We start from the raw sequence: 54,583 nt of genomic DNA on the forward strand, positions 1-54,583 counted from the left end.
GGATGTTGTCGATGTCGCCCTCGATCTGCTGCTGCAGGCGCTCGCGCTGGCTCTGCAGGAGCATCTGCGTCTGCCCGCCACCAAACAGGCCCGGCACCATGGAGCTGAGGCTGTCGGCCGCGACGCCGGCCAGGGCCAGGCTGACCTCCGCGCCGGCCTCGGTGGCCGGCAGCGCCTGGGCCAGGTGGCGGATCAGCAGGCGCCGGGTGGCTTCCGCCTGCACCGGCGGCAGGCCGTCGGCATGTGCAGCCAGCCGCTCGCGGGAGGTCGCCTGCACCTCGGCCGCCACCACCTTGCGGCCCAGCGCCGATTCGAAGAACTGCAGCGCCGGCCGCGGGTCGGCCAGCTCCGCGCGCAGCGCGGCCTGGGCGCGCCGGTCCATGGCGGCGGCGGCGAAGCGGCGGTTGCTGTTGTCCACCAGGGCCTGGAACACCGCCGGCGGCAGGCTGGCCTGGTAGCGCTGCTGGGCCGCCTTGAGGGCGTCGGCGAAGTGGGCGCGCTGCTCCGGCCAGCCCGCGGCCTGGTAGAGCCGGTCGTGATCGTCGGCGGAAGCGGCGAAGCTGCACAGCAGCATGAACAGAGCGAATACGGCGCGCATGAATTACTCCTGTCTGGCGCGGCTATTGTAGGGGCCCGCAGGCGGCGCTGGTAGAATCGGCGCATGACCGAACCCCTCCTGCAACGGCTCCTGCCGCACATCATCGACGACCTGGCCGAGCGCGGCTGGTCGCGGCAGGCGCACGTCCTGCCGCAGTCTCTGACCCGCGAACTGGCCGAGGAGTGCCGCAACCGCGCCCGCAATGGCGCGCTGAGCCCGGCCGGCGTCGGCCGCGGCCAGGGCCTGGCGGTGCGCGAGGGCGTGCGCGGCGACAGCATCCAGTGGCTGGAGGCCGGCCAGAACGCCGCCTGCGACCGCTACCTGGCGACCATGGACGAGCTGCGCCAGGCGCTCAACCAGGCCTTCTACCTGGGCCTGGCCGATTACGAAAGCCACTTCGCCCACTATCCGCCGGGCGCCTTTTACCAGAAGCACCTGGATCGCTTTCGCGACGACGACCGCCGCACGGTATCGGCGGTGCTCTACCTCAACGACGACTGGCAGGCCGACCAGGGCGGCGCCCTGCGTCTCTACCCCGACAGCGGCGAGCCGCTGGACGTGCTGCCCGAGGCCGGCACGCTGGTGCTGTTCATGTCCGCCGATCTGCCCCACGAAGTGCTGCCGGCGACCCGCGAGCGCCTGTCGTTGACCGGCTGGTTCAGGCGGCGCTAACCCACCATGGGAGGACGCGGATGATGGAAAAACTGCTGGTCAGTCGCTGCCTGCTGGGCCACAGGGTGCGCTACGACGGCGGCGCCCACGGCCCCTACGATTTGCTGCAGCAGTGGCAGGACGAGGGCCGCCTGGTGCCATTGTGCCCCGAAGTGGCGGGCGGCTTGCCGACGCCGAGGCCTCCGGCGGAGATTCCCGGCGGCCAGGGCGGCGGCGTGCTGGAAGGTCGTCTGCCGGTGCTGACCGATGCCGGCGAAGACGTCACCGCGGCCTTCGTCGCCGGCGCCGAGATCGCCCTGCGCCTGGTCCGGCAGCACGGCCTGCGGGTCGCCGTGTTCAAGGCGCGCAGCCCGTCCTGCGGCAACACCCACAACTACGACGGTAGCTTCAGCGGCACCCTGGTCGAGGGCGAAGGCGTCACCGCCGCCCTGCTTAGGCGCCATGGCGTGCGGGTGTTCAACGAGGGGCAGCTGGCCGAGGCCGCCGCCGAGCTGGCGAGGCTGGAGGCGGAGTCGATTCGGTAATGATGGCGGTGCGCGCGACGCTCTCTGCCAGACGCACCTGCATAAAAAAGGGAGGCCGAGGCCTCCCTTTTTTTCGTTCGCCGGCTCAGCGCACCTGCGGCGTGGTCAGCTTGTCCAGCAGCGCGGCCTGGGCGTTGCGCGGGTTGGCGTTGCCGCTCGGGCTGAGGCGCAGGTAGCGGCCGTCCGGCTGCAGCACCCAGGCCTGGGTGTTGTCGGACAGGTAGCTCTCCAGCTCCTTCTTGACCCGGGTGATGAGCTTCTTGCCTTCCACCGGGAAGCAGGTCTCCACCCGCTTGTCGAGGTTGCGCTCCATCCAGTCGGCGCTGGAGAGATAGAGCTTCTCGTCGCCACCGTTGAGGAAGTAGTAGATACGGCTGTGCTCGAGGAAGCGACCGACGATGGAGCGCACGTGGATATTGTGCGACACGCCATGCACGCCCGGGCGCAGGCAGCACATGCCACGCACCACCAGGTCGACGCGCACGCCCATCTGGCTGGCCTTGTACAGCGCGCGGATGATCTTCGGGTCGGTCAGCGAGTTGACCTTGGCCATGATGTGCGCCGGCTTGCCCTCGCTGGCCAGCTGCGCCTCGCGGGCGATCATGTCGAGCAGGGTCTTCTTCAGGGTGAACGGCGCATGCAGCAGCTTCTTCATGCGCAGGGTCTTACCCATGCCGATCAACTGGTTGAACAGCTTGGAGACGTCCTCGCCGAGCGCATCGTCGGCGGTCAGCAGGCTGTAGTCGGTGTACAGGCGGGCGTTGCCGGCGTGGTAGTTGCCGGTGCCCAGGTGGGCGTAGCGGCGCAGCTCGCCGTTCTCGCGACGCAGGATCAACATCATCTTGGCGTGGGTCTTGAAGCCGACCACGCCGTAGATCACCACCGCACCGGCGGCCTGCAGACGGCTGGCCAGCTGCAGGTTGGACTCCTCGTCGAAGCGCGCGCGCAACTCGATCACCGCGGTGACCTCCTTGCCGTTGCGCGCCGCCTCGACCAGAGCGTCGACGATTTCCGAGTTGGCCCCGGAGCGGTACAGGGTCTGCTTGATCGCCAGGACATGCGGGTCTTTCGCGGCCTGGCGCAGCAGGTCCACCACCGGGGTGAACGACTCGAAGGGGTGCATCAGCAGGATGTCCTGCTTGCCGACCACGCTGAAGATGTTCTCGGCGTTCTGCAGCAGCTTGGGGATCACCGGGGTGAAGGTCGCATGCTGCAGCTCCGGGTGGCTCTCCAGCCCGGTGATGGCGAACAGGCGGGTCAGGTTGACCGGGCCGTTGACCCGGTACAGCTCGCTCTCGCTCAGGTTGAACTGCTTGAGCAGGTAGTCGGACAGCTGCGGCGGGCAGGTCTCGGCCACTTCCAGGCGCACGGCGTCGCCGTAGCGGCGGCTGAACAGCTCGCCACGCAGGGCCCGAGCCAGGTCCTCGACGTCCTCGGTATCCACCGAGAGGTCGGCGTTACGGGTCAGGCGGAACTGGTAGCAACCCTTGACCTTCATGCCGAGGAACAGGTCGTCGGCGTGGGCGTGGATCATCGACGAGAGGAACACGTAGTTGTCGCCCGCACCGCCGACTTCTTCCGGCACGCGGATGATGCGCGGCAGCAGGCGCGGCGCCGGGATGATGGCCAGGCCGGAATCGCGGCCGAACGCGTCGACGCCCTCGAGCTCGACGATGAAGTTGAGGCTCTTGTTCACCAGCAGCGGGAACGGGTGGGTCGGGTCGAGGCCGATCGGCGTGATGATCGGCGCGATCTCGTCGCGGAAGTAGCGGCGCACCCAGGTCTTGATCTTGGTGGTCCAATGGCGGCGACGGATGAAGTTGACCTGATGCTTGGCCAGCTCCGGCAGCAGCACGTCGTTGAGCACCGCGTACTGGCGGTCGACCTGCTCGTGGGCGATCTCCGAGATGCGCGCCAGCACCTGGCTGGGCAGCAGGCCGTCGGCACCGGCCTGCTCGCGGGCGAAGTTGATCTGCTTCTTCAGGCCGGCGACGCGGATCTCGAAGAACTCGTCGAGGTTGCTGGAGAAGATCAGCAGGAACTTGAGCCGCTCGAGCAGCGGGTAGGACTCGTCCAGCGCCTGCTCCAGCACGCGGATATTGAACTGCAGCTGCGACAGCTCGCGGTGGATGTACAGGCTGGCGTCGTCCAGCCCCGGGATCACCGGCGCCGGCGCGGGAGCCGGCTCGGGCTCGACGACGGGCGCGGCCTCGGCCACGGGGTCGGCCGGCAGCGGCTCGACCTCGAGCGCGGCTTCGACGATCTGCTTGTTGCTGAGTCCCTCGGTGTTCATGCCTTGCTTCCCTGGGGCGGCTTCAGCGCCCCGCTTTCAAGAGTTCTGCCGCACGCACGGCGAAGTAGGTGAGGATGCCATCGGCACCCGCGCGTTTGAAGGCGATGAGCGATTCTAGGATCACCGCCTCGCTCAACCAGCCGTTCTGGATGGCAGCCATGTGCATGGCGTATTCGCCGCTGACCTGGTAGGCGAAGGTCGGCACCCGGTAGGCGTCCTTCACCCGCCAGACGATGTCCAGATACGGCATGCCCGGCTTGACCATGACCATGTCGGCGCCTTCGGCCAGGTCGGACGCCACTTCGTGCAGTGCCTCGTCACCGTTGGCCGGGTCCATCTGGTAGGTGTTCTTGCTGCCCTTGCCAAGGTTGGCGGCCGAGCCGACCGCGTCGCGGAACGGGCCGTAGTAGGCGCTGGCATACTTGGCCGAGTAGGCCATGATGCGCACGTTGTGATGGTCGGCCAGCTCCAGCGCCTCGCGGATCGCCTGAATGCGCCCGTCCATCATGTCCGACGGCGCCACCACCTGGGCATCGGCCTCGGCGTGGGACAGGGCCTGCTTGACCAGCGCGTCGATGGTCACGTCGTTCATCACGTAGCCATCGTCGTCGAGGATGCCGTCCTGGCCGTGGGTGGTGAACGGATCGAGAGCCACGTCGCTGATCACCCCCAGCTCCGGGAACTTGGCACGCAGGGCGCGGATGGCGCGCTGGGCGATGCCGTCCGGGTTCCACGCCTCGGCGCCGTCGAGCGACTTCTTCTCCAGCGGCGTCACCGGGAACAGCGCCAGCGCCGGGATGCCCAGCGCCACCCAGTGCTCGGCGGCCTGCAGCAGCAGGTCGATGGACAAGCGCTCGACGCCCGGCATCGACGCAATCGACTCGCGGCGGTTGTCGCCGTCCAGCACGAACACCGGCAGGATCAGGTCGTCGACGGTCAGCACGTTCTCGCGAACCAGGCGACGGGAGAAGTCGTCGCGACGGTTGCGACGCAGGCGGGTGGCGGGGAACAGGCGATTGGCGGGGGTAAAGCTCACGACGGACTCCAGAACCCGCACGGCGGGCGAGTGTGACAGTTGTACCCGGCCATTATGACCAAATAATGAACGTCACACCCAGACTGCGACGGGCCGCCGCAGTTCCGCGCAGGCTCAGGCGGTTTGCAGGCGATCGCCGCGCGGCCAGAACAGCCACAGCAGGTTGCCCAGGCTCCAGGCCGCCAGCAGCAGCCAGGGCAGCGCGCCGCCGGGCAGCAGGCCGACCTGCTGGGCCCAGGCCAGCGCCGGCAGGTTGAGCAGCAGGCGCAGGGCCTCCAGCGGCCGGGCGAACGGCCGGTTCTCCAGCCAGGTGCCGATGCAGTAGAGGCCGAAGGCCACCCACAGCCAGGCGCCGACCAGCACGCCCAGGCCGTGTTGCGTGGCCATCGCCAACAGCCAGCTGGTACCGGCGACGTAGCCGGCGAACTGCAGCGCGGCGTACAGCTTCTGCCCGCGCGACAGCGGCACCTCGAATTTGCGGAATGCGGCCAGGTCCGGTTTCTCCAGCGGGTAGCACGCCGCCACGTCTGCCGGGCGCCAGCCGGTGGGCATGAACCAGATGCGCAGCCTGTCCCGCCAGGCGCCGGCGCGCACCGCGTCGTGCCACAGCTGGGCGTAGAACTGCAGGTTGGCCCACAGAGGATTCCAGCTGCGCAGCGGCGTGGTCACGCCGAACACCACCGGATGCTCGTCCAGTTCCTCCTGGAAGGTGCCGAACAGGCGATCCCAGAGGATGAACACGCCACCGTAGTTACGGTCCATGTAGATAGGATTCTGCGCATGATGCACGCGGTGGTTGGAGGGGGTGACGAAGAACCACTCGAACCAGCCCAGCTTGGGCACGTGACGGGTATGCACCCAGAACTGGTAGAGCAGGTTGAGCGCGCCGACGGTGATGAAGACCAGCGGCGGCACGCCGGCTAGAGCCATCGGCAGATAGAAGATCCAGCTCAGCAGGAAGCCGGTGCTGGTCTGGCGCAAGGCGGTGGAGAGGTTGTAGTCCTCGCTCTGGTGATGCACCACGTGGGAGGCCCAGAACACATTGCGCTCATGGCCGAAGCGGTGGTTCCAGTAGTAGCAGAAGTCATAGAACACGAACGCCAGCACCCATACCCAGGGCTCGTTGGGCAATTCGGTCAGGTGCAGGTGCTCGTAGGCGAAGGCGTAACTGAGCACGGCGATGGCCTTGCTCAGCAGGCCGCTGGCCTGGGACAGCACGCCGGCGCTGAGGCTGTTGAGCGAGTCCGCCAGGCGGTAGTAGCTGACCCCGCGCACACGGTCGGCGATCAGCTCGGCGGCGATCAGGAGAAAGAAAAACGGTACGGCGAGCAGGATCAGGTTCATGGTTCGGCACTGCGCAGGTTGACCTAAGCTGATCCTATGCCTGCTCAGGCAGGCGCTCGCGGCAGGGAATGCCAGGCGATGTGGCATTTGGCGACACCCTCGCTCGACGCTCGCCCGGGCGATCGGCGACACTGCGGCACAGTCCTTTGGCTTCATGGAGAACAGCATGCACAAACGAGTCGCGGTCATCCTTTCCGGCTGTGGCGTTTACGACGGCGCGGAAATCCACGAGAGCGTGATCACCCTGCTGCGCCTCGATCAGCGCGGTGCCAAGGTCCAGTGCTTCGCGCCCAACGTGGCGCAGATGCACGTGATCAACCACCTCACCGGCGAGGAAATGCCGGAGAGCCGCAACGTGCTCACCGAGGCGGCGCGCATCGCCCGTGGCGACGTGATGGACGTGCGCGAGCTGAAGGCCGAGCAGTTCGACGCGCTGATCCTGCCCGGCGGCTTCGGCGTGGCCAAGAACCTCTCCAACTTCGCCGTGGAAGGCGCAGGCTGCAGCGTGCAGCCGGACGTGCTGGCCGCGGCCCAGGCCTTCGCCCAGGCCGGCAAGCCGGTCGGGTTGATCTGCATCTCCCCGGCCCTGGCGGCGAAGATCTACGGCGAAGGCGTGTCCTGCACCCTCGGCGCCCAGGACGACCCAGCCGTGGAAGGCCTCACCGCCATGGGCGGCCAGCATGTCGAATGCGCGGTCGAGGACATCGTCGAGGACAGCGAGCGCAAGCTCGTCTCAACCCCCGCCTACATGCTCGCCGAGTCCATCTCCCAGGCCGCCTCCGGCATCAACAAGCTGGTCGACCGCGTGCTGGAGCTGGTCCAGCCGGCGCAAGGCTGATCGCGCCATAGTGCAGGGCACAGCCGCCGTGCCCCCTGTTCAGAGCCGCCCTCCTGCGGCAGCGTGAGCGTCACAGCCGCAGGAGCGCAGCATGAACGAGCCGGTTTTCGAGCTTTCCGAGGAACAGCGCCAGGGGGTGGAAGCCTTCTTCGAGCGCATCCCGTTCAACCGGGTGCTGGGCATCCGCATCGACGAACTGCGTGGCGACCGCGTAGTGATGAGCCTGCCGATGCAGCCGGAGCTGATCGGCAACTTCGTGCAGGGCATTCTCCACGGCGGGGTGATCTCCTCGCTGCTGGACGTGGCCGGCGGCGCCATGGCGCTGATCGGCGCCTTCAACAAGCACCAGCACCTGAGCCAGCCGGAGCGCATGCAGCGCCTGTCCAAGCTGGGCACCATCGACCTGCGCGTCGACTACCTGCGCCCCGGCCGCGGCCAGGCCTTCACCGCCACCGCAGTGCTGCTGCGCTCGGGCAACAAGGTGGCAGTGGTGCGCACCGAACTGCACAGCGACGACAGCACCCTGGTGGCGGTAGGCACCGGCACCTACCTGTGCGGCTAGCGATGACGGTAGGGTGCGCCGTGCGCGCCGAAAACCACCGAGGACTCTGCCCGTAGCCCGGATGCATCTGGGAAACCGGCCACTCCGCTCCCGGATTGCATCCGGGCTACCTGAGCGGCCCCGCTGAGCCCTCGCCCCGAAGCCCCCTTTCTCCAGTGGCGGTAGGCACCGGCACCTATCTGTGCGGCTAGCGGAGAACCGTAGGGGTGCGCCGTGCGCACCGAAACCCACCGAGGACTCTGCTCGTAGCCCGGATGCAATCCGGGAAACCGGTCACTCCGCTCCCGGATTGCATCCGAGCTACCTGAGCGGACTCACTGAGCCCTCGCCCCGAGGCCCCCTTCTCCAGCGGCGGTAGGCACCGGCACCTACCTGTGCGGCTAGCGGAGACCGTAGGGTGCGCCAGGCGCACCGAAACCCACCGGGGGCTACCTGAGCGGGCCGCCGAGCCCTCACACCGAGCCCCCTTCCCTCGTGAGACTCGTAGCTCGGATGCAATCCGGGAAGCCCTCCACTCCGCGGCCCCGCTTACCTCGCCAGGCGGGTGAGGATACGGTCCAGCGCATTGGCAAAGGCCTGCCGGTCCTTGTCCGAATAGGCCGCCTGGCCGCCACCCATCTGGCCCTGGTCACGCAGGTCGGCGAACAGGTTGCGGGTGGCCAGTTTGTCGCCCATGTTGCGCTCGTCGAACTCGCGGCCGCGCGGGTCCAGCGCCGCCACGCCCTTCTTCACCAGGCGGTCGGCCAGCGGGATGTCGCTGCAGATCACCAGTTCGCCGGGCACGGCGTGCTCCACCAGATGGTCGTCCGCTGCGTCCGGCCCGCTCGGTACCACCACCAGCTTCACGCAGGCGAAGTTCGGCCGCGCCACGGCCTGGCCGGCGACCAGCACCACTTCGAAGCCGCGCTTGAGGGCGAACTTCACCACCTGGTCGCGGGCCAGCCGGGGGCAGGCATCGGCGTCGATCCACACACGCATCTTGGGCTCTCTCAGTCGGACGAGGCCGCCATCTTAGCCGTGCCGGCGCGGCGCCGCTCGCCCAGCCAGCTGCGCCCGTAGAGCGTGGCGATGCCGATCAGCGCCAGGCCCTGGGCCGACAGGCTCCAGGCGTCGGGGTGAATGCCCAGCCAGTCGAACTCGAAGAACGCTACCGGGCGGGTGCCGAGCAAGCCGGCCTCCTGCAGGGCCGCCACGCCATGGCCGGCGAAGACTACCGAGAGCACGCACAGCAGCACGGCGTTGGCGCTGAAGAACGCGGCCAGCGGCAACTTGCGCGAGCCCTTGAGAATCACCCAGGCCAGGCCGAGCAGCAGCACCAGCGCCGCGGCCGCGCCGGCCAGGACCATGCCGTGACCGGCCGGGCCGGCCTGTAGCCAGAGGGTTTCGTAGAACAGGATGACCTCGAACAGCTCGCGGTACACCGAGAAGAAGGCCAGCACGGCGAAGCCGAAGCGGCCGCCGCCGCCGACCAGACTGCTCTTGATGTAGTCCTGCCAGGCCGCCGCGTGACGGCGGTCGTGCATCCACACGCCGACCCACAACAGCACCACGCTGGCGAACAGCGCGGTGGCGCCCTCCAGCAGTTCGCGCTGGGCGCCGCTGATGTCGATCAGGTACGCCGCCACCGCCCAGGTGGCGACACCGGCCAGCAGCGCCAGGCCCCAGCCGACATGCACGCTGCGCGCCGCGGCCTGCTGGCCGGTGTTGCGCAGGAAGGCGAGGATCGCCGCCAGCACCAGGATCGCTTCCAGCCCCTCGCGCAGCAGAATCAGCAGACTGGAAAAGAAGCTCAGCGAGGCGTTCATCGCGCCATCGGCCAGCAGCGCCGCGGAGGTCGCCAGCTCGGCCTTGGCCAGCTCAAGCGCCTGCGCCGCCTGGGGCACGCTGGCGCCGTCCTGCAGCGCCTGACGGTAGGCCATCAACGCGCGCTCGGTGGTCTTGCGCTGGGCCGCATCGAGGTTGTCCAGGGCGCTCTCGACCAGCTCGAAGCCCTCCAGATAGGCGCCGACGGACAGGTCGTAGGCCTGTTCGACGTTGCCATCACGGTACGCCGCCAGGCTCTGCTCCAGAGTGACGCGGGTGTGCTCGATCAGCTCGGCCGGGCCGCGCTGCACCTGCGGCGGCTGGGCGCGCCGGGCACGGAACGCGGCGACGTCGCCTCCGCCGGCGGCGATCTCGGCAGGCGTGCGTCCGGCCAGTTCGGCCATGGCGAAGGTCTTGGCGCTGGTGGCGGGCGCGGCGGTAAAGCCGGCGATGTAGCTCGCCAGGTCCCAGCGCTCGCGCTCGTCCAACTGGTCGGCGAAGGCCGGCATGTCGGTGCCTTCGATGCCCAGCCCCAGTGTGTTGAACAGGTCGTACAGGCTCAGATGATCCATCCGTGCGGCATCGCCCAGGTTGGCCGGTGGCGGCTCCAGGCCCAGCCCCGCCGGACCGTCGCCGGACCCTGTGTCACCGTGGCAGACGGCGCAGTGCTGGGCGTACAGTGGCGCGCCGCGGCTGGGGTCGGGGGTGATCGCCGGGGTCAGGCGCACCTGGTACAGCTCGGCCAGGCGTGCGGCCAGCTGGCGGGCATTGGCGGCGACGGCGGCGCCCTCGGCGCGGGCGTCGATATCGCGGCGCAGGTGCTGCACGCCCTGCTCCAGCTCGTCGCGTCCGGCCTTGGCCGGCAATGCGACGATCAGGCCCTGCAGCGCGCCGGCGAACTCCAGCTGCTCACGGTATTCGGCGGGGTCGACCACCTGGCCGGCGCTCACGGTGGCGGGATAGTCGGCGCCCAGGTAGCCCAGCAGGTGCAGGGCCTGGATCGCGCCATCGCCCGGTTCGGCCAGGGCGAACAGGCTGCACAGCGCCAGCAGGGGCAGGCACAGCCAGGCAAAGAGGGATCGGGACATCAATGCATTCCAAATGAGAATGAATGGCATTGAATTGTTGCCTAGCTAACGATTTCTCTCAAGCAAAATCGGAAATATTCGGTTACAGCTCGTCGAACACTCCGTTCGACAAGCTCAGACCGGCGCGCGCCGCACGGTAGCCAGCAGCGCCGCGGCACCGACGAACAACGCGGCGAAGGTGCGATTCATCAGGCGCTGCTGGCGCGGTGTGCGCAGGGCGCGCAGCACGCGGGCGGCGAGCCCGGTGTAGCCGGCCATGACGATCAGGTCGACCACGATCATGGTCACACCCATGATCAGGTACTGGGCCAGCAGCGGCTGGTGCGGGTCGAGGAACTGCGGCAGCACGGCGAGCATGAAGACGATCGCCTTGGGGTTGCTGGCGTTGACCAGGAAGCCGCGCAGCACCAGGGTCAGCGGGCGGCCGAGGGGACGCTCGGCGGAACCGGCGTCGAGGTCGCCCGGCAGGGCCTGCCATTGCTTGATCGCCAGCCACACCAGGTAGGCGACGCCGAACCACTTGATGGCGGCGAAGGCGGTGGCCGAGGCGGAGAGGATGGCGCCGACGCCAGCGGCGACGATGGCGATCTGCAGGGCCAGGCCGATCTGCAGACCCAGGGCGTTCCAGTAGCCGCGCCAGAAGCCGTACTGCAGGCCGCTGGACATGGAGGCGATGGCGCCGGCGCCCGGCGATAGGCTGATCACCCAGCAGGCGACGAAGAAAGCGAGCCAGGTTTCAAGAGCCATGGCGAGTACCTCGGAAAAGCGAAAGGGGCAGGCAGAACAGCCTACCCCTCCCTCGCACCGCCGGCCAGCCCGTCAGCGCCAGCGGCGCACGGCCTTCTGGAAGAACAGGCTGTTGGGCACCTGCAGCAGGCCGCCGCTGGCCTCGGGGCCCTGGTCTTCGAGGGTGGTGTAGAACAGGTTCACGCCGAGCACCCGGCCCTTGATGCCGGGCTTGTCGGCCACGTCGAGCAGCTCGACCACGTCGCCGATGCGGAACGGCCCCATGCCGAAGATCAGCAGGGCGCAGAACATGTTGGACAGCACGCTCCAGATGGCGAAGAAGGCCACCGCGGCAACGGCGGCGAAGCCGGTCAGCGCCGTCCACAACACCTCGGCCGACACACCCAGGCGCTCCAGCACCAGCATCATGGCGCTGCCGATGATGATCCAGCGCAACAGCCCGCGCAGCGGCACCAGAATCTCCGCCGGCAGCAGGCTGTAACGCGAGCCAAGCCCGGTGATGCCGCGGCTGACCAGGCGCTGCGCCAGCCACGCGAGGATCAGGATCAGCAGGACTTGAGCCGCCACGGTCAGCGGCTCGCGCCAGGCGGCGAGCAGCTCGAGCTCTTCCATCAATCGGCCTCCTCCAGTTGTCGCTGCAGCTCCTCCAGGGTCTCCAGGGCCAGCAGCCAGGCCTCTTCCAGCTCGGCCTCGGAACCCTTCAGACGCGCCTGCTCGGCCAGCAGTTCACGCAGTTCGTCCTTGCGCGCGCCGTCGTACAGGCCGCTGTCACCGAGCTTCTGTTCGACGCCGGCGAGCTTCTCCTGGACCTTGCCCAGCTCCTGCTCCAGCTTGTCGGCCTGCTTCTTGTGCGGCGCCAGCTGCTGGCGCAGGGCAGCGGCGGCCTGGCGCTGGGCACGCTTGTCGGTCCGGTCGGCGGCCGGGGCGGCGGTCGCCTGCGGCTGCTGGCGAGCCCGGTAGTCCACCAGCCAGCGGGCATAGTCGTCGAGGTCGCCCTCGAACGGCTGGATGCGCCCGTCGGCGACCAGCATGAACTCGTCGGTGGTGCTCTTGAGCAGATGGCGATCGTGGGACACCACCAGCACGGCGCCGGCGAAGTCCTGCAGGGCCATGGTCAGGGCCAGGCGCATCTCGAGATCAAGGTGGTTGGTCGGTTCGTCGAGCAGCAGCAGGTTGGGCTTCTGCCAGGCGATCAATGCCAGGGCCAGGCGCGCCTTTTCGCCGCCGGAGAAGTTGACCACCACTTCGTCGCAGCGCGCGCCGCGGAAGTCGAAGCCGCCGAGGAAGTCACGCAGGACCTGCTCGCGTTCGCCCGGGGCGATGCGCTGCAGGTGCAGTAGCGGACTGGCCTTGGCGTCCAGCGAGTCGAGCTGGTGCTGGGCGAAGTAACCAATGGCCAGGTTTTCGCCGCGCGCCAGATTGCCGCCGAGCACCTCGAGGTCGCCGGACAGGGTCTTGATCAGAGTCGACTTGCCGGCACCGTTGGGGCCGAGCAGGCCGATGCGCGCGCCGGGCGCGAGGCTCAGCTTGACCTTGTCCAGCACCGCCTTGTCGCCGTAGCCCAGACGCGCCTCAGACAGGTTGAGCAGCGGGCTGGAGACCTTGTCCGCCTCGCGGAAGGCGAAGTCGAAGGGCGAATCGACGTGGGCCGGCGCCAGCTCCTCCAGACGCTCCAGGGCCTTGATCCGGCTCTGCGCCTGGCGGGCCTTGCTGGCCTTGGCCTTGAAGCGACGGATGAAGTCTTCCATGTGCGCACGCTGCGCCTGCTGCTTCTCGTAGGCCTGCTGCTGCTGCGCCAGGCGCTCGACGCGGGTGCGCTCGAAGGCCGAGTAACCGCCGCGGTAGAGGGTCAGCTTCTGTTGTTCCAGATGAGCGATGTGGTCGACCACGGCATCGAGGAAGTCACGGTCGTGGGAGATCAGCAGCAGGGTGCCGGGGTAGCCCTTGAGCCACTCCTCCAGCCAGAGGATGGCGTCGAGGTCGAGGTGGTTGGTCGGCTCGTCGAGCAGCAGCAGTTCGGACGGACACATCAGCGCCTGGGCCAGGTTCAGGCGCATACGCCAGCCACCGGAGAAATCGCCGACGCGGCGGTCCATCTGCTCGGCGGTGAAGCCGAGGCCGGCCAGCAGCTTGCGTGCGCGGGCATCGGCGGTGTAGCCCTGGGCGTTGTCCAGCTCGGTGTGCAACCGGGCGATGGCGGCGCCGTCATGGGCCGCCTCGGCGCGGGCCAGCTCGGTCTGGATGGCGCGCAGGTGGACGTCGCCGTCGAGCACGTAGTCCGTCGCCATGCGCTCGAGGTTGTCGACCTCCTGGCGCATGTGGGCGATGCGCCAGTCGGCCGGCAGCTGGCAATCGCCGGCGTCGGGGCCGAGCTCGCCGCGCAGCAGCGCGAACAGGCTGGATTTGCCGGCACCGTTGGCACCGATGAGACCGACCTTCTGGCCGGTGTGCAGGGTCAGTTCGGCGCCTTCGAGCAGGCGCTGCGGACCGCGCTGTAGAGTGAGGTTCAGGAGTCGGATCATAATGGCCGCGGAGTCTACCAGCTTCCCCCCGCTGCCGCCCGGAGAGCCGCATGCCGACTGACCTGTGGAGTTTCGCCCTGGCCTGTTACGCCCGCCCCGGCGTGGAGGCGACCTGCCTGCGCCTGCAGGACGACGGTGCGGATGTCTGCCTGCTGCTCTGCGCCCTGTGGTTGGAGCGGCGACGGGTAGCCTGCAGCGCCGAACGACTCGCCCAGTTGCAGGAGATTGCCGAGCCCTGGCAACGCCAGGTGGTGCAACCGTTGCGGGAATTGCGGCGGGCCTGGAAGGCGGCGGCTCGGCATGATCCGCAGCTGGCGAAGCTACGCGATCGGATCAAGGCGCTGGAGTTGGAGGCCGAGCGCGAACTGCTCGAACGACTGGATCAGGCGACCCGGAAATGGCAGGCCACGGACAATGCCGTGGCCTGGTTGGAGCAGCTGGTCGAAGACCGCGGCGCGCGCGAGCTGCTGCGCGCCGCGGCCGTGCCGACTTAAGCGGAGGGAGCGGCGCTGCCGTTGCCGGTAGTCGGCGCGGGAGTGGCGCTGCCGGCAGGCGCTGCAGGCTTGGCCGCTGCAGGGGTGCTGGCCGGTTTCGCCGCGGGCTTCGCAGCCGGTTTCGCGGCGGCGGGCTTGGCGGCGACAGGCTTCTTGGCAGCCGGTTTGGCGGCCGGCTTCGCAGCGGTTCTGGTCGCCGGCTTGGCAGCCGGTTTTGCAGCAGGCTTGGCGGCAGGCTTGGTCGCGGCGGGCTTCGCAGGAGCCTTGGCAGGCGCCTTGGCTGCAGGCTTGGCAGCAGCCTTGGTAGCGGGCTTTGCCGCGGCCTGGGTGGCGGGTTTGGCGGCAGGTTTGCTGGCCGCTTTGACCGGGGCCTTGGCCGCCGGTTTGGCTGCAGGCTTGACGGCCGCGGGCTTGGCAGCGCTGGCCGGCTTCTTTGCCGCCGGCTTGGCGGCGGTCTTGGTGGCGGGTTTGGCCGCGGGTTTGGCGACAGCCCTTACCGGCGCCTTGGCAGCGGCAGGCTTGGTCGCAGTTGTGCGGCTGGCGGGCTTCGCCGCAGCCTGGGTCGCCGGCTTGGCAGCGGCCTTCTTAGCCACCGGTTTGGCGGCCGGTTTCGCGGCGGGCTTGGCGGCAGCGGCGCGACTGTCGAGCGCCTTGGCGGCCGCCTCGCGTACCTTGCCCACACCCTGGGCCAGCTTCAGGCTTTCCTGGGCGTCGCGCTTGAGCTGGGCGATGTAGCCGCGGGTTTCGGCCTGACGGGTCTTGAGTCCGTCGAGCAGGTCCTCCAACTCGGCGACGGCGGCCTTGGCCTTGTCCTGCGCCTTGCCTTTGCCGGCCTTGGCCGCGCTCTGCAACTTGGCGCGGGTGTCGAGCAGTTTTTGCTGGGCCTTGCCGCGCTGCTTTTCCAGTTTGGTCAGCATGCCTTCGGCGTCGACCAGTGCTTGCGTGCAGGCCTTCTCCAAATGCTCGAGCAGGCTACCGGAGAGTTGCTGGAGCAGATGCAGAGGAGTGCGTACAGACTTCTTGTTGTTGGCCGGCATGGCGTGCCTCCTAACGGACATTGGTGATCCCCATACTAGACGGCCGATTCGCCGGTCGCTAGCACCCCAGACGGCGGCAGGCATAATCACCGGCAAATTTTTTCGGAGATATTTTCATGTGGCGCTTCTCGTTGTTGCTCCTGTGTCTGCTACCCGCGCTATCGCCGGCGGCCAGCGAGGAGGAAGACCTGGCCTACAGCCTGGGCGTCCGGCTCGGCGAGCGGCTGCGCGACGAGGTTCCAGACCTGCCACTCGAAGCGCTGCTCCAGGGGCTGCGCCAGGCCTATCGCGATGAGCCTCTACGTTTGCCGCAGGAGCGCGTCGACGCCCTGCTCGACATGCATGAGCAGCGCATCGCACAGAGCCGCGACGAGCGTCAGCAGGCCGCCGAGGGACGCTTTCTCGCCCAGGAAAAATCCCGCCATGGCGTGCGCGAACTGGAAGGCGGCGTGCTGGTAAGCGAGCTGCGCGCGGGCAGCGGTCGCCAGCCGCAGGCGAACAGCCGGGTGAAGGTGAGCTACCGCGGCGAGCTGGCCGACAGAAGCCTGTTCGATCAGAGCGAGGGGCCGCAATGGTTCCGCCTGCGCGCGCTGATTCCAGGCTGGCAGACGGCGCTGCGACAGATGCCGGTGGGCGCGCGCTGGCGCATCGTGATTCCCGCCGAGCAGGCCTATGGCGAGGAAGGCGCCGGCGACCTGATCCCGCCCAACGCGCCCCTGGTATTCGAGGTGGAGCTGCTCGACGTCGCCAACTGAGCGGCATGAAAAAGCCGCCTGATGAGGCGGCTTTTTCGTATCCGGGTCACGCTCAGAGCGGCGTCGCGGTGGCCTGCTGTTGGTGAGCGTTGTGCAACACTTCGATCAGGCAGTCTTCCAGCTCGAAGCGTTCGTGCAGCAGCTGACCCAGGCGCTTGAGTTCACCGTTGAGCGAAGCGTGATCGCGGCAGTCGCCGCTGTCGCAGCGGTCGTTGAAGGCCAGCGCCACTTCGGTGATGGCCTCGATGCGCGGGTAGATCTGCTTGGCCAGCTCCAGACCACGCTGGTCGCCGAAGGCCTTGGCCTCGACGGTGAGCTGCTCGTATACCTCGAAGTGACCGGCCGAAACGTAGTCGACCAGGATCTCGCAGAAGCGCTGCACATCCTCGCCGAAGGAGGACGCCTGCGGCTTGTCGCGGAGTGCCCCGAAAGCGCTTACCAGCTCGTGGCGCTCCTGCAGCCAGCGGTCGATCAGCTGGTGTACACCACCCCAGCGTTCCTGGGCGTTCTGGCAGCTCTCGAGCATGATGTCTCACTCCCTTACTGGTGAATGCCGAATACGCCAGCCCCGAGACATTTTATTGTCGGCTCGCGGAGTCTCGGGAAGCGCCCGGTCGAAAACGGCGAATTAATGACGAGGCGCTGGGCCAGAGTATGCCCACTCGCCGCGAGCATCAAGTCATGCCGATCAGCTGCGGCGAAACAGCTGGAACAGGCCGAACAGCATCATGCCGATGAACGCCAGCAGGCTCCACTCCGGCACGCTGAGGCCGAACAGGGTCCAGGTCACTTCGGCGCAGTCGGCGGTGCCATGGAATACCAGGCGCACGATCTCCTGCAGCGGCAGGGCCTCCATCATGAACTCCAGGCTTGGCAGGCAGGCCTCGAGCTGATCGGCCGGCACGCTCTGCAGCCAGACCTGGCGCGCCGCGGTGGCGGCACCGCCGGCGGCGAACAGCAGCGCCAGCACCGCGTAAACGCGGCGCCCGGTGCGGGCCGGACCGTGGATGGCGGCGATCAGGCAGACCAGGGCGAAGAGAATGACGAAGATGCGCTGGACGATGCACATCGGGCAGGGGCTGAGACCGACCACGTGCTCCAGGTAGAGCGCGCCGCCCATCAGGGCCAGGCAGCCGAGGAAGGCGAGCAGGAACAGGGTACGCGGGTTGGCCAGCGCCATGGGAACTCCGATGCGGGGCGAGAAAGGCGCCTACGGTAGAGTAAAGCCGACCGGCGTTTCAAGGCGGTGGCGGGCGCCCCGTCAGTGACAGGGCGCCGCACGTCAGGCCGGCGATCCTAGCGCGCAGGCTGCGGCAACTCCGGCAGGCGCTGGCCCTGCAGCGTCAACAGCTCCTGCAGCAAGCGATTGCTCTGCTCGGCGTCGCCCTGGCTGGCCAGCAGGCGCGCCAGTTCGGCGCAGGTCTCCGGGTCGCGAGCAAACTCGAGACTGATCTCGAAATACTCGCGGGCCTTGCCCCACAGGCCGTTCTGCAGACACAGGCGACCGAGGGCGAGAAGCAGCTGCGGGTCCTGTGGATGCTGCTTGAGCAGATCCTCGGCGGTCTGCAGCTGACGGGCCGCATCGCGCCCGCGCAGCTTTCCGTAGAGGCGGATCAAGCGTGGGTCGTAACCCTGCTTGAGGGCCTTGCGCACGATTTCCTCGGCCTCCTCCTGGGCGCCCAGCGCGCGCAGCTGTGTGGCGTAGGCCAGCAGCAGTTCGGCGTCCTGGCGTTGTGTCGAAGAAAGCTGCTGCCAGGCCTGGGTCAGTGGCTGCAGGGCCAGCTCGCCCTGGTCCAGCCCACGCTCGCCGGCACCCTGCAGACGGGCGATCCACACCCGGCGCTCCAGCGAGGCCAGCGTGTCGCTCTCCAGCACCTTGGCCTTGCGCAGCTCCGGCAGCAGCTCCATCAACGCCGCCCAGTCGCCGCGTTCGACCAGTGTGCGCTGCAGCTGATCGAGCACCAGGTGATGGCGCGGATGACGTTCGCGCATGGCCTGCAGCGTGTCCAGCGCGCCGTCCAGGTCGCCCTGCTCACGCTGCAGTTCGGCATGGGTCAGGGCGATCGCCAGCTCGGCCTGGGGCTGGCGCTGCAGGGCCTTTTCCAGCAGGGCGTCGCGCTGCTCGATGCGGCCCTGCCGGTGGGCCGCACGGGCGGCGCCGAGGTAATACATGAGCGGCTGGCGCGCGCCTTCGGCGGCCAGGGAAAGATGGCGCTCGGCGCGCTCCCAACGACCCTCGATCAGGTCCAGCAGGCCCTTGTCGGCGGCCATCTGCTGGCGCCGTCCGCGCTGGCGGCGCGACCAGGGATTGACCAGCCCGCCGGACACCAGCAGCAGCCGCAGCAGTGCCCGCAGCGCCCACACCAGCAGCACGGCAAGCGCGATCAGCAGCAGGAACACCCACAGGCTCGACTCGTAGCGCAGGCCCTTCCAGGCGATCAGCACGTAGCCGCTGTGCTCGGCGACGGCCACGCCCAGCGCGGTGGCGGCGGCCACCACCAGGACCAGAAGCAGGACGGCGCGGATCATTGCCCGCCCTCCTCGGTCGCTTCCACCTGGGGCTCGCTGCCCGGCTCGGCTTCATCCTCGGGCGCCAGCTCCGCGGCTTCGCGCCGCTTGAGGTAGGCCTGCAGGCTGCCCAGTGCGTCGTCCAGCCTCGGCAAGCGGGTCGTCACCGGCTGGCCGGACAACTCCTCGACGCGTTTGCGCAGCGCCTGCACGGCCTGATTGTCGCGATCGAAATAGCTGTCCAGCACATCGCCGGCAGACGCCAGGGCCTGGCGATAGACCTCCTGCTCGCCGTTGAGCGCGCCCCACTGAGCCTGTTCCAGGGCCAGCGCCAGGGTCAGGCGCACCTGCGCCAGGCTCTGCCCGGCCAGCTGCGGACGCACGTCCTGGTCGGCGTGCAGGTCGATGCGCACATAGCGCGACAGCTCCTGCCAGAGTTCTTCCCAGCGGCTGCTGTCGCTGGCGTTGACGCTGCTCTGCACCTCGGCCGGCAGGATGTATTCGGGGGCGAGCAGCTGCAGCTGGGCGGCCTGTTCGCGCAGGGCGGCCAGTTGCAGGAACAGGCCGGAGCGATCCAGTTGCGGCAGGCTGCGCAGGGCCTCCAGCACCTTGATCAGCTCGCCGCGGGCGGCGAAGGCCTGCGGGTCGTTCTGCGCCCGCAGGATGTCGTCGGCGCCCTGTACCAGAGCGACCGCACTCTCCACGTCCTGCAGCGCGGAGAGGCGCAGCATGGCCAGGCGCAGCAGGTGCTCGGCCTCGGCCAGGCGCCAGTCCTCGCGGCTCTTGCCGAGCACGCCGGAGAGGCTCTGGGCCAGGCGCTGCTGTTCGCCCTGCAGGGACACCAGCAGATCGCGCTGGGTGGCCAGGTCATCGGCGGTGGGCAGTCCGGCCAGGCGCTGGGCGACCCGGTTCTCGCTCTCCTCGACCTGCTGTTTGGCCACATCCCCGACTTGCCGCACCTGGCTCAACTGCTGCGCGGCCTGGCCTTGCTGCTGATACAGCTGCCAGGCACTCCAGCCGCCGACGCCGAGGCCGGCCAGGCCGATCAGCAGGGCCAGCCAGGCCGGGCCACTGCCTTTGGCGCTGGGCGCACGCGGCGGCTGTTCGACGGCGGGTTGCGGGGTCTGTTCGCTGATCTGCGGGGTGGTTTCGCTCACGAGTCCTTCCTTATGCATCAGAGGCCGGCGCCGGATGGGCGCGCAGGGCCGCCAGAACAGCCGCAGCACTGGCGCCGCGACAATCGATGACCTGCCGGGCACCGGCCGCGCGGGCCAGTTCGGCCACCCGCGGGCTGGGTACCAGCAAGGGTAGCCGAGACAGCTTCGCCCAGGCACCGGCGGCCAGCTGGCGGAGGTTGTCCAGGCCCTGGGCGCTGCTCGCCAGCAGGGCGTTGAGGCGCTCGGCCTCGACCAGGCGCTCCAGCGTACCGGCAGGGTATTGAGGGCGCACGCGCCGATAGAGTTCCAGATAGTCCACCTGTGCGCCACGCGTGCGCAGGGTCTCGGCGATCAGCTCGCGACCGCCCTCGCCGCGCATCAGCAGCACGCGCGGAGACTCCGACCGCAGGACGTGGTCGAGTTCCGGCAGCGCCAGCAGCGCCTCGCTGTCGTCGCCGGCGCTCGGGCAGCAGGCCGCCAGGCCATGGGGCGCGAGATGGTCGTCGAGGATCTGTGCGGTGGCGGCGCCGACGCTGAACCAGCGCAGTGTGGCCGGTGGTTGCGGCCAGTGACGACCGAGCAGATCGAGGCCCAGGCGTGCGGCCGACTTGCTCACCACGATCACCGCGCAGTAGCGATCCAGGTCCCGGATGAGGGCGCGCTGCTCGGACGTCTCCGCCAGCGCCTCGGTCTCCAGCAGTGGCAGGCTGCGGCTGAACACACCGGCCTCGGCCAGCGTGGCGGCCAGCGCCTCGCACTCGGCGGCCGGGCGGGTCAGCAGCAGGCGCCAGCCCGTCACTCGGCCGCGGCCTCGCCGTACACCGCCTTGAGGATGGCCTCGGCACCCTGGGCCAGCAGTTGCTCGGCCACCTGCACGCCGAGTACTTCGGCGTCTGTGCCACGGCCTTCGGCGCGCAACAGCAGGCCGCCATCGGGTTGACCGACCAGGCCGCGCAGCCACAGCTGCTCGCCTTCGAGCAGCGCATAGCAGGCGATCGGCACCTGGCAGCCGCCGTTGAGGCGCTTGTTCAACGCGCGCTCGGCGTTGACCCGCTGCGCGGTCTCGGCGTGGTGCAGCGGCGCCAGCAGCGCATGGATCTCGGCATCGGCGGTGCGGCACTCGATGCCCACGGCGCCCTGGCCACCGGCCGGCAGGCTGTCGTCGACGCTGATCGAGGAGCGGATGCGCGCCTCGAATCCGAGGCGGATCAGGCCGGCGGCGGCGAGGATGATGGCGTCGTATTCGCCGACGTCCAGCTTGGCCAGGCGGGTGTTCACGTTGCCGCGCAGGAAGTGGATCTTCAGGTCCGGTCGGCGCGCCAGCAGCTGGGCCTGGCGACGCAGGCTGGAGGTGCCGACCACGCTGCCGGAGGGCAGGGCCTCGAGGCTGTCGTAGGTGTTGGAGACGAATGCGTCGCGCGGGTCTTCGCGCTCGCAGATGCAGAACAGGCCGAGGCCCTCGGGGAAGTCCATCGGCACGTCCTTCATGGAGTGCACGGCGATATCGGCCTCATGCTCCAGCAGGGCGGTCTCCAGCTCCTTCACGAACAGGCCCTTGCCGCCGATCTTCGCCAGCGGCGCGTCGAGCAGCTTGTCGCCGCGACTGACCATGGGCACCAGGCCGACCTTCAGCCCCGGATGGGCCTGCTCCAGGCGGGCTTTGACGTACTCGGCCTGCCACAGGGCCAGGGCGCTCTTACGGGTGGCGATGCGGATTTCGCGGGGCATGGGCAATTCCAGAAAGCGGACTGCCGCGGATGATAACAGGATGGCCGGCGCACGCCCGCAGCCCTGTCGCCGCAGGCAGCGCCGCCGGCGTCAGAGGCTGTGCATCAGCTTGCGCACACCGGCCACGTGGCGGCGGCTGACGGTCAGCGCGTCGGCACCGAGGCCCTTGAGGTAGAGCTGGAAGTGACCGAGCGGCGTGCGCTGCAGGCGCTCGATGCGTTCGCGGGCCACCAGGGCGTTGCGGTGGATGCGCACGAAGCGATCGCCGAACTCGTCTTCCAGCGCCTTCAGCGGCTCGTCGAGCAGCACTTCGCCGCCCTCGTGGCGCAGGGTCACGTACTTGTGGTCGGCGATGAAGAAGATCACCTGCTCCAGCGGGATCAGCTCGATGCCCTTGCGGGTACGCGCGCTGATATGGCTGCGCGGACCGGCGCCGTTGCCGCCGGCCGCCGGGCGGGTGAGCGCGGCGAGCTGTACCCGGTTGGGCCGCTCGGCCTTCTTCAGCGCGGCCGCCAGGGCCTCGGGGCGGACCGGTTTGACCAGGTAGCCAACGGCGCTGACGTCGAAGGCCTCCAGGGCGAATTCATCGTGGGCGGTGCAGAAGATCACGGCCGGCGGCGCCTCGCGCTCGCACAGTCTGCCCGCCACCTGCAGGCCATCGAGGCCGGGCATGCGGATGTCCAGCAGGACCACGTCCGGTCGCAGGCTGTCGATCAGCGTCAGGGCCTCCTCGCCATTGCTGGCCGAGGGCTCGAGGACACGGTATCCCTCGAGCTCGCCGACCATGCGGGCCAGTCGCTCGCGGGCAAGGGGTTCGTCATCGACGATCAGCACATTCATATTGCTCGGGCTTCCTGCATGAGTCTCGAACAAGGATAGCGTAGACAGGTGAAGTGGCGCCCGTCACGGCGGTCCACGCTGAGACTCGCGGCGGGACCGAAAAGTGCCGCCAGTCGCGCGTCGATGTTCATCAGCGCCTGATGGGTCCCGCGTGACGGTTGCCGCTCGGTGCTCTCCTGGAACGGGTTGCTCACGCAGAGCTGGAACACCCCTTCCCGGTAACTCGCCTCGATCCGCACCAGCCCGCCCTCGATGCGCGGCTGGATGCCATAGATCAAGGCATTCTCAAGCAGCGGCTGCAGGGTCAGCTGGGGAATCGGCAGATCCATTGGCACCTCATCCACCTGCCACTCCAACTGTAGTCGCTCGCCGAGCCGATAGTGTTCGATCGACAGATATCGCCTTGCCAGCTCCAGTTCCTCGCTCCACGGCACCAGCGTGCCGGGCTTGGCCAGGCTGGCGCGGAACAGGTCGGAGAGATCGAGCACCGCCTGCTCGGCCTTGTTCGGGTCGATGGCCACCAGGCTGGCGATGCTGTTCAGGCTGTTGAACAGAAAATGCGGGCGGATACGCGCCTGCAGCGACTCGATGCGCGCCTTGAGCTCAGCCTGCTGCTGCCGGCGCCATTGGCTCTGCAGGTAGAAGTAGCGCAGCATCAGCGCCGACATGATCAACGCGATCAGCGAATGGCGCAGATACAGGTTGACCTCGCCGTCGCGCGGCAACGGGCCACCCAGTTCGTAGTAGTCGGCCACCGCCGTGCCGGCCAGGGTCAGCCCCACCACCATGCCGCAGCACAGCACCCCGGCGAGCGCCGCACGCAGGCGCGCCAGCAACGGCCGCAGGCGACACAGCAGCGCGGCCGAGAGCAGCACGATCCACTGCACGAACAGCGAGGTCAGCGCCAGGCGCACCCAGTTGAAGCCGGGCAGCATCGGCTCGGCCAGCACCAGCACCAGCACCAGCAGCTCGGCCAGCAGCACCAGGCTGAGCAGCGCCTCGGGCTCGCACAGTTCCGGGAGGAAGAAATCGTCGTCCGGGGCGAGCGTCTGCCCCTTGTTGAACCAGTGGATCTTCATCCGCGCAGTTTCCTCGCGTGCGCACCGAGGCGGCAAGCCAGAGCGCTCCGGTCGGGCCAAAACGGGGCTCCAAATGCCGCCTTCCGGCGAAAACTGTGACGCGCCCTGCAGATCGGCGCGGCCTCGGTTTTCCCGGCAAGGCTGTTATTATCGACGCACTTTGTCCGTTCCGCAGGCGCCGCGCCTGCCCAGTCCCGCGAGTTCTGCCATGAGCCTTGAGAAGACCAACCAGTCCTGGGGCGGCCGCTTCAGCGAGCCCGTCGACGCCTTCGTCGCCCGCTTCACCGCCTCCGTCGACTTCGACAAGCGCCTCTACCGCCACGACATCATGGGTTCCATCGCCCACGCCAGCATGCTGGCCAAGGTCGGCGTGCTGACCGCGGAAGAACGCGACGCCATCGAAGCGGGCCTCAAGCAGATCCAGGGCGAAATCGAGGCCGGCGAGTTCGATTGGCGCGTCGACCTGGAAGACGTGCACATGAACATTGAGGCGCGCCTGACCGACCGCATCGGCGTCACCGGCAAGAAGCTGCACACCGGCCGTAGCCGCAACGACCAGGTGGCCACCGATATCCGCCTGTGGCTGCGCGACGAGATCGACCTGATCCTGGCCGAAGTCACCCGCCTGCAGCAGGGCCTGCTCGATCTGGCCGAGGCCGAAGCCGACACCATCATGCCCGGTTTCACCCACCTGCAGACCGCGCAACCGGTGACCTTCGGCCATCACCTGCTGGCCTGGTTCGAGATGCTGTCGCGCGACTACGAACGCCTGGTCGACTGCCGCAAGCGGGTCAACCGCATGCCGCTGGGCTCGGCCGCGCTGGCCGGCACCACCTACCCGATCGACCGCGAGATCACCGCCGAGCTGCTGGGCTTCGATCAGGTCGGCGGCAACTCGCTGGACGGCGTGTCCGATCGCGACTTCGCCATCGAATTCTGCGCCGCCGCCTCGCTGGCCATGATGCACCTGTCGCGCTTCTCCGAAGAGCTGGTGCTGTGGACCTCGGCGCAGTTCCAGTTCATCGACCTGCCCGACCGCTTCTGCACCGGCTCCTCGATCATGCCGCAGAAGAAGAACCCGGACGTACCGGAGCTGGTACGCGGCAAGACCGGTCGCGTGTTCGGCGCCCTGACCGGCCTGCTGACCCTGATGAAGGGCCAGCCGCTGGCCTACAACAAGGACAACCAGGAAGACAAGGAACCGCTGTTCGACGCCGCCGACACCCTGCGCGACAGCCTGCGCGCCTTCGCCGACATGGTCCCGGCGATCAAGCCCAAGCGCGAGATCATGCGCGAGGCGGCCCGCCGCGGCTTCTCCACCGCCACCGACCTGGCCGACTACCTGGTACGCAAGGGCCTGCCCTTCCGCGACTGCCACGAGATCGTCGGCCACGCTGTGAAGTACGGCGTCGACAGCGGCAAGGATCTGGCCGAGATGAGCCTGGACGAACTGCGCCAGTTCAGCGACCAGATCGGCGACGACGTGTTCGCCGTGCTGACCCTGGAAGGCTCGGTCAACGCCCGCGACCATATCGGCGGCACCGCACCGAACCAGGTCCGCGCCGCCGTGGCGCGGGGCAAGGAATTGCTGGCTACGCGCTGATCGCCATACCGGGAAAGGGAATTCCGATGGATGCACTGCTGCATGGCCTGGGCGCGCTGCTCAGGTGGCTGGTCTTTGGGCTGATCCAGGGGCTGCTCGAATGGCTCTTCCTCCATCTCTGCTATGCCCTGGGCTGGCTGGCAATGCGCCTGCTGACCCTGGGTCGCCATCCGCGCCAGCCCCTGCGCCAGGCCGACCCGGACGTACCGCGCAACGTCTGGATCATCGCCCTCGGCTTCATCTGCCTGGTCGGCCTGGTGGTCGGCCTCATTCGCAATGGCTGAACACTTCGAGAACTTTCCCATGAGCCTGTATATCCGCCCCGCCACCCCCGACGACGCCGCGCTGATCCTGCGCTTCATCACCGATCTGGCCATCTACGAGAAGGCCGAGCACGAGGTGAAGACCGATGTGGCCGGCATCCGCGACAGCCTGTTCGGTGACGGCTCGACCACCCAGGCGCTGATCTGCGAGCGCGACGGCGCGCCGATCGGCTACGCCGTCTACTTCTTCAACTACTCCACCTGGCTCGGCAAGCACGGCCTGTACCTGGAAGATCTCTACGTCGACCCGGCGCATCGCGGCTGCGGCGCCGGCAAGGCGCTGCTGCAGCATCTGGCGCGGATCGCCGTGGCGCGCGGCTGCGGGCGCTTCGAGTGGGCGGTACTGGACTGGAACCAGCCGGCCATCGACTTCTACGAATCCTTCGGCGCCCGCCCGCAGGACGAATGGACCACCTACCGCCTGACCGGCCAGGCGCTGCTCGATTTCGCCGCGGGCTGAGTTCTGCCGCCCAGGCTTCAGGCCTTGCTGCGCAGGTGATTCATGAAGTCGGCCATGGCGGCCTCGTTCTGCGCCGCGATCATCTGCACGTTCGGGTTCTGTCGCAGGCGCTCCAGCAGCGCCTGGGCGGCGGGGAAGCTCTCCAGCAGGTCGAAGCCGAGAACCCTCTGCGCCACCGCGGCGGCCAGGTCGATGCTGTAGAGGAAATACAGGTCGGCCAGGCCGAACTGCTCGCCCGCCACATATGGGGCGAAGCGGCCGTGGCGCTTGAGCGTGGCGATGCCGGCCTGCAGCTCGGTGCACGCCTTGTCCTTGATCGCCGCATCCACCGGAGTGCGGAAGAACGCCTCGGCGTAGCAGCTGCGCGCCGGCAGTTCGATGTACAGCTCGATCTCTCGCATCAGCGCACGCACCTGCGCCCGCGCGAAGGGTTCGGCCGGCAGCAGCGGGCGGCCCTCGCCGAGGTCTTCCAGGTAGTCGAGGATGGCGCCGGTCTCGCTGATGTAGCCGTGTTCGGTCTGCAGCACCGGCACCTTGCCGCGCGGGCTGATGGCCAGGAAGGCCTCGTCCTGGCTGCCGTAGACGTGGGCGGTGTCGAACGCCAGCCCCTTCTCCAGCAGGGCTAGGTGAACCATGTTGTAGTAGTTGCTGACGGGAAATCCGTGGAGTCTGAGCATGGGTCGGTACCGGAAGGGAAAACCCAGTTATAGCCTGCCGAACTCCGTGCGGCAGCACCATCAGGCAGGTGAATGGCACAGCCGCCGCCGGGCCGTGGCACACTGCCGGCCCGATACCGAGGAGCCGCCATGAGCGAACACGACGACAACGATGACGAGGCCTTCGCCGAGCAGACGCTGATCCAGGCCATCGAGAATCAGCTGGAGGCCGATGCGCCGCCGGCGACCCGGGCCGTGTACAACAAGCTGACCCTGGTCGGCTACGAACGCGAAGAAATCCTCCAGTTGATGGCCCTGGTGCTGGCCCACGAGATCGACGCCATGCTGCGCGAGGATCGCCCCTTCGATTCCGCCTGGTACGAACAGGCGCTGCGCGCCCTGCCGGAGTTGCCCGGCGAGGACTGAACCCTCCTTGACCCTGGTCTATTCCCCGGCGGCACCGGCTGTTGTTATGGTGGCACCAGCCACGCCGCGGAAGGGCCCTCCCATGATCTCGCGCTGTTACCGGCTCGGCCTCGCCGCGCTGCTGCTGGCCGCCTGTGCGGCGCGAGCGGACGAGGTGTTCCGCATCGGCGCCGAGGACGACTGGTATCCCTACACCGCCGTGCGCGATGGCGAGGTGCGCGGCATGTCCGCCGACCTGGTGCGCGCCGCCTTCGCCGCCAGCAACACCCGCGTCGAACTGGTGCCCTACCCCTACTCGCGCTGCATGGAACTGACCCGCACCGGGCAGTTGGCGGCCTGCTTCAACACCTCGCCGGACGCGCGCATCGCCGCCGAATTCCTGCTGCCCGAGGAGCCGCTGTTCAGCGACGACATCCTGCTCTGGGCGCGCAGCGGCGAGGCACGGCCGCTCGGCGACCTGCAGGCCATCGTCGGCCACAAGGTGGCGGTGACCATCGGCTACGAATACGGCACACCCTTCGACAGCCTGGACGGCGTGCAGCGGGTGCCGGTGCGGCGTGACCTCAACGGCTTCCGCATGCTGGCGCGAGGGCGGGTCGACTATGTCGCCGCGTACCGCGGCATTGCCGCGGCACTGTTCGCCGAGCACTCACAACTGCGCGGCGCCTTCGTGCCGGTCATCACCCTTCATCATCCGCAGCTGTTCATCAGCTTCTCGCGCTATCACCCGCACGCCCGGCAACTGCTCAAGCGCTACGACAGCGGCATGCGCAGCCTGCATCGCGACGGCAGCTACGAACGGATCGTCGCGCGCTGGAATGGCCGCCTACACTGACACGAACAACGACAAGGAAACCGCCATGGCCTTCACCCCGGAATTGATCGCCGAACTGGAAATTCTCGCCCTGTACAACCTGGACAATCACCAGGAGGGCCTCAAGGTCCACAACAACGCCTCGTCCCGCAACCAGGAAGCCATCACCCGCCTGCACCGCAAGGGGTTGGTGACCCAGGCCGACGGCGGCTACCTGACCAGCCTCGGCCTGGACGCCGCCGAGCATGCCCAGAGCCTGTTGACCATCCTCGCGCAGAAACCCGCCTAGTCCCGACCGGGGCGCGATGCCCCACACCGGCACTGCAACGGGCCGTGGAGCGGCCGATACAGCGGACAGAGGAGACTGCCAGACGCCCTTCGGCGCTGGTAGTCTTGCGGCCATCACCGCTCCGAGCAGCACATGACCCGCACCCAGGAAATCCGTCCGGACATCAACGAAGGCATCGACCGCAAGGTCCTGGCGCAGCTGCGCGCGCGTTTCCTCAAGGTCAACGGCGGGCGCCTGGGGCGCGCCATGCAGGCGCTGTCGACGCGCCAGCAACTGGTGCTGAAGCTGCTGCCGCTGCTGTTCCACGTCAATCACCCGCTGCTGCCGGGCTATGTCTCCGCCAGCACGCCGGCCGGGCTGTCGAACTACGAACCGGACGACGACACCCTGGCCGAAGCCCAGCGCCTGACCCGCTCCTTCGCCTACAAGCCGCGGCGCACCGGCGGCGGCAGCAAGCCGCCCGCACCGATCCACGGCCTGTTCCTGATGGGCAGCCTGGGCACCGTGGCCCAGGCCGAGCAGAGCGACATGGACCTGTGGGTGTGCCACGCGCCGGACCTGGATGCCCGCGCCCTCGCCGAGCTGCGCAAGAAATGCGACCTGCTGGAAGCCTGGGCCGCGACCCAGGGCGCCGAGGCGCACTGCTTCCTGATCGATCCGGCGCGCTTTACCGTCGGTGACCGCGAGGCGCAGCTGACTTCCGACGACTGCGGCACCACCCAGCATTACCTGCTGCTCGACGAGTTCTACCGCACCGCCATCTGGCTCGGCGGGCGCACGCCTCTGTGGTGGCTGGTGCCGACCTACGAGGAAGCCAACTACCACGCGTTCACCCACGCGCTGCTGAGCAAGCGCTTCATCCGCGCCGACGAGGTGCTGGACCTCGGCCACCTGGCACGCATACCGCCGGGCGAGTTCATCGGCGCCGGCATGTGGCAGCTGTTCAAGGGCATCGACTCGCCCTACAAGTCGGTGCTCAAGCTGCTGCTCACCGAGGTCTACGCCAGCGAGCATCCGCGGGTCGAGTGCCTGAGCCTGCGCTTCAAGCAGGCGGTGTTCGCCAATCGCCTGGACCTGGACGAGCTCGACCCCTACATCGTGGTCTACCGCCGCCTGGAGGAATACCTCAGCGAACGCGGCGAGCCGGAGCGCCTGGAACTGATTCGCCGCTGCCTCTACCTCAAGGTCGGCAAGAAGCTCAGCGTGCCGCCGCGGCACCGCGCCAAGAGCTGGCAGCGCCTGCTGTTCGAACGCCTCACCGCCGAGTGGCAGTGGAGCCCGCGCGAGCTGGCCATGCTCGACAGCCGCAGCCAGTGGAAGGTGCGCCAGGTCAGCGCCGAACGCCGCGCGCTGGTCAACGAGCTGACCTACAGCTATCGCTTCCTCTCCCAGTTCGCCCGCAACGAGCAGACCGCCATCCCGCTCAACAGCCGCGACCTCGGCGTGCTCGGCCGGCGCCTGTACGCCGCCTTCGAACGCAAGGCCGGCAAGATCGAATTCATCAACCCGGGCATTGCCCCGGACATCGCCGAGGACACCCTGACCCTGGTGCAGAGCCCCAGCCCGGAGGCCGAAGGCGAGACCCAGTGGGCCCTGCATCACGGCAATCTGAGCGCCCAGGAATGGCGCGACTTCGCCCCGCTCAAGCGGGCCCGGGAGCTGATCGAACTGCTCGCCTGGTGCCACCGCAACGGGGTGATCGACACCAGTACCCGACTGTCGCTGCACCCCGGCATTAGCGACCTCAGCGAATTCGAGCTGGGCAGCCTGCTGAGCAGCCTGCAGCAGAGCGTGCCGCTGCCCCTGCCGCCGGTGGACGAGAACGCCCTGCTGCAAGCCGCCGAGCCGGCCGAGGTGCTGCTGCTGGTGAATGTCGGCGTCGACCCGCTCAAGGCCCACAGCCAGCTCAACGTGCACCTGACCACCGAGCGCACCGACTCGCTGGGCTATTCCGGCGTGCGCGAGAACCTGGTGCTGACCCTCGATCAGGTCAGCCTGAACAGCTGGAACGAGCTGATGGTGACCCGCTATGACGGGCCGCACGCGCTGCTCGACTGCCTGCGCGACTACCTCAACGCCCTGCCCGCCGACGGCCGGCTGCCACGGCTGCGGGTGCGCTGCTTCTGCCGCAACCGCGCCCAGGCCATCGCCCAGCGGGTCGAGGAACTGTTCCAGGAGGCGCTCGCCGGCCTGACCGGTGCCCCACGCAGCCGCTACCTGCTGCAGGTGCAGCAGCACTACCACGTGCTCGAGCTGCTGCCCGGCCAGGTCAGCCACGCCGCCCTCGCCGACCTGCCGAGCCTGATCGAGCACCTCGGCGAGGAACAGCCCGCCTACAGCCCGCTGCACCTGGATCGCTACGCGCTGGAAGGCGAGGACCTGGCGCTGGTCCTGCCGCTGGGCCGGCCGCTGTGCATCCAGGTGTTCTATCGCATCGACGGCGCCCAGGCCGAGCTCACGGTGCTGGACGAATACAACGCGCTGTGGCGCCAGCGCCTGCCGTTCCGCGACGAACAGAGCCTGCTGACCCCGCTGCAGCGCTTCCTGCAGTCGGTGCTCTACCGGCGCAACGCCCTGCTGCCGCTGGACGCTCCCTTGCCGCCGGCCGCGCTGGAAGTGCTGTACTACGAGGTGCTGCCGGCGCCGCCCCAGCGCGCCAAGCACCTGGAGCGCCGCGCGCCACCGCGGGCTCCGGTGGCGCATTCCTTCTACGACGTGCAGGCCATCGTCGAGCCGGCCGACGGCGGCCGGGTCCACGTCACCCTGTATTGCAACCATCGCGAATTCTCGGAGCTGGAATACGGCGCCACGCTGTTCGGTGCCGTGGCCCGGCACATCCTGGCCCAGCGCCGCGGCGCCGAGCGCTACCCCTGCTACATCACCGACCTGGACCTGTCGCGCGTCCTCGGCGACGGTCAGGCGCAGACCATCCACTACCTGCGCTACAAGGCCGAGCTGGAAGGCGCGCTGAACAGCGCCCTGCAGAGCGCCTGATTCGCCGGCTCAGCCGTTCATCGGCGCCTGCGGGTGCTCCAGGGCGTAGAGGTAGCTGCCCTCCAGGCTGTGATTGGCCTCGACCCCGGCGTAGCTGGCGGTGAAGGTCACGGCCACGCCCAGGTGCTGGTACAACACGCCATCGACCGCTCCCGGCGGGACCTCCGGCACCAGGTCGCTGTCGTTGACCACGCGGAAGGTGGTCACGCCCAGGGCGTTGTAGGCGGCGGCGAAGTCCGGCGCGGCCAGGCGCGGGCTGGCGAAGTTGTAGTGCTCCAGCGCCTGATCCGGCCAGCGCTCGCGCATGTCCAGCACGGCCATGCTGGAGAGCGCGCAGCCCAGGCTGTGACCGCAGGCCCACAGCGGCCCGGTCGGCTGCAGGCTGTCCAGCGCCGCCAGGGCGAGGTCGCGCAGCGAGGTGTAGAGCTTGAGGAAGCCAGCGTGCACCTGGCCGACTCCGCCCTCCTGCCAGGGCCAGGGCGCCTGCTGCGCGTCCACATCGTCGAGCCAGTCCTGCGCCGACTCGGTACCGCGCAGCACCAGGTAGGTCTCGCCCTGGTCGTTGGCGGCGGCGAAGCCGAAAGGCTCGGACTCGTTGATGAAGCGCAGGTCGCTGAGGATGCTCCAGATCGGCTGGGAAAAGCGCCAACCCGGCAGGTCCGGCGGCGTCCAGACGAAGTCCTGCGGGCGGCGCGGGCGGTCCTGGGTCTGCCACTGGCGGTACTGGGCGTAGGCCTGGTCGACCAGCTGCGCGCAGAGCAGCGCCCGGTCCAGGGAGAAGTGTTCGGGGAAGTACAGGGGCAGGCTGGACATGCGGCCTCCTTGCCGGCGGGAACTGGGACACTCTAGCCCAGTGACCCGGCCCCGTGGGCGGAGTTCCCGGGCGCCCGACGAGCTATCAATTGCGCTGATATTTGCTACGAAGCAGGACCATTATTCAATCGAAACGGCCTGAGTGAAGCTTTCCCCATTCCAGCAACCTCCCCGGGGACAGCGGCATGGCCAGGCTCATTCGCAAGCACGCAGACAGTGGCGCACTCGCCGGCTTCGGCGTGCTGGCGATCGCCGCCAGCATCCTGCTGGCGCTGACCCTGGGCAGCGCCGGCGCGCTGGAAGCTCATGCCACGCCGAGCCTGGCGCAGGCCCTGCAGGGGCTCCTCTCGGCCATCCGGGTGGGGGGCTAGCCATGCAGATCTCCCCATCCCGGGCGCTGGTGCTTTCGCTGCTCCTCGCCCTGATCAACGGCCCGGCCCTGGTCGGCAACGGCAAGATCACCGGTGGCGGCGTGGCGCGCACCATCGAGACCAATCAGAAGCTCGCCCGCAATCTGGAACTGGAGGAACAGTTGCGGCGCGGCAGCGACACACCGCCCAGGGGCGACCCGGAGTGCCCGCCAGCGCCGTTCATGCTGGCCTAGCGCTGGTACTCGCCGGCCGCCTCCGGCTGGTATTCCACGGCCAGCAGGGTCAGCCGCAGCGGCTTGCCGGCCGGGCCGGGCCAGTCGATCTGCTGGCCCACCGAGAGCCCGAGCAGGGCCGCGCCCACCGGCGCCAGCACCGAGACCCGGCCCTCGCCGCCGGCGTCCTCGGGGAACACCAGCGTCAGGTGGTAATCCTTGCCGCTGCCCTCTTCGCGGCAGTGCACCCGCGAGTTCATGGTCACCACCCCGGCGGGCACCTCGTCATGCCCCACCACCTGGGCGCGCGCCAGCTCCGTTTCCAGCGCCTCGGCGGTCGGGCCGAAGTCCTCCAGGCTGTCGAGCAGGCGCTCCAGGCGCTGCAGGTCGAGACGGGTGATGATGATGGCGGGGGTGCTGCTCATGACGTGGGTCTTCCTCCTTGGGCCAGATAAAGCAAAACCCCGCCCGAGGGCGGGGTTTTGATCGGTTAGTCAGCTTCGGCCGACCCTACGCACATACCCGGCAATTAGCAAGACCGCCGGGTCATGGCGCACGCTCAAGGGCTCAGGGGCGAGGCCGCAGGCGCCGTTGCGCCGCCTGGCAGATAACGCGGCGGCGCTCGCCGTCTGCCCTGCCCCACTCGAGGATCTCGGCCAGGGTGCGGCCGCAGCCCAGGCACACGTCCTCGTCGTCCAGGCAGCACTGGCGCCGGCAGGGCGACTCGACGGCCTCAGAGTTCGTCGAATTCGAGCTCTTCACCGGCCTGCTCGCGGGTGACCCGGGCCAGCAGTTCGCCCAGCGGCTCGTCACTGGTGTCGCAGATCCACAGGCCCTGCTCCGCGTCGTAGTCGAAATGGAAGCCGCCGGAGCGCGCCGCCACCCAGAGCTGACGCAGCGGCTCCTGGCGGCTGAGGATCAGCTGGCTGCCGTTCTCGAAACGCACGGTGAGCACGCCGGCGCTGTTTTCCAGATCGAGGTCCAGGTCGCTGTCATCGAAAATGTCTTCCACCGCCTGCTGGGCGGCATCGACCAGATCGTGGAAACGGGCTTCGCTCAAACTCATCGCGGGGTCCTCAGGAATGGGCTGCGGAATCTAGCAGACTTTGCCGGTACGCGCCGGGGCTCTGTCCGGTCCAGCGGCGGAAGGCGCGGGCCAGCGAGCCGGCCTCGCTGAAGCCGACCAGGAAGGCGATTTCCGCCAGTTCCAGGGCCGGGTCGCGCAGGTAGTGCAGCACCAGCTGGTGGCGGGTCTCGTCGAGCAGCTCGCTGAACGACAGCCCGGCCTCGCGGAGGCGCCGCTGCAGGGTCCGCGCGCTGAGTTCGAGCGTCTGCGCCAGGCGCTCGAGATCGGCGCCCTGCTCCGGCAGCTGGCGCGCCAGTTCGCGGCGCGCGCGGTCGAGCACGCTGTGGCCCTGATTGAGCTGGCCGAGCAAGCGGTCGGCGTGGGCGTCGAGCAGTTGCCGCAGCTGGGCGTCCGCCTGGCCCAGTGGCGTGCCCAGCAGGCGCTTGGGGAACACCAGCGCGTTGTCGGCCTGATCGAACAGCACCGGGCAGCCGAAGATGCGTTCGTGCTCGGAGGTGTCGGCCGGCGCGGGATGCTGGAAGCGCACCTCGGTGGGCGGGATCTGCAGCCCGGTGATCCAGCGGCCGAAGGTCAGCCAGCCGGCCAGGGTCTCCTCGCTGTGCTGGCGCTGCTGCTCGCGCACCAACGGCTCCCAGCTGTGCGCCACCTGGGGCTCCAGGCCCGCGCGCGGTGGCTCCTCGTCGAGGTCGACGCGGCCCAGGTTGCCGACCAGCGCGGCGTAGCGGGCCTGGCGGTGCAGGGCGTCAGCCAGGGTCGCGCAGCTCATGATCAGGTAGCCGAGCACGCCGTAATAGCCGGGGCGCATGGCTTCGCCCAGGTGCAGGCCGAGGTTGTCGTCGCCGGTCAGCCGCACGCCCTCGCCGAGCAGCTCCAGGTAGGTACTGACGGCGATGCGCTGGTCGCGCTGGGCGAGGATGGCCGGGCTCAGGTGCACCTTGGCCAGCAGCGCATCGCTGGCGAAGCCCTGGCGGGCGAGATAGTCCAGCAGGCCCTGCAGGTAGGCGACCGAGACCGAGCTGGCGAGAGTGGCGGGGGCGTCCATCGGGGCTCCGTTTTTTCGCTTCATGCTAGCCGCAAACATCCCCTCGCGGGCAAGCCCGAGACGCCAGCGCGATGGTCCTGGCGGCCCCGCCGGGCGTGCATAGGCAAGCTGCCGGGGGGTCGGTATACTCCGGACCATTCTCGATTTCGCAAGGATTCCACCATGAAGCGCCTGCTGCTGCCCTTCATCGCGCTCGCCGTGTTCACCGCCGCCCTCGCCGGCTGTGGCCAGAAAGGCCCGCTGTACCTGCCCGATGACGACAAGACCGTCAAAGAACGCGACAAAGACGTCTTCCTCTAAGGGGGTTCCATGCAAGCCTTTACCAACCGCGACGGGCAACTGTTCGCGGAGGGCGTGGCCCTGTCCGCCATTGCCGAACGCTTCGGCACGCCCACCTACGTGTACTCCCGCGCCCATATCGAGGCCCAGTATCGCGCCTACGCCGATGCCCTGGCCGGCATGCCGCATCTGGTCTGTTTCGCGGTCAAGGCCAACTCCAACCTCGGCGTGCTGAACGTGCTGGCGCGCCTCGGTGCCGGCTTCGACATCGTCTCCCGCGGCGAACTCGAGCGCGTACTGGCCGCCGGCGGCGAGCCAGACCGGATCGTCTTCTCCGGCGTCGGCAAGACCCGTGACGACATGCGCCGCGCCCTCGAAGTGGGCGTGCACTGCTTCAACGTCGAGTCGGTGGACGAGCTGGAGCGCCTGCAGGTCGTGGCCGCCGAGCTGGGCAAGACCGCGCGCATCTCGCTGCGGGTCAACCCGGACGTGGATGCCGGCACCCACCCGTACATCTCCACCGGCCTGAAGGAAAACAAGTTCGGCATCGACATCGAGCAGGCGCCCGAGGTGTATGCCCGCGCCGCCGCGCTGGCGAACCTGGAGATCGTCGGCGTGGACTGCCACATCGGCTCCCAGCTCACCAGCCTGCCGCCCTTCCTCGACGCCCTCGAGCGCCTGCTGCTGCTGATCGACCAGTTGGCCGAGCGCGGCATCCGCATCCGGCACCTGGACCTCGGGGGCGGCCTCGGCGTGCAGTACCGCGACGAGCAGCCGCCGCTGGCCGGCGACTACATCGCCGCCGTGCGCGAGCGCATCCAGGGCCGCGAGCTGACCCTGGTGTTCGAGCCGGGCCGCTCCATCGTCGCCAACGCCGGCGTGCTGCTGACCCGCGTGGAGTACCTCAAGCACACCGCGCACAAGGACTTCGCCATCGTCGATGCGGCGATGAACGACCTGATCCGTCCGGCCCTGTACCAGGCCTGGATGGACGTCACCCCGGTGCAGCCGCGCCAGGGCGAGGCGCGCCACTACGATCTGGTCGGGCCGATCTGCGAGACCGGCGACTTCCTGGCCAAGGGCCGCGAGCTGGTACTGGCCGAGGGCGACCTGCTGGCCGTGCGCTCGGCCGGCGCCTACGGCTTCGTCATGAGTTCCAACTACAACACCCGCGGCCGCGCCGCCGAGGTGCTGGTGGACGGCGAACAGGCCCATGAAGTGCGTCGCCGCGAGACCCTGGCCGAACTCTACGCCGGCGAAAGCCTGCTGCCGCAGTGAGGGCGCGATCATGCTATTGCGCTTCACCAAGATGCACGGCCTCGGCAACGACTTCATGGTCCTCGACCTGATCAGCCAGCACGCGCACATCCAGCCCAAGCACGCCAAGGCCTGGGGCGACCGCCACACCGGCATCGGCTTCGACCAGTTGCTGCTGGTGGAGGCGCCGACCCACCCGGACGTGGACTTCCGCTACCGCATCTTCAATTCCGACGGCTCGGAAGTGGAGCAGTGCGGCAACGGCGCGCGCTGCTTCGCCCGCTTCGTGGTGGACAAGCGCCTGACCGTGAAGAAGCAGATCCGCGTCGAGACCAAGGGCGGTTTCATCGAACTCAACCTGCGCGCGGATGGCCAGGTCACCGTGGACATGGGCGCGCCGCGCCTGGTCCCCGAGCAGATCCCCTTCCAGGCCGACGCCGAGGCGCTCAGCTACGAGGTGGAGGTGGACGGGCAGCGCGTCGAGCTGGCCGCCGTCTCCATGGGCAACCCGCACGCCGTGCTGCGCGTCGCCGATGTCGACCAGGCGCCGGTGCACCAGCTGGGCCCGAAGCTGGAACATCACCCGCGCTTCCCGCAACGGGTCAATGTCGGCTTCCTGCAGATCGTCGACCGCAAGCAGGCGCGCCTGCGCGTGTGGGAACGCGGCGCCGGCGAGACCCAGGCCTGCGGCACCGGCGCCTGCGCCGCCGCGGTGGCCGCCATCCGCCAGGGCTGGATGGATTCGCCGCTGCAGCTGGAGCTGCCGGGCGGCAAGCTGTCCATCGAGTGGGCAGGTCCGGGACAGCCGGTTATGATGACCGGACCCGCCGTTCGCGTGTACGAAGGACAAGTCCGTCTATGAGTGATCAGGATCAGACCCCGCTCGATGCCGAGGCCGTCGCCGCCTACCTGCGCCAGCATCCGGAGTTCTTCGTCGACCACGAGGAGCTGATTCCCGAACTGCGCATCCCGCACCAGCCCGGCACCACGGTGTCGCTGGTCGAGCGCCAGGTGAAACTGCTGCGCGAACGCAACATCGAGATGCGCCACCGCCTGTCGCAGCTGATGGACGTGGCGCGCGACAACGACCGTCTGTTCGACAAGACCCGCCGCCTGGTGCTCGACATGCTCGATGCCGCCAGCCTCGAGGAGGTCATCGGCGCCGTGGAAGACAGCCTGCGCCACGAGTTCCAGGTGCCCTTCGTCAGCCTGATCCTGTTCAGCGAGACGCCGCTCGGCGTCGGCCGCAGCGTGACCAGCGCCGAGGCGCACCAGGCCATCGGCGGCCTGCTCGGCGGCGGCAAGACCACCTGCGGCGTGCTGCGTCCCAACGAGCTGGAATTCCTCTTCGGCGCGGACGAGTTCGCCCAGGTCGGCTCGGCCGCCGTGGTCAGCCTCAGCCACCAGGGCCTGCACGGCGTGCTGGCGATCGGCAGCCCGGACCCGCAGCACTACAAGAGCAGCCTCGGCACCCTGTTCCTCGGCTACGTGGCCGAGGTGCTGGCCCGCGTGCTGCCGCGCTTCGCCGCGCCACTGCGCTCGGTACGCTGATCCCGGGCCGCTCGCGGCCCACCCGTCGCCTGCCGGAGTCGCCATGCAGAGCAGCCTCGACGCCTTCCTCGAACACCTGCGCAGCGAGCGCCAGGTCTCGCCGCACACCCTCGACGGCTACCGCCGCGATCTGCTGAAAGTGCTGGCCCTGTGCGAGAAGAACGCCATCGCCCGCTGGGTCGACCTCGACACCCGCAGCCTGCGCGCCATGGTCGCCCGCCTGCATGGCCAGGGGCAATCCAGCCGCTCCCTGGCGCGACTGCTCTCGGCGGTGCGCGGCTTCTACCAATACCTCAACCGCGAGGGGCTGTGCCGTCACGACCCGGCCAACGGTCTCTCCGCGCCCAAGGGCGAGCGCCGCCTGCCGCGCGCGCTGGATGCCGACCGCACGGCGCAGCTGCTGGATGGCGGCGTGGAGGACGACTTCATCGCCCGCCGCGACCAGGCCATGCTCGAACTCTTCTACTCCTCCGGCCTGCGCCTGTCCGAGCTGGTCGGCCTGGACCTCGACGGCCTCGACCTGGCCGCCGGCCTCGTGCGGGTCCGCGGCAAGGGCAACAAGGCCCGCGAGCTGCCGGTCGGACGCAAGGCGCGCGAGGCGCTGGACGCCTGGCTGCCGCTGCGCGCCCTGTGCAACCCGCAGGGCGGCGCCGTGTTCGTCGGCCGCCAGGGCAGGCGCCTGACCCCGCGTGCGATTCAGCTGCGGGTGCGCGAGGCCGGCGTGCGCGAGCTGGGCCAGCACCTGCATCCGCACATGCTCCGGCACTCCTTCGCCAGCCATATGCTGGAGTCCTCGCAGGACCTGCGCGCGGTGCAGGAGCTGCTCGGCCACGCCGATATCGCCACCACGCAGATCTACACCCACCTGGACTTCCAGCACCTGGCCAAGGTCTACGACGGCGCCCACCCTCGCGCCAAACGCAAGAGCGAATCCTGATGAGCATCCGCCTGATCACCTTCGACCTCGACGACACCCTGTGGGACGTGGCGCCGGTGATGCACAGCGCCGAAGCTGCCCTGCGTGACTGGCTGGCCGCCGAGGCGCCGCGCCTGGGGCCGGTGCCCATTGAGCACCTGTGGGCGATCCGCGCCCGCCTGATGGAGGCCGACCCCGGACTCAAGCACCGTCTCAGCGAGCTTCGCCGACGCATCCTGCTGCATGCGCTGCTCGATGCCGGCTACGCCCAGGCCGAGGCCGACGAACTGGCCGAGCTGGGCTTTCAGGTATTCCTCGCCGCGCGCCACCAGGTGCAGCTGTTCCCCGAGGTGCATCCGACCCTCGAGCGCCTGGCTCTGCGCTACACCCTGGGGGTGATCACCAACGGCAACGCCGACGTGCGCCGCCTGGGCCTGGCCGACTACTTCCGCTTCGCCCTGTGCGCCGAGGAACTGGGCATCGGCAAGCCCGACCCGCACCCGTTCCAGACCGCCCTGCGCCACGCGGGCATCGCCGCGGAGCAGGCCGTGCACATCGGCGACCATCCGGGCGACGACATCGCCGGAGCCAAGGCCGCCGGCCTGCGCGCCATCTGGTTCAATCCCCAGGGCAGGGACTGGGACGGCGACGCCGAGCCGGATGCGCAGGTACAGAGCCTGGCCGAGCTGCCGGCCCTGCTGGAGCGCTGGGAGCACGCCCGCTAGAGCCCGCCCGCATCGCTATGCGCCCATGAAAAAGCCCGCCGAAATGGCGGGCTCTTTCATGGCGACAACCGTCCTCAGATGGGGCGGCTGCCGTACTTGCTGTCCGGCTTCTTGGGCGGGTCGGCTACCACGTTGGGCTCGATCTCCTGCACCGAGCCACCACGCGAGAGGAACTCTTCCATGGCCTTGGCCAGGGCGTCGCGCTCCTTCTGCTTGGCTTCGATGCTGGGCAGCTCCTCGACCTCTTCGGCGGCTTTGGCCTTTTTGCTCGATTTGCCACCACCGGACTCGGGTGCGTCACCGCCACCATCGTCCTCGCCGTCATCGCCGGCGTCGGCCGCTTCCAGCTCCTCGTCATCGTCCTCGTCGGCGCCTTCCAGGTCGTCCTGTTCCAGTTCTTCGTCGCTCATGTTCTACCTCATGACTTGCGCAAAGCAGGTTACTTATAGCCCAGCGGCACGCATTGCAAAAATGCCGCTGGAAAAATCTTCGGCCTCAGCGCCACTCGCCCTGCAGGGTCGCCAGCACCCGGCGCGCACCGCCGTGGTCGCGGTGCTCGCCGAGATAGATGCCTTGCCAGGTGCCTAGGTTCAACCGACCTTCGCTGACCGGCAGGCTCAGCTGACAACCGAGCAGGCTCGACTTGAAGTGCGCCGGCAGATCGTCCGGCCCTTCGTAGTCGTGCTCGTAGCCACTCTCGCCCCGGGGCACGAGACGGTTGAAGAAGCGCTCGAAGTCACGTCGCACCGCGCCGTCGGCGTTCTCGTTGATGGTCAGCGAGGCCGAGGTGTGCTGCAGCCACAGGTGCAGCAGCCCGACTCGACACCGGGCCAGCTCCGGCAACGCCGTCACGACCTCGTCGGTCACCAGGTGAAAACCCCGCGCCCGGGCGCGCAATTCGATCAGCCGTTGTTGCCACATGTCCGGCATCCGCCGCATCTGTTGGCGGCGCATTTTAGAGAGAGTCGATGGCCTTTTCACCTGGCTCGCGCGGGATTTTTCACGCCTGTCGCAGGACCATGAAAAAGGGCGCCGCGGCGCCCTGAAGTCACTTGCGGGTGAACTCGGGATAGGCCTCCAGGCCGCACTCGGCGATGTCCACGCCCTCGTACTCGTCCTCCTCGCTGACCCGCAGGCCCATGACCAGCTTGATCAGCCCCCACACCAGCAGACTGGCGACGAACACCCAGGCGAAGATGCAGGCCGCGCCGAGCAGCTGCGCACTCAGGCTGGCGCCGCTGTTGGTCAATGGCACGGCCAGCAGCCCCCAGATGCCGCCGGCGCCATGCACGGAGATGGCGCCGACCGGATCGTCGATGCGCAGACGTTCGAGCATCAGGATGCTGAACACCACCAGCACGCCACCGACGGCGCCGATCAGCACCGCCTGTACGGCGCTCGGCGCGGCCGGCTCGGCGGTGATCGATACCAGGCCGGCCAGAGCACCGTTGAGGATCATGGTCAGGTCGGCCTTGCCGAACAGCACGCGCGCCACCACCAGCGCCGCCAACAGGCCGCCGGCCGCGGCCAGGTTGGTATTGGCGAACACCGCGGCCACCGCGTTGGCGTCCTCGATGCTGCTGACCTTGAGCTGCGAGCCACCGTTGAAACCGAACCAGCCGAGCCAGAGGATGAAGGTGCCGAGAGTGGCCAGCGGCAGATTGGCCCCCGGAATGGCGTTGATCTGGCCCTGGCTGCCGTACTTGCCCCGGCGCGCGCCGAGCAGCATCACCCCGGCCAGGGCGGCCGAGGCGCCGGCCAGGTGGACGATGCCGGAGCCGGCGAAATCCTTGAAGCCGAGCTGCTTGAGGAAGCCACCGCCCCAGGTCCAGTAGCCCTCGACCGGGTAGATCACACCGCACATCACCACGGCGAAGACCAGGAACGCCCACAGCCTCATGCGCTCGGCCACGGCACCGGAGACGATGGACATGGCGGTGGCGACGAACACCACCTGGAAGAAGAAGTCGGCGCGCCTGGAAAAGGCCGCCGCGCCCTCGCCGCCCGCGGCCACGCCATCGACCGCATGCTCGGCGCCGATCAGCATGCCGAAGCTGGGCAGCACGCCGCCGGCGCTGCCGCCGTACATCAGGTGATAGCCCAGCAGCAGGTACATCACGCAGGCCAGGGCGTAGAGCACGATGTTCTTGGTGAGGATCTCGGCGGTGTTCTTGGCGCGCACCAGGCCCGACTCGAGCATGGCGAAACCCGCCGCCATCCACATCACCAGGGCACCGCAAATCAGCAGGTAAAAGGTATCCAGCGCGTACTGCAGGGGAATCAGGGCCGTGCTTTCCATCGCGTACTCCGTTGTACGGTTGCACAGGATGCGCCGCCGTTGGCGCAGACATGAAAACGCCCGGCGAACCGGGCGTTGTGGGTACCGCTGCGGAGGCTTACAGGTTGTAGCCGCGCTCGTTGTGCTCGGAGAGGTCGAGGCCGACGGTCTCGGACTCTTCGCTGACGCGAAGGCCCATCACCACGTCCAGCACCTTGAGGATCACGAAGGTGACGATGCCGGTGTAGACCACGGTGACAAGCACGCCGACGATCTGGATCCAGACCTGACCGCCGATGTCCTCGACGGTGCCGAAGCCACCCAGGGCCGGCGCGGCGAACACACCGGTCAGGATGGCGCCGACGATGCCGCCCACGCCGTGCACGCCGAAGGCGTCCAGGGAGTCGTCGTAGCCCAGCTTGCGCTTGAGGCTGGTGGCGCAGAAGAAGCAGATCACGCCGGAGGCCAGACCGATCACCAGGGCGCCCATCGGGCCGGCGGTGCCGGCGGCCGGGGTGATGGCGACCAGGCCGGCGACCACGCCGGAGGCGATGCCCAGGGCGCTCGGCTTACCGTGGGTGATCCACTCGGCGAACATCCAGCCCAGGGCGGCGGCGGCGGTGGCGATCTGGGTCACCAGCATGGCCATGCCGGCGGTGCCGTTGGCGGCGATGGCGGAGCCGGCGTTGAAGCCGAACCAGCCGATCCACAGCATGGCGGCGCCGACCAGGGTGTAGCCCAGGTTGTGCGGAGCCATCGGAGTGGTCGGGTAGCCCTTGCGCTTGCCCAGCACCAGGCAGGCCACCAGGCCGGCGATACCGGCGTTGATGTGCACCACGGTGCCGCCGGCGAAGTCGAGCACGCCCTCGTCCCACAGGAAGGCGCCGTCACCGGACCAGACCATGTGGCACATCGGCGCGTAGACCAGCGTGAACCAGACGGCCATGAAGATCAGCATCGCGGAGAACTTCATGCGCTCGGCGAAGGCGCCGACGATCAGGGCCGGGGTGATGATCGCGAAGGTCATCTGGAAGGTGACGAACACGCTTTCCGGGAAGGCGCCGATCAGGCTCTCGGTGGTCAGGCCACTGAGGAACGCCTTGTTCAGGCCGCCGACGAAGGAGTTGAAGTTGGTGACGCCCTTCTCCATGCCGGTGGTGTCGAAGGCCAGGCTATAGCCGTAGACCACCCAGAGGATGCTGATCAGGCCGGTGATGGCGAAGCACTGCATCATCACCGAGAGGACGTTCTTGGAGCGGACCATGCCGCTGTAGAACAGCGCCAGGCCGGGGATGGTCATGAACAGCACCAGCACGGTGGCGGTGAGCATCCAGGCGGTGTCGCCGGAGTTGAGGACGACCTCGTCAGCCATGGCCAGGCCAGGGGTTACGAGGGACAAAAGGGCTCCTAGCCCTGCGATCTTACGCAGAGTCATGTGTTTTTCTCCTGGGGCGTATGGGGTTCTGAGGCTTAAACGGCGTCGGTGCCGGTTTCGCCGGTACGGATGCGGATGGCCTGTTCCAGATTGACGACGAAGATCTTGCCGTCACCGATCTTGCCGGTGTTGGCCGCCTTGGTGATCGCCTCGATGACCCGGTCCAGCTGGTCGTCGGCGATGGCCACGTCGATCTTCACCTTGGGCAGGAAATCCACCACGTATTCCGCACCTCGGTACAGCTCGGTGTGGCCCTTCTGCCGGCCGAAGCCTTTGACTTCGGTCACGGTGATGCCCTGCACGCCGATCTCCGACAGCGACTCGCGCACGTCGTCCAGCTTGAACGGCTTGATGATGGCAGTGACTAGCTTCATGAAACTCTCTCCCGTTTGGATGGACTCGCCCCAGGAAAACGAACCCGGCTCAAGTCTAAGCGCAGTGTCTGGCTTTTGAAACGCATCGCCCGGCATGCCTCACTGCCGCACCGATGCCCACCGACCGCATTCCAATGAGGCGCTCCCCCACCTCATCCTGCGCACCGGTACTGCATCGGTGCACGCGTCACGGGGTGTAAAGCAGAAAGCTTGCCAGCTATGCCAAAAGGCCACTTTTTCATGGGCTTAGGGCACTCATGATGGCTTCGCTGCGTTTCGACTCCCGGGTCACTGCACATCATTGGTGCAGCGCGCACGTCGGACATGATCAAAAAGTGTGCACTTGGCAGGCACCCGGCCCCGACCAGGCCGCGTGCTACACTGCCCGCCGTTTAATCCGGAACCTCGCCATGCTGCCGCCCAAAGCCATCCTCGACACCCTCGCCAGCCACGCCTCGCGCCTGTTCAGCGATGAAAGCGCGGCGCCCCGCGCCGAGCTGGAGGCGCAATTCAAGGCCCTGCTGCAGAGCGCCTTCGGCAAGCTGGATCTGGTCGGCCGCGAGGAATTCGACAGCCAGATGGCCGTACTGGCCCGCACCCGCGCTCGCCTGGAAGCCCTCGAGGCCAAGCTCGCCGAGCTGGAAGCCCAACAGAAACCTCCCGCCGAGTAAGCGCTCGGCGGGCATGCGATCAAAGGAGTGATCGATGTCCCTGGCCATAGTCCACAGCCGCGCCCAGGTCGGCGTCGAGGCGCCCGCCGTCGCCGTCGAGGCGCATCTGGCCAACGGCCTGCCGGGCATGGCCCTGGTGGGCCTGCCCGAGGCGGCGGTCAAGGAGAGCAAGGACCGGGTGCGCAGCGCCATCCAGAACTCCGGCTTCGATTTTCCGGCGCGCAAGATCACACTCAACCTGGCCCCCGCCGACCTGCCGAAGGACGGCGGCCGCTTCGACCTCGCCATCGCCCTCGGCGTGCTGGCCGCCAATGGCCAGGTGCCGGCGGAGTCGCTGAACGAACTGGAGTGCCTGGGCGAGCTGGCGCTGTCCGGCGCCGTGCGCCCGGTGCAGGGCGTGCTCCCCGCCGCCCTCGCCGCCCGCGCCGCCGGTCGCACCCTGGTGGTGCCCAGCGCCAATGCCGAGGAGGCCTGCCTGGCCTCCGGCCTCAAGGTGCTGGCGATCGACCACCTGCTGCAGCTCACCGCCCATCTCACCGGCCACACGCCGCTGGCGCCTTACCAGGCCAGCGGCCTGCTGCGCGAGGTGCCGGCCTACCCGGACCTGGCCGAGGTGCAGGGCCAGCTGGCCGCCAAACGCGCCCTGCTGATCGCCGCCAGCGGCGGCCACAACTTATTGCTCAGCGGCCCGCCCGGCACCGGCAAGACCCTGCTGGCCAGCCGCCTTCCGGGCCTGCTGCCGCCGCTCTCCGAGGAAGAGGCGCTGGAAGTGGCGGCGATCCATTCGGTGGCCAGCCACACGCCGCTCAACGCCTGGCCGCAGAGACCCTTTCGTCAACCCCATCACTCGGCCTCCGGCCCAGCGCTGGTCGGAGGAGGCAGTCGCCCGGTGCCCGGCGAAATCACCCTGGCGCACCAGGGTGTCCTATTCTTGGACGAACTCCCCGAGTTCGATCGGAAGGTGCTGGAGGTGCTACGCGAGCCCCTGGAGAGCGGACAGATCGTGATCGCCCGGGCGCGGGACAAGGTGCGCTTCCCGGCGCGATTCCAGCTGGTCGCCGCGATGAACCCCTGCCCCTGCGGTTATCTCGGCGACCCCGGCGGACGCTGCCGCTGCTCCACCGAGCAGGTACAGCGCTACCGCGCCAAGTTGTCCGGCCCGCTGCTCGACCGCATCGACCTGCACCTCACCGTGGCCCGCGAGAGCACCAGCCTGCAAGCGCCCGCGCAGCCCGGCGAGAGCAGCGCGAGCCTGGCCGGCCGCGTGGCCGCCGCTCGACAGCGCCAACTGGACCGCCAGGGCTGCGCTAACGCTTTTCTCGACCTGGACGGCCTGCGACGGCACTGCCCGCTCGACGACGAGAACCGCCAGTGGCTGGAACAGGCGTGCGAACGCCTCAACCTGTCGCTACGCGCGGCTCACCGCCTGTTGAAGGTGGCGCGCACCCTGGCCGACCTGGAACAGGCAACACATATCGGCCGTCCACACCTGGCCGAGGCGCTGCAGTATCGGCCGGACGTCGCCGGGTAAGCCGGCAATCGATCCAGCCAAATTATCAAAGGATTCACTGCAAGAGACAAAAGCTATCAATTGTGATAGCATGGCTGGCCTTCCGCCCTTGGCGGCCCATCCGATAACAAGGAGAGCTAGCTCAATGGAGGCATCTACGTCTTCGCTCAACCGGCCCGTATTCTTTACCTCGGCCGCCCTCATCCTCGCCCTGGTACTGTACAGCGTGCTGTTCCAGGAGCAGGCGCAAAGCCAGTTCGCGCTGTTGCAAGGCTGGATTCTTGACAAGGCCAGCTGGTTCTACGTCCTCACCGTCGCGCTGATTCTCATCTGCTGCGTCTATCTCGCGGTCAGCCGCTACGGCGACCTCAAACTCGGCCCCGACCACAGCCAGCCCGAATACCGCAACGCCACCTGGTTCGCCATGCTGTTCTCCGCCGGCATGGGTATCGGCCTGATGTTCTTCGGCGTGGCCGAGCCGCTGATGCACTTCACCGCCCCGCCCGTGGGCGAGGCCGGCACCGTGCAGGCGGCCCGCGAGGCGATGAAGCTGACCTTCTTCCACTGGGGCCTGCATGCCTGGGCGATCTACGCCATCGTCGCGCTGATCCTGGCGTTCTTCTGCTTCCGTCACAACCTGCCGTTGACCCTGCGCTCCGCTCTATACCCGCTGATCGGCGACCGCATCCACGGCCCCATCGGCCATGCGGTGGATATATTCGCCATCCTCGGCACGGTGTTCGGTGTCGCCACCTCCCTCGGCTACGGCGTGCTGCAGATCAACAGCGGCTTCGCTCACCTGTTCGGCCTGCCGGTGAACACCACCGTGCAGGTGGCGCTGATCACGGGTATCTGTCTGCTCGCCACGCTGTCGGTCGCCAGCGGCCTGAACAAGGGCATTCGTATTCTCTCCGAGCTCAACCTGACGCTGGCCGTGCTGCTGTTGCTGTTCGTTCTGGCGCTCGGCCCGACCGTCTTCCTGTTCAAGACCTTCGTGCAGAACAGCGGCGCCTATCTCTCCGAGATCGTCAGCAAGACCTTCAATCTTTACGCCTACGAGCCCACCGACTGGATCGGCGGCTGGACGCTGCTGTACTGGGGCTGGTGGCTATCCTGGTCGCCCTTCGTGGGTCTGTTCATCGCTCGCATTTCGCGCGGTCGCACCATCCGTGAATTCATCAGCGGCGTGCTCTTCGTGCCGGCCGGCTTCACCCTGCTGTGGATGACCGTGTTCGGCGACAGCGCCATCCACATGGTGCTCAACGAAGGCCTGCAGAGCCTCGCCCATACGGTGAACGTGGACAGCTCCCTGGCGCTGTTCGCCTTCCTCGAACAGTTTCCGTTCAGCACGCTGCTCTCGCTCATCGCGGTGGCGATGGTGGTGGTTTTCTTCGTCACTTCCGCCGACTCGGGCGCCCTGGTCGTGGACATGCTCGCCTCCGGCGGCCAGGCACACACGCCATTGTGGCAACGCCTGTTCTGGTCGATCCTGATCGGGGTGGTGGCTATCGCGCTGCTCTTGGCCGACGGACTCAAGGCCTTGCAGACGGCGACCATCGCCAGCGCGCTGCCTTTCTCCATCGTCCTGCTCGCCTCGATGTGGGGGCTGCTGAGGGCATTGCGTCTGGATGCCACCAAGCGTGGCATCCGCTTCCAGGCACTGGCCAGCCCACGTCACAGCAGCCGACAGCACGGCGGCTGGGAGCGCCGCCTGCGCAACCTGGTCATGTTCCCGCGCCGCGCCCACGTGACGCGCTTCATCAGTGAAGTGGTGCAGCCGGCCTGCCAGTCGGTAGCCGACGAACTGCGCAAGCAGGGCATCTCCACCGGCGTGATCAACGGTGACGATGGCCGCGTGCGCCTGGTCGTGGCCCACGGCAACGAGGCGGACTTCAGCTACGAGGTGCGTCCGCGGGCGTTCGTCCAACCCAGCTTCGCCCTGCGTGACACGGACGACGGCAACGAGGAGCGCAAGTACTTCCGCGCCGAGGTACACCTGCGCGAAGGCGGTCAGGACTACGACGTGATGGGCTGGGGGCGCGACGAGGTGATCGGCGACATCCTCGACCAGTACGAGAAGCACATGCACTACCTGCACATGGTGCGCTGACCCAAAAGAAGCCCGGCAAATGCCGGGCTTCCTTATGACCGAGGTTGCGCCGCGGGGAGCTGCGCCTCACTGGAAGCGGCTGACCTCGCGCTGCAGCTCCTCGGCCAGGCGGTCCATCTCGCGGGCGGTCTCGGCCAGGTTGGCCACCACCTCGCGCTGCTCGCTGTTGGCCAGGGCGATGCTCTGCAGGTTGCTGCTGAGCAGGGTCGCGGTGCTGCTCTGCTCCTGGGTGGCGGTGGTGATGGCGGCGAACTGCTCGCCGGCCTCGCTGGTCTGGTCGGCGATCTGCGCCAGCGCGGCCGCCACCTTGGCATTGCGCGCCAGGCCTTCCTGCATCAGCGCCTGGCCCTGCTCCATGGTGCGTATGGCGCTGGCCGTTTCCTCCTGGATGCTGCCGATCATGGTCGAGATCTCGGTGGTCGCTTCGCGGGTGCGCGCCGCCAGGTTGCGCACCTCGTCCGCCACCACGGCGAAGCCGCGGCCCATCTCGCCGGCACGGGCCGCCTCGATGGCGGCGTTGAGCGCCAGCAGGTTGGTCTGGTCGGCGATGGCGGTAATCACGCCGACGATGCCGCCGATTTCTTGGGAGCGCTGGCCGAGGGTGTTGACCACCGAGGCGGTGTCATCGAGAGACGCGGAAATCTGCTGCAGCGCCGCCGAGGCTTCGTCCATTGAGGCACGACCGATGCGGGTCTGCTGAGCGTTGTCATTGGCCAAGCGCTCGGTGTTGCGCATGTTGTCGGCGATGTTCTGCGCGGTGGCGCTGAACTCCTCCACCGCGCCGGCCATGCTGCCGATCTCACCTGACTGCTGCTCCATGCCCTCGTAGGCACCGCTGGACAGGCCGCTGAGGATCTGCGAGCGGCTGCCGACCTGCTGCGCCGCGCTGCGGATGTGCGCGACCATGGTCGCCAGCGCCTCGCCCATCTGGTTGAAGCCGCGCGCCAGTTCGCCAATCTCGTCATGACTGTTGACCTGCGAGCGGGCGCGCAGGTTGCCCGCGCCGAGCGCCTGGGCCTGTTCCACCAGCTCGTCGAGCGGACGCAGGCGCCGACGTAGCAGCACGATCACCGCGGCCACCGCCAGCACCATGGCGGTCAGGCTGCCCAGCGCTAGCTGACCGCCGACGTTCCAGGTCACCTCGCGGATCTCTTCCTTGGGCATGCTCGCCAGCACCTGCCAGGGCCCGTCGGCGAAGGGCGCGGCCACGCTGAAGAAGTCCTGCTGGCCGTCGCTCCAGAAGTGCCCCTCGCCCGGCTCGCTCAGCAGCTGCTGCAGGCGGTCGCCCACGGCCTCGGGGCGCTGCACGCCAGCCGGCGGCACCAGCCACTTGCCCTGCTCGTCGAGCAGCGCCAGCGAACCGCTGCGACCGATACGGAAGCGCCCGAGGTCGGCGAACTGGGCGCTCTGCGCGTCGGTGTAGTCGAAGCCGACGAACAGCACAGCGCTGACATTGCCGGTCGCATCACGCACCGGCGTGTACTGGGTCATGTAAAAACGCCCGAACAGCAGCGCCCGGCCGACATAGCTCTGCCCGCCGAGCAGGCGCTGGTAGGCCGGGTGGGCGTGGTCGAGCACGGTGCCGATGGCGCGGTTGCCGTCTTCCTTGGTCACCGAGGTGGTGATGCGCACGAAGTCCGCGCCGTCGCGGACGAACACCGTGGCCACGCCGGCGGTGAGCTGGCGGAATTCGTCGACCAGGGTGAAGTCACCGTTCAGAGCCTGGCCATTGAGGTAGAGCGCCGGCGGGGTCAGACCGGCGACCGGCACGCGCTCCTCGGCATGCACCGAGAGGCCGCTGGCGAAACGCTGCTCGAACAGGCCGGCCAGGCGGCTGGTGCTCTCGCGCAGGGTGCCGTGAAAGGTGGTGAGCTGGTCGGCGAGCAGGCGGGCCTCGCTGGCCAGGTGCCCTTCGCGGGTGGTCAGGCTGGCCTGATCGAGGGAACGCAGAGCGAACAGGGTACTGCCGCTGATGAGGAGGATCAGGAGTATCGCGAGGGCAACGGCAAGCTGCCAGGCGATACGGGACCTGGGCTGGGACATGATCAGTCTCTCCGGACGTATTTTTCGGGCACGCAAGGGTTGCGGGATCGCCGTCAGCCCTCGAAGGGCGCGGAGAATATCCGATCGGGAGAGTATGAATTATGAATTTGCGGGCCTTGCGCCCAAAAAGTTGTCAGACAACGTAAGAGAGAGACTTTTCGGTCAAATCATGGCCGAACACCGTTGTGCTTCGGCCACGGGAGCTGCGCCCTCAGCTGGCCAGATTGAGTGCCAGGCCGGCCTGACGCTGAAGGCAGGCTTCGCCGAACGCCTGGAACATCTTCACCGAATCGGGGTTCTGCGCGGCCTGCCATTCCGGATGCCACTGCACGGCGAACAGGAAGGGCGACAGGCTCGGCGCATGGAAGGCCTCGACCAGGCCGTCCTCGGCGTGCGCCAGCGGCTCCAGGCCCTTGCCCAGGGTCTTCACGCCCTGGCCGTGCAGCGAATTGACGGCGATCTCCTCGCTGCCCAGTACCTCGGCCAGCCAGCTGCCAGGCGCGATGCGTACGCTGTGCGCCGCCGCGTATTGCAAGTCCACCGCGTCGTCGGAGTTCTCCCGATGGTCGTTGAAGCCCGGCTCGGCGTAGAGCTTCTGGTACATGTCGCCGCCCAGCGCCACATTGATCTCCTGCATGCCACGGCAGATGGCGAACAGCGGCAGGCCGCGAGCGATGGCGGCCTTGATCAGCGGCAGGTCGAACAGGTCGCGGTCACGATCCTGGGTCTTCTCGGGCGTGAGGTTCTCCTGGCCGTAGAGGCTCGGATCGATGTTCGAGCCGGCACCGGTCAGGTACACGCCGTCGGCCATGTCGAGGTACTGCTCGAGGTCATCGGTACCGCAGCAGGTGGGCACCAATACGGGCACGCAACCGGCGATCTCCACCAGCGGCGTGATGTATTTGTGGGTCATCACCTGATAGTCGTGGCCCTTGCGCTCCTGGGCGCCCATGGACATCAGCACGACGGGTTTGCGTTTAGGGGGAGTGTTCTTGGCACTGTTGTTGTTGGACATACGTCACCTTGGGGCAGGTCGGTCCTGCCGTTGCTGTGCAGGTGGGTCGGGAGATCGACGCGCTACCTGTTTGGCACGGTTCCGTCTGTCGGCGGCGTTGCGGGGCCTCGCCTGGAGGCATGGGAGTGGGAGGTAACGGACCTCCCGCGACGGCCGCATAACAGTCGAACCGCCGGCACAGTCTCCTCAGGCGCGTAAAATATGTCAAACATTTCAAGAAGCCCGCCTTGCGAAGGAAGACCTCAATCGCCCGAATATCGGCCTCAAAGCCTCGCCTGCCCAGGCTCTGGCATGCCGGAGAGGTCCATTATTTTTTACGCAGACGAGACACTAGATGCCGACACGCTCCACGCCCGGCAGGTGCATCTGCTCCACCTCGGCCAACAGAAAGTCGCGCAGCCGGCGCAACCGCTCCTCGCCACGCCGCCCCTTGGGCCAAACCAGGTGATAGCTTTCGCCGCTGGCCACCGCGCTGGGCAACGGCAGGCCCAGGCGGCCCTGCTCGGCGTCCTCGGCGATCATCACCAGGTCGCCGATGGACACCCCGTAGCCGCGCTCGGCGGCGACGATGCCCAACTCCAGGGTGTCGAACACCTGGCCGCCGCGCAGCGGCACCTGCTCCTCCAGCCCCATGGCCTGCAGCCAGCGCCGCCAGTCGCGACGGTCCGGCGTGGGATGCAGCAACTCGGCGGCCTGCAGCCGCGCCAGATCCCAGGCGCCGCTGGCGGCCGCCTCCGGCGCGCAGACCGGAATCAGCCATTCGGCGAACAGCTCGACGCTCTCCCATTCGGCGGGAAAGCTGCCGCCGGCGTTGAGCAGCACGGCGCAATCGAAGGGCTCCTGTTGGAAGTCGACCCGGTCGACGTCCATCCAGGCGCTGGTCAGCTGTACCTCGATGCCAGGGTTGTGCAGGCGAAAGCGCGAGAGCCGCGCCAGCAGCCAGCGCATGGTCAGGGTGGAGGGCGCCTTCAGGCGCAGGGTGGCGTCATCGGCGCTGAGCGCGGTACAGGCTCGCTCCAGCGCGTCGAATCCGTCGCGCACGCCGGGCAGCAGCAGGCGTGCGCTCTCGCTCAGGCGCAGATGGCGGCCGGCCCGCTCGAACAGGCGACAGGCGAAATGCTCCTCCAGGGTGCGGATGTGCCGGCTCACCGCGCTCTGGGTGATGGCCAGCTCCTCGGCGGCGCGGGTGAACGAGGCATGCCGGGCTGCCGCCTCGAAGGCGCGCAGGGCATAGAGCGGTGGCAGACGTCGGGCCATGAGCGATATCCATGAGTATTAGTCATGCCAAGCATCGCATTTTTCCTTTTGTCCGTGGCCGGCTCGGCCCACCAGAATACGCGCCAATCCACTTGCGCCCGGTATTCGTCCGAGGCCCATCGCTGAGCCTCATTCATCATGCCGCAGCCCATTCGTGACGAACTGGTCGCCCTCTTCCGCCTCGCCGGTCCGCTGATTACCGCGCAGCTGGCCCACGTGCTGATGGTGTTCACCGACACCATCATGATGGGCATGCTCGGCCCCGAGCAGCTGGCCGGCGGCGCCCTGGGCGCCACCTGCTACTACATGCTGTCGCTGTTCTGCGTCGGCACGGTGGCCGCGGTGGGCAGCCTGGTCGCCATCCGCCATGGCGCCGGCGATGCGCCGGGCGCCACGCGTCTGCTGCAGAACGGCCTGTGGCTGGCCCTGCTGCTGGGCGTTGCGGGCGCGCTTTGCCTGCGGGCCCTCGGCCCGCTGCTGCCGCACCTGGGCCAGCAACCCGATGCCGCGGCGCGTGCCATGGAGTTCCTCGGTCCGCTGGCCCTGGCGTTGCCCGGCTACCTCATCTTCATGGCCCTGCGGGGCTTCACCAGCGCCATCGGCCATCCCGGCCCGGTGATGACCATCGGCATCGTCGGCGCCGTCGCCAACTTCGTCATCAACTACGCGCTGATCGAGGGCTGGTTCGGCCTGCCCAGCCTAGGCCTGGGCGGCATCGGCATGACCACCGCCCTGGTCAGCAGCGGCATGGCCCTGGCACTCGCGCTGCACATCCTGTGCGCCCCGGCCTACCGCGATTACCTGCCGCTGCTCGGCCTGCTACGTCCGTGGCGGCACGAGATGGGCGCGCTGCTGCGCCTGGGCCTGCCCATCGGCGGCACCTACGCCGCCGAGCAGGGCATGTTCACCTTCGCCGCCCTGTGCATGGGCGCCCTCGGCAGCGTGCAGCTGGCGGCACACCAGATCGCCATCCAGGCGGTGACGCTGGCGTTCATCCTGCCCCAGGGCCTGTCCTACGCCGTGACCTTCCGCGTCGGCCAGCACTACGGCGCCGGCCGCCCGGCCGATGTGCGCCGCGCCGGTTACCTGGGTATCGCCGGCGGCGCCTGCTGCATGCTGGTGTTCGCCCTGCTGTTCTGGCTGATGCCGGAGCCGGTGGTGGGGCTGTTCGTCGACCGCAACGACCCGGCCTTCGCCGAGGTGGTCACCCTGGCCGTGAGCCTGCTGGCGGTGGCCGCCGTGTTCGAGCTGTTCGACGGCACCCAGAGCATCGCCATGGGCACCATTCGCGGCCTGGGCGACGGCAAGACCACCCTGCTGGTCGGGCTCGGCTGCTACTGGCTGATCGGCATCCCGCTGGCCTGGACCCTGGCCTTCCCGTTCGGCTGGGGTGCCCATGGGGTGTGGTGGGGGCTGGCGGGCGGACTGGCCTGCGCGGCGCTCGGCCTGACCCTGGGCTTCGAGTGGAAGACCGCGCGCCTGCTGCGTTCGCGGCAGCCGGTGCAGGGCGAGCCCTGCCTGTCGTGAAACGATGGTGCCGAAGCATGCGGTGCGCGCGGCGCACCCTACGGCCGTGATTTCGGCCTGGACGCCAGCCAGCCGTAGCCCGAAGGCAATACGGGGTCGTAGCTGCCTGCTTCCCGGATTGCATCCGGGCTACCAGCCTGCCCCTGGGTTTCGAGTGGAAGACCGCGCGCCTGCTGCGTGCGCGGCGGTCGGTGCGGGGCGAGCCCTGCCTGTCGTGAAACGATTGCGCCGAGCCATGCGGTGCGCGCGGCGCACCCTACGGCCGTGATTTCCGACAGGAAGACAGACAGCCGTAGCCCGAAGGCAATACGGGGTCGTAGCTGCCTGCTTCCCGGATTGCATCCGGGCTACCAGCCTGACCCTGGGTTTCGAGTGGAAGACCGCGCGCCTGCTGCGTGCGCGGCGGCCGGTGCAGGGCGAGCCCTGCCAGTCGTGAAACGATGGAGCCGAAGCATGCGGTGCGCGCGGCGCACCCTCCGGCCGTGATTTCGGCCTTGACGCCTGCCTGCCGTAGCCCGGATGCAATCCGGGGGCGTAGCTGCCTGCGTCCCGGAGTGCATCCGGGCTCCCAGCCTGACCCTGGGTTTCGAGTGGAAGACCGCGCGCCTGCTGCGTGCGCGGCGGTCGGTGCGGGGCGAGCCCTGCCTGTCGTGAAACGATAGCGCCGAGACATGCGGTGCGCGCGGCGCACCCTACGGCCGTGATTTCGGCCTAGACGTCGGCCGGCCGTAGCCCGGATGCAATCCGGGGTCGTAGCTGCCTGCTTCCCGGATTGCATCCGGGCTACCAACCTACAACCGTGACTCCAACTTAGACGCCGGCAAGCAGCGGCTGGCGCAGGCCGAACACCAGGAAACGCGCCAGGTCGGCCAGCGGCAGTGGCCGGCTGATCAGGTAGCCCTGCACCTGGTCGCAACCGA

The 54,583-nt window shown here is 68.4% G+C and carries 58 protein-coding genes and 1 pseudogene (1 of these 59 running past the window's edge); 25 read left to right on the plus strand and 34 right to left on the minus strand.

Features of this window, described 5'->3' with window-relative positions; translation table 11 throughout:
* Positions 1-598: the 5' portion of a hypothetical protein gene (locus NF616_RS12485; RefSeq protein ID WP_252273602.1), read on the minus strand. Its footprint begins 170 nt before the window's first position; 598 of the gene's 768 nt are visible here — the first part of the coding sequence; it begins with the start codon at positions 596-598; its stop codon lies beyond the left edge, outside the window.
* A 63-nt stretch (positions 599-661) separates the two neighbouring features.
* On the opposite strand from NF616_RS12485, the gene NF616_RS12490 reads away from it, so the two are divergent.
* Positions 662-1,270 carry a 2OG-Fe(II) oxygenase gene (locus tag NF616_RS12490; protein WP_252273603.1) on the plus strand — a complete coding sequence of 203 codons (609 nt, stop codon included), beginning with the start codon at positions 662-664 and terminating at the stop codon, positions 1,268-1,270.
* A gap of 23 nt (positions 1,271-1,293) precedes the next feature.
* The gene (locus NF616_RS12495) at positions 1,294-1,794 is read left to right on the plus strand and encodes a 2-thiouracil desulfurase family protein (protein WP_252273604.1); all 501 of its coding nucleotides are present in this window, start codon (positions 1,294-1,296) and stop codon (positions 1,792-1,794) included.
* Positions 1,795-1,879: 85 nt separating this feature from the next.
* On the opposite strand, the gene ppk1 is transcribed toward NF616_RS12495, so the two are convergent.
* From ppk1 to NF616_RS12510, 3 genes are all read right to left on the minus strand, one after another.
* The gene (gene ppk1 / locus NF616_RS12500) at positions 1,880-4,087 is read right to left on the minus strand and encodes a polyphosphate kinase 1 (protein WP_252273605.1); all 2,208 of its coding nucleotides are present in this window, start codon (positions 4,085-4,087) and stop codon (positions 1,880-1,882) included.
* A gap of 22 nt (positions 4,088-4,109) precedes the next feature.
* Positions 4,110-5,123 carry a porphobilinogen synthase gene (gene hemB / locus NF616_RS12505; RefSeq protein WP_252273606.1) on the minus strand — a complete coding sequence of 338 codons (1,014 nt, stop codon included), beginning with the start codon at positions 5,121-5,123 and terminating at the stop codon, positions 4,110-4,112.
* Between the two features lie 114 nt (positions 5,124-5,237).
* Positions 5,238-6,467, minus strand: a complete 1,230-nt coding sequence (locus tag NF616_RS12510; RefSeq protein WP_252273607.1) for a sterol desaturase family protein — start codon at positions 6,465-6,467, stop codon at positions 5,238-5,240.
* Positions 6,468-6,633: 166 nt separating this feature from the next.
* Between NF616_RS12510 and elbB the strand changes: the two genes are divergently transcribed.
* Together elbB and NF616_RS12520 are read left to right on the plus strand one after the other, a co-directional pair.
* Positions 6,634-7,305 carry an isoprenoid biosynthesis glyoxalase ElbB gene (gene elbB, locus NF616_RS12515; protein ID WP_252273608.1) on the plus strand — a complete coding sequence of 224 codons (672 nt, stop codon included), beginning with the start codon at positions 6,634-6,636 and terminating at the stop codon, positions 7,303-7,305.
* Positions 7,306-7,396: 91 nt separating this feature from the next.
* Positions 7,397-7,867, plus strand: coding sequence for a thioesterase family protein (locus NF616_RS12520; protein ID WP_252273609.1), 471 nt, complete (start codon positions 7,397-7,399; stop codon positions 7,865-7,867).
* Between the two features lie 528 nt (positions 7,868-8,395).
* Here the strand turns inward: NF616_RS12520 and NF616_RS12525 are convergent.
* The 5 genes from NF616_RS12525 to NF616_RS12545 all read right to left on the minus strand — a co-directional run bounded on the left by NF616_RS12525 (position 8,396) and on the right by NF616_RS12545 (position 14,027).
* Positions 8,396-8,845, minus strand: a complete 450-nt coding sequence (locus tag NF616_RS12525; protein ID WP_252273610.1) for a YaiI/YqxD family protein — start codon at positions 8,843-8,845, stop codon at positions 8,396-8,398.
* 11 nt (positions 8,846-8,856) lie between these two features.
* Complete coding sequence (locus NF616_RS12530) at positions 8,857-10,758, minus strand: cytochrome c/FTR1 family iron permease (RefSeq protein ID WP_252273611.1); 1,902 nt, start codon at positions 10,756-10,758, stop codon at positions 8,857-8,859.
* Between the two features lie 114 nt (positions 10,759-10,872).
* A complete protein-coding gene (gene rhtB, locus NF616_RS12535) occupies positions 10,873-11,505 on the minus strand; it encodes a homoserine/homoserine lactone efflux protein (protein ID WP_252273612.1) in 633 nt (210 codons plus the stop codon).
* 72 nt (positions 11,506-11,577) lie between these two features.
* Positions 11,578-12,117 (minus strand): mechanosensitive ion channel family protein, encoded by a 540-nt coding sequence (locus NF616_RS12540; RefSeq protein ID WP_252273613.1) that lies wholly within the window; start codon positions 12,115-12,117, stop codon positions 11,578-11,580.
* Complete coding sequence (locus NF616_RS12545) at positions 12,117-14,027, minus strand: ATP-binding cassette domain-containing protein (protein WP_252273614.1); 1,911 nt, start codon at positions 14,025-14,027, stop codon at positions 12,117-12,119. Before NF616_RS12545 ends, NF616_RS12540 begins: the two co-directional genes overlap by 1 nt.
* Positions 14,028-14,077: 50 nt before the next feature.
* Between NF616_RS12545 and NF616_RS12550 the strand changes: the two genes are divergently transcribed.
* On the plus strand, positions 14,078-14,521 hold the full coding sequence (locus NF616_RS12550; RefSeq protein WP_252273615.1) for a TIGR02444 family protein: 444 nt from the start codon (positions 14,078-14,080) through the stop codon (positions 14,519-14,521).
* Here the strand turns inward: NF616_RS12550 and NF616_RS12555 are convergent.
* Positions 14,518-15,558, minus strand: a complete 1,041-nt coding sequence (locus tag NF616_RS12555) for an AlgP family protein (protein WP_252273616.1) — start codon at positions 15,556-15,558, stop codon at positions 14,518-14,520. The two genes, NF616_RS12550 and NF616_RS12555, sit on opposite strands and share 4 nt — an antisense overlap.
* Before the next feature lie 116 nt (positions 15,559-15,674).
* On the opposite strand from NF616_RS12555, the gene NF616_RS12560 reads away from it, so the two are divergent.
* Complete coding sequence (locus NF616_RS12560; protein WP_252273617.1) at positions 15,675-16,313, plus strand: FKBP-type peptidyl-prolyl cis-trans isomerase; 639 nt, start codon at positions 15,675-15,677, stop codon at positions 16,311-16,313.
* A gap of 52 nt (positions 16,314-16,365) precedes the next feature.
* On the opposite strand, the gene rsd is transcribed toward NF616_RS12560, so the two are convergent.
* From rsd to NF616_RS12600, 8 genes are all read right to left on the minus strand, one after another.
* Entirely contained in the window at positions 16,366-16,839 is a 474-nt protein-coding gene (rsd, locus tag NF616_RS12565) for a sigma D regulator (protein WP_252273618.1), read from the minus strand.
* A 162-nt stretch (positions 16,840-17,001) separates the two neighbouring features.
* Positions 17,002-17,493, minus strand: coding sequence for a disulfide bond formation protein B (locus NF616_RS12570; RefSeq protein ID WP_252273619.1), 492 nt, complete (start codon positions 17,491-17,493; stop codon positions 17,002-17,004).
* A gap of 116 nt (positions 17,494-17,609) precedes the next feature.
* Complete coding sequence (locus tag NF616_RS12575; protein ID WP_252273620.1) at positions 17,610-18,842, minus strand: heme biosynthesis HemY N-terminal domain-containing protein; 1,233 nt, start codon at positions 18,840-18,842, stop codon at positions 17,610-17,612.
* Entirely contained in the window at positions 18,839-19,978 is a 1,140-nt protein-coding gene (locus NF616_RS12580; protein WP_252273621.1) for a uroporphyrinogen-III C-methyltransferase, read from the minus strand. The genes NF616_RS12575 and NF616_RS12580 overlap by 4 nt, the downstream gene beginning before the upstream one ends.
* A 10-nt stretch (positions 19,979-19,988) precedes the next feature.
* Positions 19,989-20,777 (minus strand): uroporphyrinogen-III synthase, encoded by a 789-nt coding sequence (locus NF616_RS12585; RefSeq protein ID WP_252273622.1) that lies wholly within the window; start codon positions 20,775-20,777, stop codon positions 19,989-19,991.
* Positions 20,774-21,706, minus strand: coding sequence for a hydroxymethylbilane synthase (gene hemC / locus NF616_RS12590; protein WP_252273623.1), 933 nt, complete (start codon positions 21,704-21,706; stop codon positions 20,774-20,776). Before hemC ends, NF616_RS12585 begins: the two co-directional genes overlap by 4 nt.
* Before the next feature lie 90 nt (positions 21,707-21,796).
* Complete coding sequence (locus NF616_RS12595) at positions 21,797-22,546, minus strand: LytR/AlgR family response regulator transcription factor (protein WP_252273624.1); 750 nt, start codon at positions 22,544-22,546, stop codon at positions 21,797-21,799.
* Complete coding sequence (locus NF616_RS12600) at positions 22,543-23,625, minus strand: sensor histidine kinase (protein WP_252273625.1); 1,083 nt, start codon at positions 23,623-23,625, stop codon at positions 22,543-22,545. The genes NF616_RS12595 and NF616_RS12600 overlap by 4 nt, the downstream gene beginning before the upstream one ends.
* A gap of 208 nt (positions 23,626-23,833) precedes the next feature.
* Between NF616_RS12600 and argH the strand changes: the two genes are divergently transcribed.
* Genes argH through NF616_RS12615 form a run of 3 tightly spaced genes read left to right on the plus strand, consistent with a single transcriptional unit; the run spans position 23,834 to position 26,011 of the window.
* Positions 23,834-25,228, plus strand: a complete 1,395-nt coding sequence (gene argH, locus NF616_RS12605) for an argininosuccinate lyase (protein WP_252273626.1) — start codon at positions 23,834-23,836, stop codon at positions 25,226-25,228.
* 26 nt (positions 25,229-25,254) lie between these two features.
* Entirely contained in the window at positions 25,255-25,512 is a 258-nt protein-coding gene (locus NF616_RS12610) for a hypothetical protein (protein ID WP_252273627.1), read from the plus strand.
* 19 nt (positions 25,513-25,531) lie between these two features.
* On the plus strand, positions 25,532-26,011 hold the full coding sequence (locus NF616_RS12615) for a GNAT family N-acetyltransferase (protein ID WP_252273628.1): 480 nt from the start codon (positions 25,532-25,534) through the stop codon (positions 26,009-26,011).
* A gap of 17 nt (positions 26,012-26,028) precedes the next feature.
* On the opposite strand, the gene NF616_RS12620 is transcribed toward NF616_RS12615, so the two are convergent.
* A complete protein-coding gene (locus NF616_RS12620; RefSeq protein WP_252273629.1) occupies positions 26,029-26,688 on the minus strand; it encodes a glutathione S-transferase family protein in 660 nt (219 codons plus the stop codon).
* Positions 26,689-26,817: 129 nt separating this feature from the next.
* On the opposite strand from NF616_RS12620, the gene NF616_RS12625 reads away from it, so the two are divergent.
* The 4 genes from NF616_RS12625 (at position 26,818) to NF616_RS12640 (ending at position 31,190) form a co-directional block, all read left to right on the plus strand.
* Positions 26,818-27,093 (plus strand): hypothetical protein, encoded by a 276-nt coding sequence (locus NF616_RS12625; protein WP_252273630.1) that lies wholly within the window; start codon positions 26,818-26,820, stop codon positions 27,091-27,093.
* A gap of 82 nt (positions 27,094-27,175) precedes the next feature.
* Positions 27,176-27,928: a substrate-binding periplasmic protein gene (locus NF616_RS12630; protein WP_252273631.1), complete on the plus strand. Its 753-nt coding sequence runs from the start codon at positions 27,176-27,178 to the stop codon at positions 27,926-27,928.
* A 25-nt stretch (positions 27,929-27,953) separates the two neighbouring features.
* Entirely contained in the window at positions 27,954-28,196 is a 243-nt protein-coding gene (locus NF616_RS12635) for a TIGR02647 family protein (RefSeq protein ID WP_252273665.1), read from the plus strand.
* Between the two features lie 132 nt (positions 28,197-28,328).
* A complete protein-coding gene (locus tag NF616_RS12640) occupies positions 28,329-31,190 on the plus strand; it encodes a class I adenylate cyclase (RefSeq protein WP_252273632.1) in 2,862 nt (953 codons plus the stop codon).
* Between the two features lie 9 nt (positions 31,191-31,199).
* Here the strand turns inward: NF616_RS12640 and NF616_RS12645 are convergent, their stop codons facing one another.
* Positions 31,200-32,003, minus strand: coding sequence for a lipase family protein (locus tag NF616_RS12645; RefSeq protein ID WP_252273633.1), 804 nt, complete (start codon positions 32,001-32,003; stop codon positions 31,200-31,202).
* Between the two features lie 185 nt (positions 32,004-32,188).
* Here NF616_RS12645 and NF616_RS12650 point away from each other — a divergent pair, with 185 nt between their 5' ends.
* The gene (locus NF616_RS12650; protein ID WP_252273634.1) at positions 32,189-32,374 is read left to right on the plus strand and encodes a hypothetical protein; all 186 of its coding nucleotides are present in this window, start codon (positions 32,189-32,191) and stop codon (positions 32,372-32,374) included.
* Positions 32,375-32,376: 2 nt separating this feature from the next.
* Positions 32,377-32,607, plus strand: coding sequence for a hypothetical protein (locus NF616_RS12655; protein WP_252273635.1), 231 nt, complete (start codon positions 32,377-32,379; stop codon positions 32,605-32,607).
* Here the strand turns inward: NF616_RS12655 and rnk are convergent.
* From rnk to NF616_RS12675, 4 genes are all read right to left on the minus strand, one after another.
* Complete coding sequence (gene rnk, locus NF616_RS12660) at positions 32,604-33,011, minus strand: nucleoside diphosphate kinase regulator (RefSeq protein ID WP_252273636.1); 408 nt, start codon at positions 33,009-33,011, stop codon at positions 32,604-32,606. The two genes, NF616_RS12655 and rnk, sit on opposite strands and share 4 nt — an antisense overlap.
* Positions 33,012-33,153: 142 nt before the next feature.
* Positions 33,154-33,348, minus strand: a complete 195-nt coding sequence (locus NF616_RS12665) for a DUF1289 domain-containing protein (RefSeq protein ID WP_252273637.1) — start codon at positions 33,346-33,348, stop codon at positions 33,154-33,156.
* Positions 33,320-33,652: an iron donor protein CyaY gene (gene cyaY / locus NF616_RS12670; RefSeq protein WP_252273638.1), complete on the minus strand. Its 333-nt coding sequence runs from the start codon at positions 33,650-33,652 to the stop codon at positions 33,320-33,322. The genes NF616_RS12665 and cyaY overlap by 29 nt, the downstream gene beginning before the upstream one ends.
* Positions 33,653-33,662: 10 nt before the next feature.
* Positions 33,663-34,715, minus strand: coding sequence for an AraC family transcriptional regulator (locus NF616_RS12675; protein WP_252273639.1), 1,053 nt, complete (start codon positions 34,713-34,715; stop codon positions 33,663-33,665).
* Positions 34,716-34,877: 162 nt separating this feature from the next.
* Between NF616_RS12675 and lptM the strand changes: the two genes are divergently transcribed.
* From lptM to NF616_RS12705, 6 genes are read left to right on the plus strand one after another with little or no spacing between them, the layout of a single operon-like run.
* Positions 34,878-35,015: an LPS translocon maturation chaperone LptM gene (gene lptM, locus NF616_RS12680; protein ID WP_021700061.1), complete on the plus strand. Its 138-nt coding sequence runs from the start codon at positions 34,878-34,880 to the stop codon at positions 35,013-35,015.
* A 9-nt stretch (positions 35,016-35,024) separates the two neighbouring features.
* Positions 35,025-36,272, plus strand: a complete 1,248-nt coding sequence (gene lysA / locus NF616_RS12685; protein WP_252273640.1) for a diaminopimelate decarboxylase — start codon at positions 35,025-35,027, stop codon at positions 36,270-36,272.
* 10 nt (positions 36,273-36,282) lie between these two features.
* A complete protein-coding gene (dapF, locus tag NF616_RS12690) occupies positions 36,283-37,113 on the plus strand; it encodes a diaminopimelate epimerase (RefSeq protein WP_252273641.1) in 831 nt (276 codons plus the stop codon).
* Positions 37,110-37,802: a DUF484 family protein gene (locus NF616_RS12695; RefSeq protein ID WP_252273642.1), complete on the plus strand. Its 693-nt coding sequence runs from the start codon at positions 37,110-37,112 to the stop codon at positions 37,800-37,802. The genes dapF and NF616_RS12695 overlap by 4 nt, the downstream gene beginning before the upstream one ends.
* A 43-nt stretch (positions 37,803-37,845) precedes the next feature.
* Positions 37,846-38,739 carry a tyrosine recombinase XerC gene (gene xerC, locus NF616_RS12700; RefSeq protein WP_252273643.1) on the plus strand — a complete coding sequence of 298 codons (894 nt, stop codon included), beginning with the start codon at positions 37,846-37,848 and terminating at the stop codon, positions 38,737-38,739.
* Positions 38,736-39,443, plus strand: a complete 708-nt coding sequence (locus tag NF616_RS12705) for an HAD family hydrolase (RefSeq protein WP_252273666.1) — start codon at positions 38,736-38,738, stop codon at positions 39,441-39,443. Before xerC ends, NF616_RS12705 begins: the two co-directional genes overlap by 4 nt.
* Before the next feature lie 74 nt (positions 39,444-39,517).
* Here the strand turns inward: NF616_RS12705 and sutA are convergent, their stop codons facing one another.
* The 5 genes from sutA to glnK all read right to left on the minus strand — a co-directional run bounded on the left by sutA (position 39,518) and on the right by glnK (position 43,530).
* Positions 39,518-39,853 carry a dormancy-specific transcriptional regulator SutA gene (gene sutA / locus NF616_RS12710; protein ID WP_252273644.1) on the minus strand — a complete coding sequence of 112 codons (336 nt, stop codon included), beginning with the start codon at positions 39,851-39,853 and terminating at the stop codon, positions 39,518-39,520.
* 85 nt (positions 39,854-39,938) lie between these two features.
* Positions 39,939-40,364, minus strand: coding sequence for a secondary thiamine-phosphate synthase enzyme YjbQ (locus NF616_RS12715; RefSeq protein ID WP_252273645.1), 426 nt, complete (start codon positions 40,362-40,364; stop codon positions 39,939-39,941).
* 127 nt (positions 40,365-40,491) lie between these two features.
* Positions 40,492-41,742 carry an ammonium transporter gene (locus NF616_RS12720; RefSeq protein WP_252273646.1) on the minus strand — a complete coding sequence of 417 codons (1,251 nt, stop codon included), beginning with the start codon at positions 41,740-41,742 and terminating at the stop codon, positions 40,492-40,494.
* 97 nt (positions 41,743-41,839) lie between these two features.
* Complete coding sequence (locus NF616_RS12725) at positions 41,840-43,156, minus strand: ammonium transporter (protein ID WP_252273647.1); 1,317 nt, start codon at positions 43,154-43,156, stop codon at positions 41,840-41,842.
* A gap of 35 nt (positions 43,157-43,191) precedes the next feature.
* The gene (glnK, locus tag NF616_RS12730) at positions 43,192-43,530 is read right to left on the minus strand and encodes a P-II family nitrogen regulator (protein WP_021700071.1); all 339 of its coding nucleotides are present in this window, start codon (positions 43,528-43,530) and stop codon (positions 43,192-43,194) included.
* Between the two features lie 410 nt (positions 43,531-43,940).
* Between glnK and NF616_RS12735 the strand changes: the two genes are divergently transcribed.
* From NF616_RS12735 to NF616_RS12745, 3 genes are all read left to right on the plus strand, one after another.
* Complete coding sequence (locus tag NF616_RS12735) at positions 43,941-44,201, plus strand: accessory factor UbiK family protein (RefSeq protein WP_252273648.1); 261 nt, start codon at positions 43,941-43,943, stop codon at positions 44,199-44,201.
* A gap of 34 nt (positions 44,202-44,235) precedes the next feature.
* Positions 44,236-45,732: a YifB family Mg chelatase-like AAA ATPase gene (locus NF616_RS12740; RefSeq protein WP_252273649.1), complete on the plus strand. Its 1,497-nt coding sequence runs from the start codon at positions 44,236-44,238 to the stop codon at positions 45,730-45,732.
* A 124-nt stretch (positions 45,733-45,856) separates the two neighbouring features.
* The gene (locus NF616_RS12745) at positions 45,857-47,821 is read left to right on the plus strand and encodes a BCCT family transporter (protein ID WP_252273650.1); all 1,965 of its coding nucleotides are present in this window, start codon (positions 45,857-45,859) and stop codon (positions 47,819-47,821) included.
* A 66-nt stretch (positions 47,822-47,887) separates the two neighbouring features.
* Here NF616_RS12745 and NF616_RS21415 read toward each other — a convergent pair whose 3' ends face one another.
* The 4 genes and pseudogenes from NF616_RS21415 to NF616_RS12760 all read right to left on the minus strand — a co-directional run bounded on the left by NF616_RS21415 (position 47,888) and on the right by NF616_RS12760 (position 52,136).
* Positions 47,888-48,748, minus strand: coding sequence for a methyl-accepting chemotaxis protein (locus NF616_RS21415; RefSeq protein WP_434091883.1), 861 nt, complete (start codon positions 48,746-48,748; stop codon positions 47,888-47,890).
* Positions 48,746-49,864 (minus strand): annotated as a pseudogene (locus NF616_RS21420) (Cache 3/Cache 2 fusion domain-containing protein); the annotation flags it as partial. The gene NF616_RS21415 and the pseudogene NF616_RS21420, both read right to left, overlap by 3 nt.
* A gap of 211 nt (positions 49,865-50,075) precedes the next feature.
* Positions 50,076-50,879 (minus strand): gamma-glutamyl-gamma-aminobutyrate hydrolase family protein, encoded by an 804-nt coding sequence (locus NF616_RS12755; protein ID WP_252273652.1) that lies wholly within the window; start codon positions 50,877-50,879, stop codon positions 50,076-50,078.
* 330 nt (positions 50,880-51,209) lie between these two features.
* Complete coding sequence (locus NF616_RS12760; RefSeq protein WP_252273653.1) at positions 51,210-52,136, minus strand: LysR substrate-binding domain-containing protein; 927 nt, start codon at positions 52,134-52,136, stop codon at positions 51,210-51,212.
* A gap of 138 nt (positions 52,137-52,274) precedes the next feature.
* Here NF616_RS12760 and NF616_RS12765 point away from each other — a divergent pair, with 138 nt between their 5' ends.
* Positions 52,275-53,663 (plus strand): NorM family multidrug efflux MATE transporter, encoded by a 1,389-nt coding sequence (locus NF616_RS12765; RefSeq protein WP_252273654.1) that lies wholly within the window; start codon positions 52,275-52,277, stop codon positions 53,661-53,663.
* 810 nt (positions 53,664-54,473) lie between these two features.
* Here the strand turns inward: NF616_RS12765 and NF616_RS12770 are convergent.
* On the minus strand, positions 54,474-54,583 hold a 110-nt coding region (locus NF616_RS12770; protein WP_252273667.1), incomplete at its 5' end, for a hypothetical protein.

The sequence above is a fragment of the Pseudomonas subflava genome, assembly GCF_023823685.1.
GTDB lineage: Bacteria > Pseudomonadota > Gammaproteobacteria > Pseudomonadales > Pseudomonadaceae > Aquipseudomonas > Aquipseudomonas subflava.

Bases quoted from the DNA above. Each gene is read 5' to 3' on its own strand.
- NF616_RS12490 (WP_252273603.1), top strand. From the start codon at position 662: ATGACCGAACCCCTCCTGCAACGGCTCCTGCCGCACATCATCGACGAC.
- NF616_RS12495 (WP_252273604.1), top strand. From the start codon at position 1,294: ATGGAAAAACTGCTGGTCAGTCGCTGCCTGCTGGGCCACAGGGTGCGC.
- ppk1 (WP_252273605.1), bottom strand. From the start codon at position 4,087: ATGAACACCGAGGGACTCAGCAACAAGCAGATCGTCGAAGCCGCGCTC.
- NF616_RS12510 (WP_252273607.1), bottom strand. From the start codon at position 6,467: ATGAACCTGATCCTGCTCGCCGTACCGTTTTTCTTTCTCCTGATCGCC.
- elbB (WP_252273608.1), top strand. From the start codon at position 6,634: ATGCACAAACGAGTCGCGGTCATCCTTTCCGGCTGTGGCGTTTACGAC.
- NF616_RS12520 (WP_252273609.1), top strand. From the start codon at position 7,397: ATGAACGAGCCGGTTTTCGAGCTTTCCGAGGAACAGCGCCAGGGGGTG.
- NF616_RS12525 (WP_252273610.1), bottom strand. From the start codon at position 8,845: ATGCGTGTGTGGATCGACGCCGATGCCTGCCCCCGGCTGGCCCGCGAC.
- NF616_RS12530 (WP_252273611.1), bottom strand. From the start codon at position 10,758: ATGTCCCGATCCCTCTTTGCCTGGCTGTGCCTGCCCCTGCTGGCGCTG.
- rhtB (WP_252273612.1), bottom strand. From the start codon at position 11,505: ATGGCTCTTGAAACCTGGCTCGCTTTCTTCGTCGCCTGCTGGGTGATC.
- NF616_RS12540 (WP_252273613.1), bottom strand. From the start codon at position 12,117: ATGGAAGAGCTCGAGCTGCTCGCCGCCTGGCGCGAGCCGCTGACCGTG.
- NF616_RS12545 (WP_252273614.1), bottom strand. From the start codon at position 14,027: ATGATCCGACTCCTGAACCTCACTCTACAGCGCGGTCCGCAGCGCCTG.
- NF616_RS12550 (WP_252273615.1), top strand. From the start codon at position 14,078: ATGCCGACTGACCTGTGGAGTTTCGCCCTGGCCTGTTACGCCCGCCCC.
- NF616_RS12555 (WP_252273616.1), bottom strand. From the start codon at position 15,558: ATGCCGGCCAACAACAAGAAGTCTGTACGCACTCCTCTGCATCTGCTC.
- NF616_RS12560 (WP_252273617.1), top strand. From the start codon at position 15,675: ATGTGGCGCTTCTCGTTGTTGCTCCTGTGTCTGCTACCCGCGCTATCG.
- rsd (WP_252273618.1), bottom strand. From the start codon at position 16,839: ATGCTCGAGAGCTGCCAGAACGCCCAGGAACGCTGGGGTGGTGTACAC.
- NF616_RS12570 (WP_252273619.1), bottom strand. From the start codon at position 17,493: ATGGCGCTGGCCAACCCGCGTACCCTGTTCCTGCTCGCCTTCCTCGGC.
- NF616_RS12575 (WP_252273620.1), bottom strand. From the start codon at position 18,842: ATGATCCGCGCCGTCCTGCTTCTGGTCCTGGTGGTGGCCGCCGCCACC.
- hemC (WP_252273623.1), bottom strand. From the start codon at position 21,706: ATGCCCCGCGAAATCCGCATCGCCACCCGTAAGAGCGCCCTGGCCCTG.
- NF616_RS12595 (WP_252273624.1), bottom strand. From the start codon at position 22,546: ATGAATGTGCTGATCGTCGATGACGAACCCCTTGCCCGCGAGCGACTG.
- NF616_RS12600 (WP_252273625.1), bottom strand. From the start codon at position 23,625: ATGAAGATCCACTGGTTCAACAAGGGGCAGACGCTCGCCCCGGACGAC.
- argH (WP_252273626.1), top strand. From the start codon at position 23,834: ATGAGCCTTGAGAAGACCAACCAGTCCTGGGGCGGCCGCTTCAGCGAG.
- NF616_RS12610 (WP_252273627.1), top strand. From the start codon at position 25,255: ATGGATGCACTGCTGCATGGCCTGGGCGCGCTGCTCAGGTGGCTGGTC.
- NF616_RS12615 (WP_252273628.1), top strand. From the start codon at position 25,532: ATGAGCCTGTATATCCGCCCCGCCACCCCCGACGACGCCGCGCTGATC.
- NF616_RS12620 (WP_252273629.1), bottom strand. From the start codon at position 26,688: ATGCTCAGACTCCACGGATTTCCCGTCAGCAACTACTACAACATGGTT.
- NF616_RS12625 (WP_252273630.1), top strand. From the start codon at position 26,818: ATGAGCGAACACGACGACAACGATGACGAGGCCTTCGCCGAGCAGACG.
- NF616_RS12630 (WP_252273631.1), top strand. From the start codon at position 27,176: ATGATCTCGCGCTGTTACCGGCTCGGCCTCGCCGCGCTGCTGCTGGCC.
- NF616_RS12635 (WP_252273665.1), top strand. From the start codon at position 27,954: ATGGCCTTCACCCCGGAATTGATCGCCGAACTGGAAATTCTCGCCCTG.
- NF616_RS12640 (WP_252273632.1), top strand. From the start codon at position 28,329: ATGACCCGCACCCAGGAAATCCGTCCGGACATCAACGAAGGCATCGAC.
- NF616_RS12645 (WP_252273633.1), bottom strand. From the start codon at position 32,003: ATGTCCAGCCTGCCCCTGTACTTCCCCGAACACTTCTCCCTGGACCGG.
- NF616_RS12650 (WP_252273634.1), top strand. From the start codon at position 32,189: ATGGCCAGGCTCATTCGCAAGCACGCAGACAGTGGCGCACTCGCCGGC.
- NF616_RS12655 (WP_252273635.1), top strand. From the start codon at position 32,377: ATGCAGATCTCCCCATCCCGGGCGCTGGTGCTTTCGCTGCTCCTCGCC.
- rnk (WP_252273636.1), bottom strand. From the start codon at position 33,011: ATGAGCAGCACCCCCGCCATCATCATCACCCGTCTCGACCTGCAGCGC.
- cyaY (WP_252273638.1), bottom strand. From the start codon at position 33,652: ATGAGTTTGAGCGAAGCCCGTTTCCACGATCTGGTCGATGCCGCCCAG.
- NF616_RS12675 (WP_252273639.1), bottom strand. From the start codon at position 34,715: ATGGACGCCCCCGCCACTCTCGCCAGCTCGGTCTCGGTCGCCTACCTG.
- lptM (WP_021700061.1), top strand. From the start codon at position 34,878: ATGAAGCGCCTGCTGCTGCCCTTCATCGCGCTCGCCGTGTTCACCGCC.
- lysA (WP_252273640.1), top strand. From the start codon at position 35,025: ATGCAAGCCTTTACCAACCGCGACGGGCAACTGTTCGCGGAGGGCGTG.
- dapF (WP_252273641.1), top strand. From the start codon at position 36,283: ATGCTATTGCGCTTCACCAAGATGCACGGCCTCGGCAACGACTTCATG.
- NF616_RS12695 (WP_252273642.1), top strand. From the start codon at position 37,110: ATGAGTGATCAGGATCAGACCCCGCTCGATGCCGAGGCCGTCGCCGCC.
- xerC (WP_252273643.1), top strand. From the start codon at position 37,846: ATGCAGAGCAGCCTCGACGCCTTCCTCGAACACCTGCGCAGCGAGCGC.
- sutA (WP_252273644.1), bottom strand. From the start codon at position 39,853: ATGAGCGACGAAGAACTGGAACAGGACGACCTGGAAGGCGCCGACGAG.
- NF616_RS12715 (WP_252273645.1), bottom strand. From the start codon at position 40,364: ATGTGGCAACAACGGCTGATCGAATTGCGCGCCCGGGCGCGGGGTTTT.
- NF616_RS12720 (WP_252273646.1), bottom strand. From the start codon at position 41,742: ATGGAAAGCACGGCCCTGATTCCCCTGCAGTACGCGCTGGATACCTTT.
- NF616_RS12725 (WP_252273647.1), bottom strand. From the start codon at position 43,156: ATGACTCTGCGTAAGATCGCAGGGCTAGGAGCCCTTTTGTCCCTCGTA.
- glnK (WP_021700071.1), bottom strand. From the start codon at position 43,530: ATGAAGCTAGTCACTGCCATCATCAAGCCGTTCAAGCTGGACGACGTG.
- NF616_RS12735 (WP_252273648.1), top strand. From the start codon at position 43,941: ATGCTGCCGCCCAAAGCCATCCTCGACACCCTCGCCAGCCACGCCTCG.
- NF616_RS12740 (WP_252273649.1), top strand. From the start codon at position 44,236: ATGTCCCTGGCCATAGTCCACAGCCGCGCCCAGGTCGGCGTCGAGGCG.
- NF616_RS12745 (WP_252273650.1), top strand. From the start codon at position 45,857: ATGGAGGCATCTACGTCTTCGCTCAACCGGCCCGTATTCTTTACCTCG.
- NF616_RS21415 (WP_434091883.1), bottom strand. From the start codon at position 48,748: ATGGGCGAGGCGCTGGCGACCATGGTCGCGCACATCCGCAGCGCGGCG.
- NF616_RS12755 (WP_252273652.1), bottom strand. From the start codon at position 50,879: ATGTCCAACAACAACAGTGCCAAGAACACTCCCCCTAAACGCAAACCC.
- NF616_RS12760 (WP_252273653.1), bottom strand. From the start codon at position 52,136: ATGGCCCGACGTCTGCCACCGCTCTATGCCCTGCGCGCCTTCGAGGCG.
- NF616_RS12765 (WP_252273654.1), top strand. From the start codon at position 52,275: ATGCCGCAGCCCATTCGTGACGAACTGGTCGCCCTCTTCCGCCTCGCC.